Raw genomic sequence first — 56,241 nt, 5'->3', positions numbered from 1 at the left:
CCGCCGGCTCCCCCTCGTACAGTGCGGTGGCCTGGCTGTCGGCTCGGCCGACGACCAAAAAGGGGGCCGTCAGAGGTGGTTCGTCGGCTGCGGGTGCGTTGTGGCTGGTCGCGCCCCCGCGGCGGAGCCGCTGATGTCAGCGCCCCGCGCCCCCAAGAAGGGGCGTTGGTGCTGGCGTTCGTTGTGAAGTACCAGGAGGGCGATGTCGTCGGTCGGGCGGCCGTTGGTGTGGTGGAGGAGGGCGGTGAAGACCGCTCGGAGGATGGCCTGAGGGGAGACCGGGCGGTTTCGTACCGCTTCCGCCAGTGCGGTCGGCAGGGAGAAGAAGTGCCCTTTCGGGCTTCTCGCGTCCTCCGCGCCGTCCGTGAAGAGGACCAGCGACTCGCCGTCGAGCAACTGGCCGCAGTCGGTTGCGGTCAGGTCCGTCGGCAGCGGGAAGGGCCCGAGGGGCGGCAGCGGATCGGCCGCCGACAGAGGCTCCACGCCGGCACCGCTCAGCACGTACGGCCAGGGATGTCCGCAGTTGATCACCCGAAGCTCGCCGTCTCCCGCGATCTCCAGCAGCAGCACGGTGACGAACTCCTCGGCCACCGGGCTGTCCGGATCCGGGGCGCCACCGGCCGGGTGTTCCGCCCTGGCTCGTTCTCGTAGGTGTCTGGCGAGGGCGCGGTCCAGGCGGCCTAGTACCCGGCCCAGTTCGGGTTCGTCGTGGGCGGCCTCGCGGAAGCTGCCGAGGACGGCGGCGACCGTACCGATCGCCGACAGTCCGTGCCCGCGCACGTCGCCCATCACGACCCGTACGCCGTGCTCGGTGGCGACGGCCTCGTAGAGATCGCCGCCGATGCTCGCACCCCGGTCGGCGGAGAGCTGGGCGGCGGCCACGTTCAGCCCGGCGAGCCGGGGCGGCAACGGGCGCAGCAGCACGCTCTGCGCGGCGCCGGCGACCATGCGGGCCTGCCGCAACTCCCTGAGCAGGGCGCGGCGGACATGGATTATCAGCCCCGTGCCGACGGCGAAGAACACGGCGCTGGTGACGATCCGCGCGCCGAGCCCGTGCTGTTCGGCCAGCGGGCACCCGAACTTGTAGCCGACCGCGACGGCGCCCCACACCGTGGGCAACCCCAGCGCGAGGGCACGGCGCCTGGGCCGTGAGTACGTCCGGGGCCGCCTGCTGCGGGGAACCCCAGCCTTGATGCGGATCATGCCGATGGCCCCCATGTAGGCCCTGACAGATACAGACGGACCGACCCCGAAAGGCCGGTCCGATTCTGTCGACGGGATGCCCCGAAAGGGCCATGTCCCGGATGGATCTCACCCAAATGAGTGACCACCAACAAGACACCCGCATTTATGCAGGTAGCAGCCTGTGTAAACGCCCTCAAGGAAGCGCCCCTTCAGGGGCGCTGGGGGTACCCCCGGCCGAAGGCTGGGGGAGGAACTGCGCGATCAACCACGACGGACCCGCAGCCGACCACAACAGTTCCCCGCACGGCGGCTAGCCCCGCAGCACCGCTCCCGTACGCTCCCCGGCAAGGGCCACAGCCGCATCGCGTGCAGCCGACGCCTCTTCGACGGTCAGCGTCCGGTCACTCGCGCGGAACCGCAACGCATACGCCAGCGACTTCTTCTCCTCGCCGAGCTGCGCAGCGTTCTCGTACACGTCGAACAGCCGGATCGCCTCCAGCAGTTCACCCGCCCCCTCGCGCAGCGCGGCCTCGACGTCGGCGGCCGGTACCGGCTTGTCCACCACGAGGGCGACGTCCTGCGTGGCCACCGGGAAGGCGGAGATGCTCGGCGCCTGCGGCGTACCGTCGCCCACCTGCTCCAGCGCGTCCAGGTTCAGCTCCATCGCGCAGGTGCGGGCCGGCAGGCCGAGGGCCTTGACCACGCGCGGGTGCAGCTCGCCGGCGTGGCCCACGACCCGCTCCACGCCGTCGGCGACGACGGCCAGCTCCGCGCACCGGCCGGGGTGCCACGGCCCGTACTGCCCGGACCGCACGATCAGTTCGGCCCCGGCCTCACGCGCGACCGCGCGCGCCGCCTCGACCGCGTCGGCCCAGTCGGCCGGACGGCCCTTGCCCCACCAGCCGGCCTGCTCGCGGGCGCCCGCGAGGACGACGGCGACGTGGCGCGGCTGCTCGGGCAGCACGGCGTCGAGCGCGGCGAGTTCCGCGTCGGTCGGGCGGCGGTCGACCGGCAGGTGACCGGCGATGCCCTGTTCCGCGTGCGGCAGGAAGACCAGGCCGGTCTCGAACAGCGCCAGGTCGTGCGCACCGCGCCCGTCGTTGCGCCGGAGCGCACCGAGCAGGCCCGGCAGCAGCGAGGTGCGGAGCGCGGGCTCCTCGTCGTTGAGCGGGTTGGTCAGCCGGACGACGCGGCGGGCCGGGTCGTCGGCGGCCAGGCCCAGCTGGTCGAAGACCTGCTCGCTGACGAACGGGTAGTTCGGCGCCTCGACGTAACCGGCCCCGGCGAGCGCGCGGCCCACCCGGCGGTGCAGCCGCTGCCGGTGGGTCAGGCCCCGGCCGGCCGGCGGCTTGGGCAGCGTGGAGGGCAGGTTCTCGTAGCCCTCCAGGCGGATGACCTCTTCGGCCAGGTCGTTCTGTTCGAGGAGGTCGGGCCGCCAGGACGGGGCGGTGACGAGCAGCTCGTCCTGCCCGCCCGTCGCCCGACCACCACCCCCCGACGACGCGTTCCACGCGGCGGGATTTCCATAGACGTCGCAGCCGACCTCCTGGAGGCGGCGGACGACGATCTCCCGGCCGTACTCCACGCCCGCGACCTTGTCGGGGTGGTTTGCCGCGACCGTGATGGTGTGCGGCGCGGAGGGCGCGATGACCTCGGTGACGCCGGCCTCGGCGGTGCCGCCGGCGAGCAGCACCAGCAGGTCGACGGTGCGCTGCGCGGCGGCGGCCGCGGCCTGCGGGTCGACGCCGCGCTCGAAGCGGCGGGAGGCCTCGGAGGACAGCTTGTGGCGGCGGGCGGTGCGCGCGATGGCGACCGCGTCGAAGTGGGCCGCCTCGATGACCACGTCGGTCGTGGCGTTCGCCCCGTTCTCGGCGGCATCGTGGTCGGCGATCTCGGTGTTGGCGCCGCCCATGACGCCCGCGAGGCCGATCGGACCGCGGTCGTCGATGATGACGAGGTCCTCGGCGTGCAGCTTCCGCTCGGTGCCGTCGAGGGTGACGATCTTCTCGCCCTCGGCCGCGCGGCGGACGCCGATGGTGCCCTGGACCAGGTTGCGGTCGTAGGCGTGCAGCGGCTGGCCGAGCTCCATCATCACGTAGTTGGTGACGTCGACGGCGAGGGAGATCGGGCGCATGCCGACCTTCTGCAGGCGGCGCTGGAGCCAGATCGGGGAGCGGGCCTCGGGGCTCAGGCCGGTGACGGTGCGCGCCGTGAAGCGGTCGCAGCCGAGCGGGTCGGAGACCTGGACCGGGTAGCCGAAGGCGTTCGGTCCCGGCACGTCGATCAGGGCCGGGTCGCGCAGCGCCAGCCCGTAGGCGATGGCGGCCTCGCGGGCCACGCCGCGGATGGACAGGCAGTCGCCGCGGTTGGCGGTGACGGCGATGTCCAGGACCTCGTCGACCAGCTCCAGGAGCTCGATGGCGTCCTTGCCGACCTCGGTCTCCGGCGGCAGCACGATGATGCCGTGGCTGCCGTCGTCGCCCATGCCCAGCTCGCCGCTGGAGCAGATCATGCCGTGCGAGGTCCTGCCGTACGTCTTGCGTGCGGCGATGGCGAAGTCGCCGGGGAGCACCGCGCCCGGCAGCACGACCACGACCTTGTCGCCGACGGCGAAGTTGCGGGCGCCGCAGACGATCTCCTGGGGCTCACCGGTGCCGTTCGCCGTACCGACGTCGACGGTGCAGAAGCGGATCGGCTTCTTGAAGCCCTCCAGCTCCTCGATGGTGAGGACCTGTCCGACGACCAGGGGGCCCTTGAGGCCGTCGCCGAGCTGCTCGACGGTCTCGACCTCCAGACCGCCCGAGATCAGCTTGGCCTGCACGTCGCGGCCGGTCTCGGTGGCCGGCAGGTCGACGTACTCCCGCAGCCAGGAAAGCGGGACCCGCATCAGATCTCCATCCCGAACGGCCGGGTGAACCGGACGTCACCCTCGACCATGTCTCGCATGTCCTCGACGTTGTGGCGGAACATCAGCATCCGCTCGATGCCGAACCCGAAGGCGAAGCCGCTGTACTTCTCCGGGTCGACACCGCAGGCGGTGAGCACCCGCGGGTTGACCATGCCGCAGCCGCCCAGCTCGATCCAGCCCTCGGAGGAGCAGGTACGGCAGGGGCGGTCGGGGTTGCCGACGGACTCGCCCTTGCAGACGTAGCACAGCATGTCCATCTCGGCGCTGGGCTCGGTGAAGGGGAAGAAGTTGGGCCGCAGCCGGGTCTTCATGCCCTCGCCGAACAGCGACTGGACCATGTGGTCCAGGGTGCCCTTGAGGTCCGACATGGTCAGGCCCTCGTCCACGGCGAGCAGCTCGACCTGGTGGAAGACCGGGGTGTGCGTGGCGTCCAGCTCGTCGGTGCGGTACACCCGGCCGGGGCAGATCACGTACACCGGCAGCTCGCGGTCGAGCAGGGAGCGGATCTGGACCGGGGAGGTGTGGGTGCGCAGCACGACACCGGACTCGGTGCCGCCGTCCGGGCCGGCCACGAAGAACGTGTCCTGCTCGCCACGGGCCGGGTGGTCCGGGCCGATGTTGAGGGCGTCGAAGTTGAACCACTCGGCCTCGACCTGCGGGCCCTCGGCGACCTCGTAGCCCATGGCCACGAAGATGTCCTCGATGCGGTCGGACAGGGTGGTCAGCGGGTGGCGGGCGCCGGCCGGGACGCGGTCGTGGGGCAGCGTGACGTCCACCGCCTCCTCGACCAGCACCCGGGCGTCACGCTCGGCCTCCAGCTCCTCCTGACGGCCGGCGAGGGCCTTGTTCACCGCGCCGCGGGCCTGGCCGACCAGCTTGCCGGCGGCCGCCTTGGCGTGCGGCGGCAGGGCGCCGATCTCGCGGTTGGCGAGGGCCAGCGGGGAGGTGCCGCCGGTGTGCGCGACCTTGGCCTCCTGGAGCGCGTCGAGGGAGCTCGCGGCGGCGAACGCGGCGAGCGCCTCGTCCCGCATGCGCTCGATCTCTTCCGGTTTCAAGGCCTCGACCTCGACTGGGTCGTACGACTTATTGGGTGCCGACATCTCTTCCCGTGCTTCCGTTGGCTGGCTGAAGGTCCCCGTGACCGCTGGTCGGCCGTGTGCAGGACACAAAGGTGCCAAAGGCCGAGTCTAACGGGGTGGAGGTATACGAATGCGCCCGCGGGCCGCTCGGCAGATCTCAGGCGAGATACGCCGGCGCGCTCACGGGCAACGTAAATCGGAACTCGGCGCCGCCGCCGGGGGCGCGTCCGACGGTGATGGTGCCGCCGTGGGCCTCGACGATGCCCTTGACGATGTACAGCCCAAGTCCGGTGCCGCCGCGCTTGCTGCCCCGCCAGAAGCGGGTGAAGACGCGGTTCATGGACTCCTCCGGGATGCCGGGCCCCTCGTCGCTCACCGTGACCGACGTACCGGTGTCCTCGCCTTCGCGCGGGGATGCCGTGGCCGTGATGTCAATGGTGACGGTTCCCTCGCCGTGCCGCACGGCATTTTCGATGAGGTTGCTGAGGACCTGGTCGACCTTGTCGGGGTCGGCCCACAGCGCGGGCAGCGGCTGCTCGACGCGGAGCAGGAAACGGTCGGCGGGCAGCCCGGCGGCGACGTAGGCCTGGATGTGCCGTCCGACGGCCGCGCCTATGTCCACGGGTTGCCTGCGGACCTCCAGCCGCCCGCTGTCGATCCGGGAGATGTCGAGCAGCTCGGCGATGAGCCGGGTGACCCGGTCGGCGTCCGCGTCGACCGTCTCCAGCATCAGCCGTTTCTGGTCGTCGGTGAACCGTTCCCACTTGGCGAGCAGGGTGGCCGTGAACCCCTTGACCGAGGTCAGCGGCGAGCGCAGCTCGTGCGCGACGGTCGCGATCAGCTCGGCGTGGCTGCGTTCGGTACGGCGCCGGGCCTCGGTGTCCCGCAGCGACACGACGACGCGGCGGACGGGCCCGGTGGGCTCGGCGCGCACGTACCGGGCCGACACCAGCACTTCCCGTCCGCCGGGCAGCAGCAGGTTGCGCTCGGGCTGGCCGACCCGGATGGCGAGGCCGCCGTAGGGGTCGGTGAGCTGCCACCAGCGCCGCCCTTCCAGGTCCTCTAAGGGGAGCGCCTTCTCCAGGCGCTGTCCGAGGGCGTCGGCGGCTGCGGTGGCGGTGATGCGGGCGGCGGCGGCGTTGAAACAGACGACGAGACCGTGTTCGTCGGCGACCACCAGGCCGTCGGGCAGCTCGTCGGGATCGATGCCGAGCCCGGTGAGGTCGCCGTGCCGGGGTGCGGGTACGCGTCCGGTGCCGCGGCCCCCCGGCGCGTTGCTGGTGCCGACAGTCATACCCCGTACTCCACCTCTCAGACGGCGCAGCAGGCCCCCGAGCTGGTCACCCTACTAGCCCCTGCCGCCGGATTCCCGCCGTCCACCCGAAGGGCGGACCGCGCGGCGTCCGGTGCGTGCGTGCCAGGCGCCGCGCGGCAGGCGGGAACCCGACGGCGGGGGCTCAGCTCCCGGTGACGGAACGGCACCCTCCGGCGGCGCGCTGCGCACGGGCCGATGCGTAGAGACATACGGCGGCGGCGGTGGCGAGGTTCAGACTTTCGGCCTTCCCGTGGATCGGGACGCGCACGACGGCGTCCGCCAGCGCGCGGGTCTCCTCCGGGAGCCCCCAGGCCTCGTTCCCGAACACCCAGGCCGTGGGCCCGCCCATGGTCCCCTTGTCGAGTTCGTCGTCGAGGTCGTCGGTCCCGGCCCCGTCGGCGGCCAGGATCCGCACGCCGACGCCCTTCAGCCCGGCAACGGCCTGCTCGACGGGGACGCCGACAGCGACGGGGAGATGGAAGTGCGACCCGACCGAGGCCCGTACCGCCTTCGGGTTGTACAGGTCCACCGACGCGTCGGTCAGTACGACTGCCTCCGCACCCGCGGCGTCGGCGCACCGCAGCACGGTGCCGGCGTTGCCGGGGTCGCGGACGTTGGCGAGCACGGCGACGAGCCGGGGGCGGGCGGCGAGGATGTCCTCGAACGGCGTGTCCAGGAACCGGCAGACCCCGACGAGCCCCTGGGGCGTCACGGTGGTGGAGATGTCGGCGATGACGTCCTCGGCGGCGAGGTGGATCCGGGCGCCGGCCGCCCTGGCCGCTCCGATGATGTCGGCGTACCGCTCGGCGGCCTCGACGGTGGCGAACAGCTCGACGAGCGTCGCCGTGTCACCGACCCGATGCCCGGCCGCCTCCCGCACGGCCTGCGGCCCCTCGGCGAGAAACAGCCGCTCCTTCCCCCGGAAGTTCCGCCGCTCCAGCCGCCGCGCGGCGGTCACACGGGCGGAACGGGGGGAGATCAGCTCGGGGGTGGGCATGTTCGTTCTTCACCTTCAGCGAAAGATTTCCCGCCGCAACGGCGAGGAACCACGACGTACGTTTTCGGCGGTGCCGAGCCCTGGGCCGGGGCAACGGTTTCACTCGCCCGCGTTGGCGGGGTCCCGCTGCGCCCACCCGTGCCGCGCCAGCGGCGCGGGTGGGCGCAGCTATGCGCCCTGAAGGGGCGCGGGGAACTGCGCGACAAGGCCCCACCGGCCCGCGGCCGAGAGACGGCGGACCGCGGCGGCAACAGCAGGACCCGCAAGCCCTGGAGCCTGCGGGTCCTCAAGTCACGTCGGCCGAAGCCAGCGCAGCGTCACGCCGCCTTGGGGGCGTTGACATCCGACGGCAGCGCCTTCTGGGCCACCTCGACGAGCGCGGCGAAAGCGTTGATGTCGTTGACGGCCAGCTCCGCGAGGATCTTGCGGTCGACCTCGACGTTCGCGGCCTTCAGACCCTGGATGAAGCGGTTGTAGGTGATGCCGTTGGCGCGGGCAGCGGCGTTGATGCGCTGGATCCACAGCTGACGGAAGTCGCCCTTGCGCTTCTTGCGGTCGTTGTAGTTGTAGACCAGCGAGTGGGTGACCTGCTCCTTGGCCTTGCGGTACAGGCGCGAACGCTGACCGCGGTAGCCGGAGGCCGCCTCGAGGATCGCCCGGCGCTTCTTGTGGGCGTTGACTGCCCGCTTGACGCGTGCCACTTTTTAACTCCTTGTAGCGGGGCCGCGGTTGGACTCACGCGGCCCGGAAACGACTGGGTCCCGGTACTGCTGACTCATGGGCGCCGGCCGGCGCCCGCGTGTCACTTGCCGAGAAGCTTCTTGATCTTCGCGGTGTCACCCGGGGCCATCTCGGCGTTGCCGGTGAGGCGACGCGTCACACGGGACGACTTGTGCTCGAGCAGGTGGCGCTTGCCGGCGCGCTCACGCAGGACCTTGCCGGAGCCGGTGACCTTGAAGCGCTTGCTGGCACCGCTGTGCGTCTTGTTCTTCGGCATAGCGCCGTTATCTCCTCGTCGGTGGCGCTCCGGTGCCCGGTCGCGAAACCGGGCACGGTGGAACGTCGCTCTTGTATCGGTTACAACCTGGGACTCGCGCCCCTGGTGTCGGCCTGGGGCGTTGACCCCGGGATCACGCCTCGGCGTGCTCCTCGGCGGGTTCCTCGGCAGGCGCCTCGGCCGCTTCGAGCTCGGCAGCGTTCTGCGAGCGGCCGGGGTTGGCCTTCGCATCCGCCTTGCGGGCCTCCTGCGCCTGACGGGCCTCGGCCATCGCCTCGGTCTTCTTCTTGTGCGGACCGAGAACCATGATCATGTTCCGGCCGTCCTGCTTCGGGTTCGACTCCACGAAGCCGAGGTCCTGGACGTCCTCCGCGAGCCGCTGCAGCAGTCGGTAGCCCAGCTCGGGCCGGGACTGCTCGCGACCACGGAACATGATCGTGATCTTGACCTTGTCGCCCTGCTTGAGGAACCGGACGACGTGACCCTTCTTGGTGTCATAGTCGTGCGGGTCGATCTTCGGCCGGAGCTTCATTTCCTTGATGACCGTGTGCGCCTGGTTCTTGCGCGCCTCACGGGCCTTCATGGCCGACTCGTACTTGAACTTCCCGTAGTCCATGAGCTTGCACACGGGCGGACGGGCGTTCGCCGCGACCTCGACCAGGTCCAGGTCGTACTCCTGCGCAAGCTCCAGCGCCTTGGCAAGCGGGACAATCCCGACCTGCTCGCCGCTGGGACCGACAAGTCGCACCTCGGGAACGCGAATCCGGTCGTTGATGCGGGGCTCGGTGCTGATGGATCCTCCTCGGTAGCACCACACGGCGGTCTGGCGGACCGCCGCGCAACGTCTGTTTTCGTGAGACCTAACCGCACCGAAGCAGAAAAAATGCCCCGGACGATCACAGGCGGGGCTCCTCGAACTACCGGAACACCGCCGCGGGGATCGCGGGGCGCACAATCGGACGGAACGCCGTCACCGTGAAGGCGAAGCGACCGTCTGACCGGTGACCCGCCGCCCAGAGGGTGGTCGGGTGGGAGTTCGGAGCCTCCACTTGTGGGCCGGTTCAGCTAGCTGAGAGGCATACCTGTCCGGCCGGTCGTCACACCAGGCTAGCAGCAAAGCCGGTGCGGGGCTAATTGAGACGACCTGGGGCTAAGTAAGAGGCCCCGCACCCCTGCGCCTATCGTGTGGGGCATGAGTGAGACGCCCCTTCCCGGCCCCGGTGACGCCGGACAGCCCGACTTCGACGAGATGACCCGCGACATCGCCGAGGTCCCCGCGGTCGAGGTGATCGTGACGGTCGCCGTCAACCTGATGAGCGCCGCGGCCGTGAAGCTCGGTCTGACCGAGGAGGGGGACAAGTACAAGGACCTGGACGAGGCCCGCAAGCTGGTCGCCGCCCTCGCCGGGCTGCTCGACGCGTCCGCGACCGAGATCAGCTCCTTCCACGCGGCCCCGCTGCGGGACGGCCTGAAGTCGCTCCAGCTGGCCTTCCGCGAGGCCTCCGTCGTCCCCGACGAGCCCGGCCAGGGCCCCGGCGAGAAGTACACCGGCCCGGTCTACGGCTAGCCGCCGCTCAGTCTCTTACGTACAAGGGCTCGCCCGGAGGCGTGGTCCCGGCCGGCAGCAGCGCCAGGTCGAGGCCGCGCACCAGGCGGGCCCGCAGTGTCTCGTCCGCGGCCAGCCGCTCGGCGACGGCCCGGGCGGCCTCGGCGGGCGGCGCCGCGGCCGGGTCGAGGACCAGCGCCAGCGTCCCGTCGGCCGCTCCGGGCCCGAGGTGGGCCCGGAGCACGGCGGGCTCGGCGGCCACCGCGGCCCGGACCGCCCCGACCACGGCCGGGTCGGCGAGCGGGTCGGTGGTCGTACGCCCCTCGGCGAGGGCGCGCAGCGCGGCACCGGTCAGCTCGAACGGCACCGGCCCCGACAGGTCGAGCACCACCGTGTCGGCCTTCTCGTGCGCGGCGGCCTGCAGCGCCTGGTGCAGGGGTACGGCGACCGGCCGGGCCGCCGGGTCCCACCGGGCCAGCGACTCGGTGGAGGTGAAGGCCGGCAGGGCGGTGCGGCCGCCCGCCCTCAGGGTGGGCACGGCCATGTCGCTGGTCTTCTCGCGGCGCAGCCCGCCCTCCCGACGCCCGCCACCACCCTTCCGACGAGCTTCGCGCCCCTCCTCACTGTCCTCCTCGACCTCGCCGAGCACGGCGACCACCGGGACCAGGAGCCGGGCGCCCTTCAGCGCCTCCAGGACCGGCGCGACAAGGCTTCGGTCCGCGGCCCAGGCGGCCAGCGCGGCGGCCAGCCGGGGATCGGCGGAGCCGTCGTCGTCGGAGAAGCCGGAGTCGGGAATGTTCTTGTTCGCCACGGTCCCCGACCCTATCGGTGGGATGCTGCTGCGGTTGTGCGGCCCCCGAAACCGGTTCGACACGGCTTTCACGGGAATCTCAGATTTCCCTGACCTACTTCTAACGTCCGACAAACGGCTCGCACAGTCGCCGCCCCGAGCATCGCGGGCATGGAGTCCCCCAGAGCCACCTCAGGATCCCGTCGGGCCCGCCGCCGCGCCCGGCCCCGGCGCCGGGGCCTTCTCTACGTCTCCCTCGCCGCGGTCGCCGTCGTCGGGGCCACCGCGGCGGGCACCGTGTACGTGAAGGCGCACGCCGGCGACAACGCCGTATCCTCGGCGGCGTCGCCGACGCCGTCCTCCTCGGCCTCGGCCTCGGCGAGTGGGGAGGCATCGGTGGAACCCGTGACGGAGCCGGCCGTGGACCGGGACGCGCTGCTGAGTTCGGCGCTGGGAAAGGTGACCGTACCGTCCGGGGCGAAGGTCGCGGCGGCCGTCCTGGACCTGGACTCCGGTGACAGCGCGGCCTACGGGGACGCGGCCTTCGACACCGCGAGCATCGTCAAGGTCGACATCCTGGCGACGCTGCTGCTGCAGGCGCAGGACGCCGGCCGGCATCTGACGGCGACGGAGAAGGCGTACGCCACGAAGATGATCGAGAACAGCGACAACACGTCGGCGTCACAGCTGTGGGACGTCATCGGCAAGGCGGCGGGGCTAGACGCCGCGAACAGACGGTTCGGGCTGACGTCGACCGAGGGCGGCGACGGCGCGCTGTGGGGGCTGTCGCAGACCACCGCCGCCGACCAGCTCACCCTGCTCCAGCAGGTGTTCGGGGACGACTCGAAGCTGAGCGAGGCCTCGCGGGCGTACATCCAGGGGCTGATGAAGACGGTCGAGTCGGACCAGCGGTGGGGGGTCTCGGCCGCCGCCGACGGTTCGCAGTACGAGCTGAAGAACGGGTGGCTGGCGCGGAGCACGACCGGGTTGTGGGACGTCAACAGCATCGGGCGGGTGACGGTGGGCGGGACGGACTATCTGGTGGCCGTGCTGTCGAAGGGGACCGTGAGCCAGGCCAGGGGGATCTCGCTGGTGGAGGCGGCTGCGAAGGCGGCGGTGGGTTCCTTCGCGAAGGCCGACTCGTCTTCCGGGTCCGCGTCGGCTTCGGCTTCGCAGTAGGGGGTGGCGACGGCGGTCTGCGGGCGGGTGCGGGCCGGTGGGGGCTGGTCGCGCAGTTCCTCCCCCAGCCTTCGGCCGGGGGTACCCCCAGCGCCCCTGACGGGGCGCTCCGGTGCGGGGCGTTTCGGTGCGGGGCGTTTCGGTGCGGGGCGCTCCGGTGCGGGGCATTTCGAGGAGTGGGGCGAGTCAGAGAGCTCTGCGGCGGCTCCGCCACAGGACCACCGACGCCACCAGCAGGACGCCGCCCGAGCCGCCCGCCAGCGGGGCTGCCCAGTCCGTCGCGCTCGACGTCTTCTCCTCCGGGTCCGGGCCCGAGCCGAAGTACTTCTTGCTGTACGACGCGGAGGTCAGGTCCTGCGTCTTGAGCCTGGCCGCGGACCTGATGGCGGCGGCCGGGTCGATCATGCCGAAGCCCCGGGAGTCGTCGCGGCCGCCCGCCGGGGCGTCGCGGGCGGTGTCCTCCAGGAGTTTCTTGATCTGGGCCGGGGTGAGCCCGGGGTGGGCGGCCTTGATCAGGGCCACGGCACCGGAGACGAAGGCGGAGGCTGCGCTCGTCCCCCAGCCCTCGTAGTACTTGTGGTCCGGGTCGGCGATGACGATGTCGACGCCGGGCGCGCTGACCGTGGCGTACCAGCGGCGGGTGGAGAAGCCGGCGCGGGTGCCGAACTTGTCCACCGCGGTGGCGGCGATGACGCCCGGGTAGGCGGCCGGGTAGGAGATGTGGTCGCCCTTGTCGCCGCCGTTGCCCGCCGAGGCGACGACCACGACGTCCTTCTTCAGGGCGTACTGGATGGCCTCGTCCTCGCTGGGCTCGGGGTGCGCGGAGTCGGAGTCGTCGCCGAGGGAGAGGTTGATGACGTCGGCGCCGTGGTCGGCAGCCCAGCGGATGCCCTCGGCGAGGGCGTTGCCCCGGGTGGAGCGGGCCTTGGCACGGGCGCTGTCGCCGTCTTCGAGGATGACCCGGACGGGGAGGATCCTGGCCTCGGGCGCCACGCCCATCACGCCGTCGCCGTTGCCGACCCCGTGGCCGTGACCGGCGATGATGCCGGCCATGGCGGTGCCGTGCCGGGCCCAGTCGCGGTCGCCGGGACCGGCGCCGAAGCCGATCATGTCCTTGGCGGTCAGGACGTTGCCGGCGAGGTCCGGGTGGTCGGCCTCGACGCCGGTGTCCAGGACGGCGACGGTGATGCCCCTGCCCTTGGTGGTCCGCCAGGCCTCGTCGAGGTGCAGGGCGGACAGGCCCCACTGCTGGGCGCGGATGCTGTCCGCGTACGCGGTGGTGGAGGGCAGCAGGGCGAGCGAGCCGGCCAGCAGCAGGCTCACCGCGGCCCCGGTCGCGCGGCGCTTCATGAGGGCTTCTCCGTTGCCGGACCGACGATGTTCTGGCGCAGCCGCCGTTCGATGCGGTCGGCCAGGCCCTCCGCCTCGTTGCCGAGGCCGGCCTGGGCCGCGGCCGTGGTGGCGCCGGACGCCTCGGCGTCGGCTGCGGGCTGCGGGGTGTCGACGGTACGGCCGTCGGCCCAGCCGGAGACGGCGTAGGCGACGACCGGGGCGTCGGTGAGCACGGAGATCGTCCAGGAGGCGCGCTGGTGCGGGCCGAACCGCTCGGCGGCGGTGCCCTTCGCGGCGTACGGAAGGGGCAGCAGGTCGGTACGGCGGTCCAGGCGTTCGCTCGTGAACCGCCTGGCGAGCGCGGCCATGCCGGCCGAGTCGGCCTTGGTGAACAGCAGGCCGACGGTGGTCACGTAGCTCTGGGTGGCGTCGGTGTAGGTGGCGCGGATCAGGCGCTGGCAGCCGACGGGTGCGAGGGCCTTGCGCAGCAGCGGGTCGAAGGCGCCGGTGCAGCCGCCGGCCGGGGCGACGGCGATCCGGGTCCAGGTGCGGTCGGCTCCGCCGGGGCCGGCGCCGGTGCCCTGCACGGTGCGCGGGAACAGCTCGTCCACGGGCACCTCGTGCCAGAGGCCGGCGGCGGAGCTGAAGCTGGTCGCCGCGCTCGCGTCACCGCCGTCGCCGACGATCCAGCCGCCGGTCACCGCGCCGCCGATGAGGCCGAGGCCGAGGACCATGCAGGCGGCGGCAGCGGCGGTACGGGGCGCCACGCGACCGGCCAACGACAGCCCCCGCCCACGCTCGTCGTACCCCTCGGGCTCACCGAAGGTGACAACGGGCCGCTCCCGGCCGGGAGTTCCCGCGGAGACGCTCCAGGACATCGAGGGGTCCGGGGCGGGGCCGAAGTGGTGGGGCGGCGGAGCGGTGTCGCGGTAGGACGGCGGAGCGGGGGCGGGCGAGGGCACGGAGGCGGAGTCCGGACGGGCCGGTGCCGGGGCCGGGGCCGGGGCTGCCGAGGGCCGTGGCGGTGCGCCCACTGACGGGCGGGCGGAACCGTCGACGGCCGGGAACGCCGTGCCGGTCGCCGGCGAAGGGGCGGAACGCGGCGGGACCCCGTCGTCCGGGAGCCCCACCGGACGCGGCGGGCGGGAGGCGGCCGGGCCGGCCGGCCGAGGCGGCGCCTCGCCACCCGGGGCACCGGCTGCCGGAGCCGCCGTCGGACGCGGAGGGGCGCCGGGCGCGGCAGGCCCCGCGGGACGCGCGGGGGCACCGGTCGGCGGAGGGCCGGCCGGGCGCGGTGGGGTGCCCGCCGTCGGGGCGGCCGTCGGGCGCGGTGGCGTGTCGGCGGACGGCGACCGGGTGGGCCGGGGTGGCGGTGGGGCGGCCTTCGGGGGTGACGTGGGGCGGGGCGGGGCGGTCGGGACAGGGAAGGTCCGCATGTGCGGGCTCCACGCGCTGCCCGAGTCCTGCATGCCGACGGCGGTGGCCGGGTAGTCGCCGCGCGGCGGTTCGAGCCGTCCGGGCCCGGCCGCGCCGGACCTGCCGGACGGGCCCGCGGTGGTGTCGCCGGACGGCGCGGCCGACGGACCTGCGGCGGTAGCCCGCTCGTCCGGCTCCGACGGCGGCTTCGGCTCCGCCGCCGCCCGAAGGGGGCGCGGCGGGGCGGTCGGTGCCGGCCCGGAATCCGCGCGACGGGGCGCCGGGGCGGAGCCGTAGGACAGCCGGAACGGCGCGGTCCGGCCGGTCTCCCGCCCGTTCTCCCGCCCGGCGGACGCGGGCGGTACGGCGCGGCCGGGGTCCCGGTCCGGGGACGCCGACGGCCCCCCTCGACCGGTCTCCACGCCGGTGCCCCCGCCGAGGAACGCGGAGGGCGCCGGTGGTGTGTCCGGGAAGCGGGCCGAGGCCGGTGGCGGGGGCGGGGATGCGGGGGCGGCGTTCCGGGGCGGCTGGTCCGGTGGGGGCCGGAAGCCGGGGTGGCGGGGCCGAACGATGCGTTCGGCGGACGTCGAGCGGGTGACCGCCCGATCCCCCGCACCCTGTTCGGCCTGCCCCACCGCACCGCCCCGACTCGTCCGGTCATCACGACTCTGCTGCCCGCCGGGCCGTCCCGGCAGCTGGTCCTGCCCGGTGGTCCCGGCCCCACCGGTGGATACGTCCGGCCGCTGCGACCGGTTCATCCGGGCCGGCCGCTCGAAGAACCCGGGCCGGTCCGCCCGGCGGGACGCGTCGGCCGTGGTCGGGGTGTCGCCGCGGCCGGTGCCGCCGTTGCCCGGCCGCGCCGCCTCGGGCGCTGGCGCAGGCTCCCCGCCGGGCTCCGTCGGGCCGTGGTCGGGCGAGGGTCGTCGTGGGATCGGGGCGTGCCGCGCTTCGCCGCTCATGCGCCCCCCGTTTCCTCGTGCCCGGGCCAACTCCTCGTACGGGCCGCCGTGCCCCCCGGTGCGAAGGCGTCCGCCCCGGGCACGCATACCCGCACGCGCGGATCCGCATCCCGGCGCGGGTCAGGCGGCCGGGTCGTTCCGCCGTACGTGCGCGTCACTCTACGGGTTGTGCGAGCGCGAACGGCAACCAGTCCGCGGGCCCGCGGCATCTGCCCGGATCGTCCCCCTACCCTGCGGTAATCCTGTCTGGCAGGCTTCGTTCATGACTGCGCGCGCCGCCGACCGGGCCCGTTACGACCGGGCCACCGCCCACTTGGACGCCCCTCTCGCGATCGTCGATCTGGAGGCCTTCGACGCCAACGCGGACGACCTCGTACGCCGGGCCGGCGGCAAGCCGATCCGGGTTGCGAGCAAGTCCGTGCGCTGCCGCCACCTACTGGAACGGGTGCTCGCGAAGGACGGTTTCGCGGGGATCATGTCGTTCACGCTCGCGGAGTCGCTGTGGCTCGCGAGGTCGGGGTTCGACGACGTCCTGCTGGCGTACCCGTCCGCCGACCGGAGCGCGTTCGCCGAGCTGGCCGCCGATCCGAAGCTGGCCGCCGCCGTGACGGTGATGATCGACGACCCGGCGCACCTCGACCTGATCGACGGCGCCCGGGACGGCGGGAGCGAAGTGGTCCGGGTCTGCCTGGAGTTGGACACCTCGCTGAAGCTGTTCGGGAGCCGGGTGCGGGTCGGGGCCCGGCGCTCGCCGCTGTACTCCCCCGCCCAGCTCGCCGACCTGGCCCGGACCGTGGTCCGGCGGCCGGGCTTCAAGCTGGTCGGGATCATGGGGTACGAGGGGCACATCGCCGGGGTCGGGGACGATGTCGCCGGCCGGCCGCTGCGCTCCCGCGCGGTGCGGCTGATGCAGGCCACCGCCCGCCGTGAGCTGGCCGAGCGGCGCGGCGCGGTGGTGCGGGCGGTCCGGGCGGTGGCCCCGGACCTGGAGTTCGTCAACGGCGGCGGCACGGGCAGTGTGCAGACCACGGCGGCGGAGGACGCGGTCACCGAGATAGCGGCCGGGTCGGGTCTGTACGTGCCGCGTCTCTTCGACAACTACACGTCGTTCACGGGCCGTCCGGCCGCCCTGTTCGCCATGCCGGTGGTCCGGCGGCCCGGTGTCGGGGTGGTCACGGTCCTCGGCGGCGGCTACCCCGCCTCGGGTGCCGCGGGCCCGGACCGGCTGCCGGTGCCGTACCTGCCGGAGGGGCTGTCGTACGACTCCCAGGAGGGCCCCGGCGAGGTGCAGACCCCGCTGCTCGGCTCGGCGGCGGACGATCTGCTGCTCGGTGACAAGGTGTGGTTCCGGCACGCCAAGGCGGGCGAGCTGTGCGAGCGGTTCGCGGAGCTGCAGCTGGTCGAGGGCGACCGGGTGACGGCGACCGTGCCGACGTACCGGGGCGAAGGTCACACCTTCCTCTGACCGGCCGGCCGCTATCCGACCGGGCGGATCCCGCTGGTGATCTTGTCCATGTCGGACAGCGGCGGCCCGTCCGGGCCCGCGTCGAAGACGAACCGGACGACGACCGGGGCCGGCACGCCGGTGTCGGACGGGAAGGCCACGGACTGGACGTAGCCGCCCGGTCCGTCGGCCGTCCGGACCCGCCAGCGCACCAGGAAGCCGTCGCGGCCCGCCACCGCGACCCGGCCCGACTTCACGACCTGGTGGGAACGGATGCCGCCGTAGGGCCGGCGGCCGCCGGGATCGTGGCCGTAGGCCGCCTCGGCCGCGTCGGGTACGTCCCGTTCGGCGACGGTACGCGGGGAGGCGCCGTCGGCGCTGCCCGCCGTACGGCTGATGACCTGGCCGTGGCGGCACCGGCCGGTGTGGGCCGGGCAGGCGTAGGTGCCGTCGGTGGTCATCACGACGTCGTCCTGGGCGAGGTAGGAGGAGCCGGTCCAGCCGGCCGGGACCGGCAGGGTGATGCCGTTGAGCTGGTCGACGACGAGGGACGGGGGCGCCGCCGCGCTGGGGGCGGCGCGGACGGTGGTGCCGGTTCCGCCGCTCGCCTCGTCGGTGCGGAGCACGGTCGCGCCGCAGACTATGGCCGTCGCCAGCACGGCCGCGGTGGACGACAGGGCGACCGCCTTGGCCCGTCCGGACGCCCGCGCCGCCGGGGTGGGCGGCGCGGGGAGGCCGGACGGGCTGCGCCGGTGCTCGGTCCAGGCCCGTCCGTCCCACCAGCACTCCAGGTGCGGGGCCTCGGGATCGGCGTACCAGCCGGGCGGCGGCGTCATGCTCACTCCCGCACTGTAGGGCGGGGGTGGGGGTCCGTACACGGACTCCTAGAGGGGCGTGACGTACGCCCCAGAGATCCCGCCGTCCACCAGGAAGTCGCTGGCGTTGACGAAGGAGGAGTCGTCGCTGGCGAGGAAGGCGACGGCGGCGGCGATCTCCTCGGCCTCGGCGAACCGGCCGAGCGGGATGTGCACCAGGCGGCGGGCGGCCCGCTCGGGGTCCTTGGCGAACAGCTCCTGGAGGAGCGGGGTGTTGACCGGTCCCGGGCAGAGCGCGTTGACGCGGATGCCCTCCCGGGCGAACTGCACGCCCAGTTCACGGGACATGGCGAGGACTCCGCCCTTGGAGGCGGTGTAGGAGATCTGCGAGGTGGCCGCGCCCATCCGGGCCACGAAGGACGCCGTGTTGATGATGGAGCCCTTGCCCTGCTGCCGCATGTAGGGGATGGCGGCCTTGCAGCACAGGTAGACGGAGGTGAGGTTGACCTCCTGGACGCGCTTCCAGGCCTCCAGTCCCGTCTCCAGGATGGAGTCGTCGTCGGGCGGCGAGATACCGGCGTTGTTGAAGGCGATGTCGACGCTGCCGTAGGTGTCGAAGGCGGTCTTGAACAGGGCATCGACCTGTTCGGCGTCGGTGACGTCGACCTTCACGAAGAGCCCGCCGACCTCCTCGGCGGCGGCCTTGCCGCGGGTCTCGTCGACGTCGCCGCAGACGACGTGGGCGCCCTCGGAGGCCAGCCGGCGCGCGGTGGCGAGGCCGATGCCGCTGCCGGCTCCGGTGATGACGGCGGTACGGCCTACGAGCCGGCGGCAGACGATGTCAGGGGTCTCAGCGGTCACTGTGCGGGGCCCTCCGTGCTGATGAAGACGTTCTTGGTTTCGGTGAAGGCGGTGAGCGCGTCCGGGCCGAGTTCGCGGCCGATCCCCGACTGCTTGAAGCCGCCGAAGGGGGTCCAGTAGCGGACGCTGGAGTGGGAGTTGACGGACAGGTTGCCGGCCTTGACGGCCTGGGAGACGCGCAGCGCCCGGCCGACGTCACGGGTCCAGATCGAGCCGGAGAGGCCGTACTCGGTGTCGTTCGCGAGGCGGACGGCGTCGGCCTCGTCGTCGAAGGGGAGGACCACGGCGACGGGTCCGAAGACCTCCTCGGCGGCCACGGGCGCACGTGGATCGACGCCGGTGAGGACGGTCGGCGGGAACCAGAAGCCGGGACCCTCCGGGGCCTTGCCGCGGACGCCGGGCGCGTCGGCGTCGACGTACGAACGGACCCGTTCCAGCTGGGCCTTGGAGATCAGCGGGCCCATGTCCGTCTTCTCGTCCGCCGGGTCGCCCACGGTCACGGACTCGACGGCGGGGGCGAGGAGTTCCAGGAAGCGGTCGTACACGGTCCGTTGGACGAGGATGCGGGTACGGGCGCAGCAGTCCTGGCCGGAGTTGTCCAGGAAGGACATGGGCGCCGCTGCCGCCGCGGCCTCGATGTCGGCGTCGGCGAAGACGAGGTTGGGGCTCTTGCCGCCGAGTTCGAGGGTCACGCGCTTCACCTGGTCGGCGCAGAGCGCCATGATGCGCTTGCCGACGCGGGTGGAGCCGGTGAACACGATCTTCGCGACGCCGGGGTGGCGGACCAGCGCCTCGCCCGCGATGTCGCCGCGGCCGGGCAGCACCTGGAAGAGGTGCTCGGGGAGGCCCGCGGCCAGGGCGAGTTCGGCGAGGCGGAGGGCGGTGAGCGGGGTCGTCTCGGCCGGCTTGAGGATCACCGCGTTGCCGGCGGCGAGGGCGGGCGCGGTGCCCCAGGCCGCGATGGGCATGGGGAAGTTCCAGGGGGCGATGACGCCGACCACCCCGAGGGGTTCGAGGAGCGTGACGTCCAGGCCGCCGGGCACCGGGATCTGGCGGCCGGTGAGCCGCTCCACTCCCCCGGCCGCGTAGTCGAGGAGGTCCCGGACGTTGCCGGCCTCCCAGCGGGCGTTGCCGACGGTGTGCCCGGCCTCCCGGACCTCCAGCTGGGCGAGCTCTTCGCGGTGTTCGTCGACGGCGACGGCGAGCCGGCGCAGCAGCCGGGCCCGTTCGCCGGGTGCGAGCGCGGCCCACCGCTCCTGGGCGCGGGCGGCCCGGCGTACGGCGGCGTCGACGTCCGCCTCCAGGGCCCCCGGGACGGTCGCGATCACCTCCTCCGTGGCCGGGTCGAGGACGTCGAGTTCGTACTGTTGCTGTTCCTGTTGCGACAAGAGGTGCCTCACATGCGTTCGAAGGAGCGGCGCAGCTCCCAGTCGGTCACCGCGGCGTCGAAGGCCTCCAGCTCGACGCGGGCCATGTTGCGGTAGTGCGCGACGACCTCGTCGCCGAAGGCGGCCTTGGCGACGGGGCTGTTCTCCCAGAGTTCGGCGGCCTCGCGGAGGGTGGTCGGGACGTGCGCGAAGTCGGCGGTGTAGGCGTTGCCGGGGCAGGCCTCGGGCAGTTCCAGCTGCTGCTCGATGCCGTACAGCCCGGCCGCGACCAGACCGGCGACGGCCAGGTGCGGGTTGACGTCGCCGCCGGGCAGCCGGTTCTCGAAGCGCAGCGAGCGGCCGTGGCCGACGACGCGCAGCGCGCAGGTGCGGTTGTCCGGGCCCCAGGCGACGGCGGTCGGCGCGAAGGAGCCCGGCTGGAACCGCTTGTAGCTGTTGATGTTGGGGGCGTAGAGGAGCGAGAAGTCACGGAGGGCGGCGAGCTGTCCGGCGAGGAAGTGCCGCATCACGTCGGACATGCCGGGCCCGTCGGGGTCGGCGAAGACGTTGCGCCCGTCCGCGTCGGTCAACGACAGGTGGATGTGGCAGGAGTTGCCCTCCCGCTCGTTGTACTTGGCCATGAAGGTGAGCGAGACGCCCTCCTGGGCGGCGATCTCCTTGGCACCGGTCTTGTAGATCGCGTGCTGGTCGCAGGTGACCAGGGCCTCGTCGTAGCGGAAGGCGATCTCGTGCTGTCCGGGGTTGCACTCGCCCTTGGCGGACTCGACGGTCAGCCCGGCCCCCGCCATCTCGTTGCGGATCCGGCGCAGCAGGGGCTCGATCCGCCCGGTCCCCAGCACCGAGTAGTCGATGTTGTACTGGTTGACCGGGGTCAGCCCCCGGTAGTTGGCGTCCCAGGCCGCCTCGTAGGTGTCCTTGAACACGATGAACTCCAGCTCCGTACCGACCTGTGCGGTGTAGCCGAGTTCGGCGAGGCGCTCCAGCTGGCGGCGGAGGATCTGGCGGGGTGCGGCGACGACCGGGGAGCCGTCGTTCCAGGCGAGGTCGGCGACGAGCATCGCGGTGCCCGCGTTCCAGGGCACGCGGCGGAGGGTGGCGAGGTCGGGGTGCATGGCGAAGTCGCCGTAGCCGCGGTCCCAGGAGGACATGGCGTAGCCGTCGACGGTGTTCATCTCGGTGTCGACGGCCAGGAGGTAGTTGCAGCCCTCGGTGCCGTGGCGCAGGACCTCGTCGAGGAAGAAGCGGGCGGCGAACCGCTTGCCCTGCAGCCGCCCTTGCATGTCGGGGAAGGCCAGGACGACAGTGTCGATCTCACCACTTGCGACGAGGGTGTGCAGCTCCTCGACGCTCAGCGGGGGTGTGCGGTCTGCCACGGGAGCTCCTTCGGCTGGCGATGTGCTGCTGCGGCCGGGCGGGGGAGCTCTAAGGTATTGAAGAGAACCATTGCTTGGGAAGGGGGTACGGCCATATGTCGCTGGACGCGGACGGCGCCCTCGACGACCCGTTGACTCCGGTGCTGCGACCGGTGCGGGCGGGCAACGGCTTCGAGGAGGCGCTGGAGCAGATCCTTCAGGTGGTCCGGCTGGGCCTGGTCCCGGGCGGCGAACGGCTGCCCGCCGAGCGGGTGCTGGCCGAGCGGCTCGGGATCAGCCGGGTGACGCTGCGCGAGGTCCTGAAGGTGCTCCAGGACCAGGGCCTGGTGGAGTCGCGGCGCGGGCGGTACGGCGGGACGTTCGTGCTGCCGCGCACGGACGCGGGCGGCGAGGACGAGCTGCGGCGCCGGATCACCGAGGTCGACATCGAGGACGTGCTGCGCTTCCGGGAGGTCCTGGAGGTGGGCGCGGCGGGCCTGTGCGCGGCGCACGGGCTGACCGGCGAGCAGACGCTCCGCCTCCGCGAGGCCCTCGCCCGCACCCACGAGGCGCCGCTCGCGGACTACCGCCGCCTGGACACCCTGCTCCACCTGACGCTCGCCGAACTGTGCGGCTCCCCCTCCCTCACCGCCCAGTACGCGGCGGTACGGGCCACGGTCAACGACCTCCTGGACTGCATCCCGCTCCTGGTCCGCAACCTGGAGCACTCGCAGCGCCAGCACATCGCGCTGGTGGAGGCGGTGCTGGACGGCGACGCGGACGGCGCGCGGGAGATGATGCGGGAGCACTGCGCGGGGACGGCGGCGCTGCTGCGGGGCTTTCTGGCGTAGCGGCCCCTGCCCGTGTCATAAAGGTGCTCACGCACACCTTTGTGAATCGGGAGGGGTCCATGACCGGACGGCCGCTGATCGGCGTGAGCACGTACCTGGAGGCCGGGACGCGCTGGGGCGTCTGGGAGCTGGAGGCGGCCCTGCTGCCGGCCGGCTACCCACGGCTGGTCCAGCGGGCCGGCGGCCTGGCGGCCATGCTGCCGCCGGACGCCCCGGAGCACGCGGCGGCGGTGGTGGCCCGGCTGGACGGCCTGGTGATCGCGGGCGGCCCGGACGTGGAGCCGGTCCGTTACGGCGCCGAGCCCGATCCCCGCACCGGGCGGCCCGCGCGGGCCCGGGACGCCTGGGAGCTGGCCCTCATCGACGCGGCGCTGGCCGCGGAGATACCGCTGCTCGGGATCTGCCGGGGCATGCAGCTCCTGAACGTCGCGTTCGGCGGCACCCTTGTGCAGCACATCGACGGCCACGCGGAGGTGCCGGGGGTGTTCGGCCGACATCCGGTCAAGCCGGTCCCCGGCACGCTGTACGCCGGGACGGTTCCCGAGGAAGCGTCGGTGCCGACCTTCCACCACCAGGCGGTGGACCGGCTCGGGGAGGGGCTGCTGGCGTCGGCCCACGCGGCGGACGGCACGGTCGAGGCGGTCGAACTGCCCGCCGAGCGCGGCTGGGTCCTCGGGGTGCAGTGGCATCCGGAGATGGGTGAGGACCTGCGGGTGATGCGTGCACTGGTCGACGCCGCGTCGGTCTCCTGAACCGGGTCTCCGCCCCCGCCGCCCCTACCCGTCCCATCCACGTCCCATCCTTCAGGGGGTGGCCCCCCTTCGACCGCCCACTCCGGGGGCTGCCGCCCCCGAACCCCCGCATCGGCCTGAACGGCCTCGTCCTCAAACGCCGGACGGGCTGAGAGGTGGTACCGACCGGCCTTCATCCACAGCCGCCCGGACGGACTGAGAGCTGGCAGCGACCGGCCATCAACCTCAGACACCCGAACAGACTGACATGCGGTACCGACCGGCCATCCTCCCCTCAGACACCCGAACAGACTGACATGCGGTACCGACCGGCCATCCTCCCCACAGACACCCAGACGGACTGACATGCGGTACCGACCGGCCATCCTCCCCTCAGACACCCGGACGGGCTGACATGCGGTACCGACCGGACTTCCCCCTCAGACGCCCGGACGGACTGAGAGGTGGTGCCGACCGGGCTTCGTCTTCAGACGCCGGACGGGGTGGCTGTCAGGCCGTTGCTGTTCAGGTGACCTCGTTGTCCGCCGCCTCTCAGGGTCTGGCTTTCAAGGAACCGAGTCGGGTGGTGGGTGGGCGGCGGATTCGGGGGTCAGGGGGCGGAGCCCCCTGGGTCGGTCAGCCTCGGGTGAGGGAGAGCAGGTCTCGGGCCGGGCCCGTTGGGCGGTGGCCGGTGGGCCAGACGGCTCGTAGGTCGCGGCGTAGGGCGATGCCCTCCAGCGGGATGCTGACCAGCCGCCGCATCGACAGCTCCTCGCCCACCGCCAGCTCACTGAGGACCGCAGGGCCCGCGCCGCTGACCGCCGACGCCTTCACGGCCGTGGTCGAGGAGAGCTCGATCAGCGGGCGGGCCAGGCCGCCCAGCGCCGCGTCGAGGACCTGGCGGGTGCCGGAGCCGCGTTCACGGAGGATCAGCGCGGTCGCCGCCAGTTCCGCCGCGGCGAGCGGGCGTCGGCGGCGGGCCCAGGGGTGGGCGGGGGCGACCACCACGATCAGGCGGTCGTGGGCTATCACCGTCGAATCCAGGCCGTGCGGGACCGTCAGGCCCTCCACGAAGCCGAGGTCCGCCTCGTCCGCGAGCAGCCGTTCCGCCACCGTCGCCGAGTTGCCGGCGAGCAGGGACACCGCCGTGTCGGGGCGCTGGGCGCGCAGCGCGAGCAGCCAGCCGGGGAGCAGGTACTCGGCGATGGTCATGCTCGCCGCGACCCGCAGCCGCGAGTCCCGCCGGTCCCGGAGTGCCTGGGTCCCCGCGTCGAAGGCCTCCGCCGCCTCCACCACCCGCCGCGCCCAGTCGGTCACCAGCGCCCCCGCGTCCGTGAGCCTGGAGCCGCGCGGTGAACGGTCCACCAGGGCCACTCCCAGCTGCCGCTCCATGGACCGGATGCGGCTGCTGGCGGCCGGCTGCGTGATGCCGACCTCCCGCGCCGCCGCCCCGAGGCTGCCCAGCCGCGCCACCGCCAGCAGCAGCTCCAGCGCGCCGAGGTCCGGCACCCGGTGCGCCAACATGCCGCCGCCCGCCCGTTCCTCCGTCTCGCTCATAAGACCAGCTTATGCCCCCATAGAAGCGGACTCCCTGGTCGCGCCCGCGCAGCGGCGGGACCGTGGACCTATGGTCACCGCAGTCCGGAATCTCGGCCCCAACTGGTACGCGTCCGTCATGGGCACCGCGGCCCTCGCCCTCGGCGGCGCCGCGCTCGGCGCCGACGGCCCGCGCGAGCTCCTCACCGGCATCTGGGCACTGTCCCTGCTGCAGCTCCTGGTCCTGCTGGCCGCCCGTGCCCTGCACTGGGCCTGCCACCGCGACCAGGCCCTCGCCCACCTCCGCGACCCCGCGGTCGCCCCTTTCTACGGCTGCCTCGCCATGGCCCTGCTCGCCGTCGGCGCCGGCGCCCTCGCCCTCGGCCGGGACTGGATCGGCGAACCGGCCGCCGTCGCCCTCGACTCCGTGCTGTTCGTCGCCGGTACCGCGGTGGGGCTCGTGGCCGCCGTCGGCGTGCCGTACCTGCTGGCCGTACGGCACCGGGTCGAGCCCGGTCAGGCCTCCCCGGCGTGGCTGCTGCCGCTGGTCGCGCCCATGGTGTCGGCCGCGGTGGGCCCGCAGCTGGTCCCGCACCTGCCGCCCGGACAGCCCCGCGAGGCGCTGTTCTACGGCTGCTTCGCGCTCTTCGGGCTGAGCCTACTGACCACGCTGCTGATGCTGACCCTCGTCTTCGCCCGGCTGGTCACCCGCGGTCCGCTGCCGCTCGCGCTGACGCCGACGATCTTCCTGGTGCTGGGGCCGCTCGGGCAGTCGACGACGGCCGTGGGCGCCTTCGCGGACCTCGCGCCCGGGGTCGTACCGGCACCGTACGCGGCCGGCTTCGGTCTGCTCGCCGTGCTGTACGGCGTTCCGGTCATGGGGTTCGCGCTGCTGTGGCTGGCGCTGGCGGCCGCGCACGTGGTGCGGGCCCGGCGGCACGGGATGCGGTTCGCCATGACGTGGTGGGCCTTCACCTTCCCCGTGGGCACGTGCGTCACGGGCGCCGCCGCGCTGGGGCGGCACACCGGGTTCGCCGGGTACCACTGGCTGGCGGTCGGTCTGTACGGCCTGCTGGTCGCCGGCTGGCTCGCGGCCGCCTCCGGCACCGTACGCGGGCTGCTCAGCGGAGAGCTGCTCGCAGCGCCTCGCCCAGAACCCGCGGCGCCTCGGCCAGTGACGGTCCGTACCACGTCAGGTGCCGTCCGCTGAGCAGTGCGCACGGCAGCCCGGGGAACGCCTCCGGGCCGTCGGCGGCGCTGAAGCGGTAGGGCTCGTCCGGGAGGACGACCAGGCCGGGGGCCGCGGCGCGGAGTTCGTCGAGCGGGATGCGGGGGTAGCGCTCGGGGTGGTCCCCGAAGAGGTTGCGCACGCCGAGCCGGGCCAGCACGTCACCCGCGAAGGTGCTGCTGCCCAGGACCATCCACGGCCGCCGCCAGATCGGTACGACCGCCGTGGCGAAGGGCTCGGGCAGCGGCGCCGACCACGCCTGCTCCGCGTCGTCCAGCCAGCGGGGGCGGCCGGTCGCCCCGCAGGCGGCCAGCACCCGGGCCAGCTCGCGGAAGGCCTGGGGCACGTCCCGTACCTCCGTGACCAGGACCTCCACTCCGGCGGTGCGCAGGGCGTCCAGGTCGGGGGCGCGGTTCTCCTCCTCGTTGGCGATCACCAGGTCGGGGGTGAGGGCGAGGATGCGGTCGAGGGCGGGGTTCTTGGTGCCGCCGATGCGGGGGAGGTCCAGGCCGGCCGGGTGGCTGCACCAGTCCGTGGCGCCGACCAGGGCTTCGGGGAGCGTCTCCGCGACGGCCTCGGTGAGGGAGGGGACCAGGGAGACCACGCGCCGTGGTGCGCCGCGGGTGCGTGCGGACCGGTCGCGCAGTTCCCCGCGCCCCTCACGGGGCGTTGCGGAGCGGGGGTCGTCAGCGCTGGCGATCGTGGACTGCTTCGATGTGTTCCGCCACGGCGACCACGACGACCCGGGTGTCCGGGACCGTCGCGCGCCAGCGGTGGCGGACTCCGCCGGTGAGGTAGAGGGTGTCGCCCCGGCCCAGGCGGTAGGCGCGGCCCTCCGCCTCGACCTCCACGGCGCCGTCGGCGACGTACATCAACTCGTCGTTGCGGTGCTGGAATTCGCGGCCGGCGTCGTGGTCGCCGGTGAATTCCGAGGCGTGCAGCTGGTGGTGACCGCGGACCAGGGAACGCAGCCGGGGCGCGAAGCCCTGCCCGGTGGTGTCGTCGGCGCGTACGACGTCGACGCTGCACGCCGGGTCGGCGGCGGCGAGGAGTTCGACGGCCGTGGTGCGCAGGGCGTCGGCGAGCTTCTCCAGGGAGGTCCGGCTGGGGCGGGCCCTGTCGTTCTCGACCTGGCTCAGGAAGGGCACCGACAGGCCGCTGCGTTCGGCCACGACGGCGAGGGTGAGCTCCAGCGCACGGCGGCGCCGCCGGACTGCCGCGCCCACCCGCACGGGCTGCTGGTCTTTGTGGTCGCCCATCGCTCCGGCTCCCTCCTTCGCTCGTCGTTCCGTCTTTCGGGTGCCCGGCTTCGGCCGGACCCCTCCTGATGGGTTCTCTGCACCCTACGCATGTTCGGCAAACCGTTTCAGGCGGCCGTCACATCCCCGTCACGTCCGGTGAGCGCGACCCTCACAGTTCGCGCCAGTGCACGCGCTCTCCGGGCCCACCGGGCGCGGGCTCCTCCTTCGGGATGAACACGCTGGCCAGCAGGGCCGAACGGCCGTCGGGGTCGGTCCGCGGCGCGGCCGGCGGATCGGCGAGGGCTCGGCCGCCGCCGGACGTACGTGCACGGTGAGGACGCAGGGACGCCCCAGGAGTTCAATGCGCGAGCGGTCGCCGATGTTCCCGGCGGTGTCCCGGGCGAGGAGTGCCTGGTCGGGGCGGGGCCCCGGGCGGGCCCGCCGGACGTGGAAGTCCCGCGGGGCGGACAGGAGTTGCGGTCGGCTCCACGGGGTCACGGGGTACCGCGGCGAGGCCGGGCGGCCTCGCCGCACGCGGCCGGTGCGGGGGCGCGTCGAACGCACGGTCTGCCGTTCCGGCGACAGGGTGGCCAGGCTTGGGCAGTGCTGTAGCACTATGTGGTTGGCCGGATCCTTTTCGTAGCCGGGGGCGGCCGCACCGGCCGGTCGCTGTCGGTGCCGTACGGCATGATGCCTGGCGTGACCGGACGACTGATGCTTCTCGACACCGCCTCGCTGTACTTCCGCGCCTACTTCGGCGTCCCGGACTCCGTGAAGGCGCCGGACGGCACGCCGGTGAACGCCGTGCGCGGGCTGCTGGACTTCATCGACCGGCTGGTCAAGGACCATCGGCCGGACCTGCTGGTCGCCTGCATGGACGCGGACTGGCGGCCGCAGTGGCGGGTCGACCTCATCCCCTCCTACAAGGCGCACCGGGTCGCCGAGGAGCGCGCGACGGGGCCGGACCAGGAGGAGGTGCCGGACACCCTCTCCCCGCAGGTGCCGGTCATCGAGGAGGTGCTGGACGCGCTCGGCATCGCCCGGGTCGGCGTCGCCGGGTACGAGGCCGACGACGTGATCGGCACCTTCACCGCGCACGCCACGGGCCCGGTGGACATCGTCACCGGCGACCGCGACCTCTACCAGCTGGTGGACGACGCGCGCGGGGTGCGGGTGCTGTACCCGCTCAAGGGTGTCGGCACGCTGCAGATGACGGACGAGGCGTGGCTGCGCGAGAAGTACGGTGTGGACGGAGGCGGGTACGCGGACCTGGCGCTGCTGCGCGGCGACCCGAGCGACGGGCTGCCCGGGGTGCCGGGCATCGGCGAGAAGACGGCCGCGAAGCTCCTCGCCGAGTTCGGCGACCTGGCCGGGATCATGGCCGCGGTCGACGACCCGAAGGCGAAGCTCACGCCGTCGCAGCGCAAGCGGCTGGACGAGGCCCGGCCGTACGTCGCCGTGGCGCCCAAGGTGGTCCGGGTCGCCGGTGACGTACCACTGCCGGAGGTCGACACGGCACTGCCGAAGGCCCCCCGGGACCCGGCGCGGCTGGACGCCCTCGCCGCCCGCTGGGGCCTGGGCGGCTCGCTGAACCGCCTGCTGACGACGCTGGAAGCCTGACCGCGAAGGAATCCCCGAAGGAATTGATCCGGCAAAACCCGCCCAGCAAGTGTCCATGGAAGAGGTGTTCACCGGAAAAGAGATGCTAACTTAGGTAAACCTAACCATTGAGCAGGGAGGCCGGTCATGGCAGAGCGCCCGGGACGTAAGCCGCGTAAGCCCCATTCCGCTCAGGTGGTGCGCACCGAGCGGCTGAGCCCGCACATGCAGCGCGTGGTCCTCGGCGGTGACGGGCTGGCCGATTTCGCCGCGGACACCTGCACCGATCATTACGTGAAACTCCTCTTCGGGCCGGCGGGCGTCACCTATCCCGAGCCCTTCGACCTGGAGCAGATCCGGGCCGAGCTCCCCCGTGCGCACTGGCCGGTGACCCGGACCTACACGGTGCGCTCCTGGAATCCCGAACACCGGGAGCTGACCCTGGACTTCGTGGTGCACGGCGACGAGGGCCTGGCCGGGCCGTGGGCCTGCCGTGTCCAGCCCGGCGAGACCGTGCACTTCATGGGCCCCGGCGGCGCCTACGCCCCCGACACGGAGGCCGACTGGCATCTGCTCGCCGGTGACGAGAGCGCGCTGCCCGCGATCGCCCGTGCCCTGGAGTCCCTGCCGGCCGGGGCGAAGGCGTTCGCCCTCGTCGAGATCTCCGGCCCCGAGGAGGAGCAGAAGATCGACTCCGATGTGGAGGTCGTCTGGCTGCACCGGGGCGAGCGGCCGGTCGGCGAGGCCCTGGTCGCCGCCGTTCGGGCGCTGGAGTTCCCGGAGGGCCGGGTGCACGCCTTCGTGCACGGCGAGGCGAGCTTCGTGAAGGAGCTGCGGGCGCTGCTGCGCGTGGAGTGCCAGATCCCGCGCGAGGACCTGTCGATCTCCGGCTACTGGCGTCTCGGGCACAACGAGGACGGCTGGCAGGCCTCGAAGCGGGAGTGGAACGCCCGGATCGAGGAGGAGCAGGAGAGCGGCGCGGCCGCGGCCTGACCGGACCGGCGGCACCTCACGAGAAGGTGCCGCCGCCCGTTGCCGGTCACCCCGGCCGCCGGTGTCCCGTGCCGGTCAGACCGGCCGCCGGTCCCCCGCGCCGGTCACACCGGCCGCCGGTCCCCCGTGCCGATCAGACCGGCCGCCGGTCCCCCGCGCCGGTCACACCGGCCGCCGGTCCCCCGTGCCGGTCACACCGGCCGCCGGTCCCCCGCGCCGGTCACACCGACCGCTGGTACGACCTGAAGGTCCTGATCGACAGCCACACGGCGGCCACCGCCAGCGCGAGCAGCGCTCCGCCGCGGCCGAGCACCGCACCCCAGTCGGGGTCCGCCGACAGCGCCGAACGGCTCGCCACCATCGCCCAGTTGAGCGGGTTGAAGTCGGCGATGTGCCGCATCCAGCCGGGCATCTGGGACGGCGCCATGAAGGCGCTGGAGAGGAACGTCAGCGGGAGCAGCAGGAAGGTGTTGATCCCGATGATCGACTCCCGCTCGCGCACCAGCATGCCGAGCGCGTTGGACAGCGCGCCGAAGACCGTCCCGAGCAGCACGGAGGACACCAGCAGGACCGCCACACCGCCGGCCCCGCCGGGGTAGTCGGCGCCGCCCAGCAGGCCGAGCAGCACGATGATCAGCGACTGGCCGGCGGTGACCAGGCCGTTGTTCACCACGTTGCCGTTCATCAGGGCGGCCCTGCTGACCGGTGTGGTCAGGAAGCGGTTGAGGGTGCCGCGCTGGATCTCCTCCAGGGTGCCCATGCCCGCCCACATGTTGGAGCTGAGGGCGCTCATCACGACCACGCCCGGCACCAGGTAGTCGAGGTAGGAGGTGGTGCCGAAGCCGCCCAGCTCGACGACCTTCCTGAAGAGGTTGCCGAACAGGAACAGCCAGATCACCGGCTGGATCAGGGTGATGACGGCGAACGCGGGCTGCCGGGCGAACACCACCAGCTGACGCTGGGTCATGTACCAGGTCTGGGACAGGGCGTTGCTCATCGGGCACCTCCGGTCAGGGCGAGGGAGCCGGAGTCGGTGGCGTCGGCCTCGGCGTAACGGCGGCCCGCGTAGCGCAGGTAGACGTCGTCGAGGGAGGGCCGGGCGACGGTCGCGGCGGCCACGGTCACCCCGGCCCGCTCCAGGGCGGCCAGCAGTGCCGGCATCGCGGCGGCCCCGTCGTCGGCGCGGGCGCTGATCCGGCGCCCGTCGAACAGTGCCTCGTGCACGCCCGGCAGTCCGGTGAGCGCACCGGTGAGCAGGGTGCGACCGGCCTCTCCGGGCGCCTCGCGCAGCTCCACGTGGACGGCGTCGCCGCGGAGTTCGCCCTTGAGGGAGTCCGGGGTGCCCTCGACGACGACCCGGCCGCGGTCGACGATCGCGATCCGCTCGGCGAGCCGGTCGGCCTCCTCCAGGTAGTGCGTGGTGAGCAGGATGGTCAGGCCCTCCTGGCCTGCCAGCCGGCCGATCTCGTCCCACATGGCGGTGCGGGCCTCGGGGTCGAGCCCGGTGGTGGGCTCGTCGAGGAAGAGCACCTCGGGGCGGTGGACCAGACCCAGAGCCACGTCGAGCCGCCGCCGCATGCCGCCGGAGTAGCCCTTGACCTGGCGGCCGGCAGCCTCGGTGAGGGTGAAGCGGTCCAGCAGTTCGTCGACGCGGCGGTTCAGCGCGGCCCCGCGCAGGCCGTAGAGCCTGCCCTGGAGCTGGAGGTTCTCCCGGCCGGTGGCGACCGGGTCGGCGCCGGAGTTCTGGGCGACCACGCCGATCGCGCGGCGCACCCGGTCGGGGTGGCGCAGCACGTCGTGCCCGGCCACGGTGGCGGTGCCGGAGTCGGGGCGGGCGAGGGTGGTGAGGATCTTGACGGTGGTGGACTTGCCTGCGCCGTTGGGCCCGAGGAGGCCGAAGACGGTGCCGGGTTCGACGGTGACGTCCATGCCGTTCAGCGCGGTGACGTCGCCGGGATAGGTCTTGATCAGCTGACGCGCCTGCACTGCGGGCGCACGGGTGTTCATGACGGGGCTCTCCTGAATGAGCGGATGACAGCTGATCCGCCTGAGGAGCACCGGGCTATCCTGGGTGTGCCGCACCTCGATCGCCCGGATCTGCCTCACGGCGGGTTCAGCTCGGGGTTCGAGACCCTGGCGGGGCTGCTGTAACAGCTCCGCCGGGGTCTGTTTCTGTTACCGGTCCGCCTCCGTGAAGTCCGGCGGGAACTCGCCGGTCTCGTGGTACCGGCGCCAGCCCTCGACGCCCGGCAGCGAACCGTCCTGCATCTCCCGCACGAAGCCGCGGACCCATTCGGCCTGCGCTTCCAGCATGTGCAGGTGGTATTCGACCTCGACGACGAACAGTCGGGGCAGTGTCTCGTGCAGCTTCTCCAGCACGGCCCGGCCGCCGGTGACCTCGACCTCCAGGGTGCCGAGCCGCTCCTCCAGCAGGCGCTCGACGTCGTCCGGCGGCAGGGCGCCCATCAGCGAGAGCGCCGTCTCGAAGATCGGGTACTCCTTCACCGGGACGGCCATGAGGTCGGACAGCCAGTGGACCGTCTCGTCACGCCCGGCGTCGGTGATGCCGTAGACCGTGCGCTCCGGGCGGTTGCCCTGCCGCTCCACGTCGGCCACCTCGACGAAGCCGTGCTTCTCCAGGTTCTGCATGACCGTGTAGAGCGAGCCGTAGTTGATCCGGGTACTGGTGTCCTTGCCCTGACGGCGCATGGTCTGGGCGATCTCGTACGGGTACATCGGACCCTGCAGGAGGGTCGTCAGCACGACGAGCGCCAGAGGATTGCTGAGCTTGCGCCGCTTCACCGCCATGCCGACCACCTCGCTTCCGAATATCCGTGGCCGAACATATCGCGTCTCCACGACAGACGTCAATGCACACGATGTATCGCGTCTGAAGCGATCACGCAAGGGCGTGAGGACTTGGGACCGCCCCGGACATGCCGGTGTGACGCCTCCGAAACAGCGCGTCCCTAATTTCTGTCGCCCGACAGGAAATCCGCCTGACAGGCAGGTACCGCCGTGACGACCATCGACGACCACTCCCTGAAGGAGTCCGACGACCGCTCCCTGGAGGAGTTCGGCTACCGCCAGGAGCTGCACCGCAGCCTCGGCCGGTACGCCTCGTTCGCCGCCGGGTTCTCCTTCATCTCCGTACTGACGACCGTCTTCCAGTTCTTCGCCTTCGGGTACGCGTTCGGCGGCCCGGTCTTCTTCTGGGCCTGGCCGGCCGTCCTCGTCGGCCAGTTGCTGGTGGCCGCGTGCTTCGCCGAACTGGCCGGCCGCTACCCGATCTCCGGCGCGATCTACCAGTGGTCCTCGCGCCTGTCGAACCCGTCCTTCGGCTGGTTCGCCGGCTGGATCATGGTGATCGGGCAGATCGTGGTGGTCGCGGCGGCCGCGCTCGCCCTCCAGATGGTGCTGCCCGCACTGTGGTCCGGCTTCCAGCTGATCGGCACGGACACCGCGGTGACCTCGGCCGACGGGGCCGCCAACGCGGCTGTCCTCGGCGTCGTCCTGCTGGTGCTGACCACCCTCGTGAACATCATGGACAACCGGGTCATGTCCCTGGTCAACCGGGTCGGGGTCACCGCCGAGATCATCGGCGCGGTACTGATCGTCGTGCTGCTGCTCACCCACTCCAAGCGCTCCCCCGGCATCACGTTCCACACCGGGACGGCCGCCGAGGGCGGTCTGCTGGGCGCCCTCCTGGTCGGCTCGTTCACGGCCGCGTACGTGATGATCGGCTTCGACAGCGCGGGCGAGATGAGCGAGGAGACCCACCACCCGCGGCGCACGGCACCGCGCACGATCCTCACTGCGCTGTCCGCCGCGGGCCTGCTCGGCGGCCTGGTCATCCTCGGCGGTCTGCTGGCCGCGCCCAGCCTGACCGACGGGCGCCTGGGGGTCGACGGGCTGAGCTACGTCCTCACCAGCAGCCTCGGCGACGGCGTGGGCCGGGTGCTGCTGGCCGACGTGGTGGTGGCCATCGCGGTGGCGACGCTGGCGATCCAGACCGCGGCCTCCCGGATGCTGTTCTCCATGGCGCGGGACGGGCAGCTGCCGTTCGCCGAACGGCTGGCGCGGGTGAATCCGCGGACCGGGATGCCGGGGGCGCCGGCCGTGGTGGTGGGGGTGCTGGCCGCGGTACTGCTGCTGCTCAACTTCGCCTCACCGGACGCGTTCCTGGCGATCGGGACCACGTGCATCGTGATGCTGTACCTCGCGTACGCGATGGTGACCGGGCCGCTGCTGGTGCGGCGGCTGCGCGGGGAGTTCCGGGTCGAGGGGACGGACGAGACCGGGGCGCCGCTGTTCTCGCTGGGGCGGTGGGGGGTGCCGGTGAACGCGGTCGCGCTGCTGTACGGGCTGGTGATGGCCGTGAACCTGGCCTGGCCCCGGGGGGCGGTGTACGACCCCAGTGGGGGCCACTGGTACTTCCGGTGGTTCACCGTGTTGTTCCTGGTCGGGACGGTGGTGGTGGGCGGGGTGTGGCGGCTCACCCGGGCGGAGTCCCGCAGTGCGGTCGCTGTGCCGGAGGCTGTGGCGTAGTCGGTCGGGTGCGGGTGGGTGGGGCTGGTCGCGCCCACGCGGCGGAGCCGCACATCGACACAGCCCCGCGCCCTCCACGAAGGGGCGTTCCCCGTAGCCTTGGCTGCAAATGAGACGTAAGACCGCAGCCCCGCCCTCCCCCCTCCCCCAGCGCCAAGGGGTGGACCCCGTGCGGATCCGGTTGCCCTTCTCGGACGGCTGGGCCACGGTCGGCGACTACCTGGTCGAACGGCTCTCCGGAGCCGCGCCCGGCGAAGTCGCCGCGATGCTGGACTCGGGGCGCGTCCTGGGCGCCGACGGACAACCCGTCGGCGCCCGCGCGCCCTACTCCCCCGGCCGCTACCTCTGGTTCCACCGCGACCTGCCCCCCGAGGTCCCCGTCCCTTTCCCGCTCGAAGTCGTGTACCGCGACGACCACCTCGTCGTCGCCGACAAGCCGCACTTCCTCGCCACCACGCCCCGCGGCAGTCACGTCACCGAGACCGTGCTCGCCCGGCTGCGGCGGGAGCTGGGGATTCCGGCGCTGGGGGCCGCGCACCGGCTGGACCGGCTCACGGCCGGGCTCGTGCTGTTCACCGTGCGGCCCGAGGAGCGGGGGGCGTACCAGATGCTGTTCAGCGAGCGGCGGGTGCGCAAGGAGTACGAGGCGATCGCGCCGTACGACCCCGCGCTCGCCGTCTCCCGGACCGTGCGCAGCCGGATCCTCAAGGAGCGCGGGGTGCTGGCGGCCCGGGAGATCGAGGGGGAGCCCAACGCGGAGACGGTCGTCGAGCTGGTCGAACGCAGCGGTGACCTGGGGCGGTACCGGCTCACCCCGCACACCGGGCAGACCCATCAACTACGCGTCCACATGAGCGCGTTGGGGGTGCCGATTCTCGGCGATCCGCTGTACCCGGTCGTGACCGGCCCCGTGCCGGACGGCGACTTCCGGGCGCCGCTGCAACTGCTGGCGCGGCGGCTGGAGTTCACCGATCCGGTCACGGGGGTGGAGCACCGGCTGTGCAGCGGACGGACGCTGCAGGCCTGGGAGTCGTACCGGGCGTGGGCCGGTGACCAGGTCCTTTAACGGCCCAGCCACCAGCGGCGGAGCCTGGGCCAGATGCCGCGCGGCCTGGCCGGTTCGGAGGCGGAGACGGCCACCGGCGGCGTGGGCCTGGGCTCGGGAGCCGGGGCCGGTTCCGGTGCCGCCGGGCGGGGAACGCCGACCTGCCAGTCGGTGCGCTGCGGGGGGACGAGGGCCGGGCTCGGCATGAGGGTGACGTCCTGCTTCGGCTTGGGGTCGAAGCGCACCGGCAGTTCCACCAGGTGCCGGGAGGCGATGGAGGCGCGCCAGCGCAGCTCCTCCTCGTCGCAGTCGAGCTGGATGTCGGAGAGCCGGGTCAGCAGCTGGTCGACACCGACGTCGGCGATGGCGCGGCCGATGTCCTGGCCGGGGCATTCGTGCGGGCCGCCGCCGAAGGCGAGGTGGGAGCGGTTGCCCTGCATGTTGGCGTTCAGGTCGGGGCGGACGCGCGGGTCGACGTTGCCCGGGGCGGGCGCGTAGAGCAGTCCGTCGCCCTTGCGGATGCGCTGGCCGCCGAGTTCCGTGTCCTGCTTGGCGAAGTAGGCGAAGACGGTGCTGAACGGCGGCTCGTCCCACAGGGACTGCTCGATCGCCTCGGGCACGGTCATCTGGCCGCCGTTGAGCTGGGCGCGGAAGCCGGGCTCGGTGAGGACCATGCGCAGCGCGTTGGCGAGGAGGTTGGCGGTGGTCTCGTAGGCGGCGTAGAGGACGACCCGCAGGTGCTGGGCGACCTCGTCGTCGTTGAGTCCGGCCGGGTGGTTGACGAGGTGGCTGGTGAAGTCGTCCTCGGGACGGGCGCGGCGGCGGGCGGTGAGCCGGGTCAGGCAGCCCATGACGTACTCGTTGCTGGCGATCGCGGTCTCGGTGCCCTTGAGCGCGTCCCGGGTGGCCTCCACGATCCGGTCGTTGTACTCCTCGGGCATGCCGAGCAGTTCGCACATGACGGCCATCGGCAGGTGCTCCGAGTACTGGGAGACCAGTTCGGCGCGGCCCTTCTCGCAGAACTCGTTGACCAGCAGCTGGGTGTAGCGGCCGATGAGGCGGCGGATGCTGCGGTGGTCGATGGTGGTCATGGCGCCCTGGACCGCGGCCCGCAGCCGCAGGTGTTCGTCGCCCTCGGCGTGCGAGCAGATGGGCTGCCAGGCGATGTGCGGCATGAGGGGGTGGTCGGGCTTGACCATGCCCTCGCGCAGCGGGGTCCAGATGCGGCTGTCCCGGGTGAAGACGGCGGGGGTGCGGACCATCTGAAGGTTCTCGGTGAGGCCGAGGACCACCCAGATCGGCACGTCGTCGTGGAGCAGGACGGGCGCCACGGAGCCGTGGTCCTCGCGCAGCTTCTCGTACAGCTCGCCCAGGTGGTCCGCGTCGGCGCCGTAGAGCCGCTGCAGTCCGCCGGGGCCGCGGTCGTGCGCCGGACAGCCGGGCGGCGGGACCGGGTCCGTGCCGGCACCGGCCTGGAAGGGGGATTCAGGCATCACAGTGATCGCTCCGAGGAGATCCGAGAGAGTTCGAAGGAAACGGGGAGAGCCCGGGTGTCAGGTGAGCGCGCCGGACATGGCGAGCGAGTGCAGGAAGCGCATCAGGGTCATCAGGACGTCACGGCTGGAGGCCCGGCGGCGGGCGTCGCACTCGATGATGGGGACGTCGGGCGGCAGGTCCAGCGCGGTGCGCAGTTCCTCGACGGGGTAACGGGGCGCGTCCGGGAAGGAGTTGACGGCGACGACGAACGGCACCCCGCGCTCCTCCAGGCGCCCCATCACGTCGAAGCTGACCTCCAGGCGGCGGGTGTCGATGAGGACGACCGCGCCGAGGGCACCTTCGAACAGGCCGTTCCACAGGAACCAGAAGCGTTCCTGGCCGGGGGTGCCGAAGAGGTAGAGGACCAGTTGGTCGGTGATGCTGATGCGGCCGAAGTCCATGGCCACGGTGGTGGCGGTCTTCGAGTCGGAGCCGTAGTTGTCGTCGACCCCGATGCCGGCCTGGGTCATGGTCTCCTCGGTGGTCAGCGGTCTGATCTCGCTGACGGAACCGACCATGGTGGTCTTGCCGACCCCGAAGCCGCCCACGATCACGATCTTCACCGCGGCCCGGGCGGTGTGCGGGAGATGGTCCTCGGTGCGGGGGCCGGGGATCGTGTCAGAGCTTTTGAAGTCCATGCATCACCGCTTCGAGAAGTGAACGGTCGGGGAGCGCCTGGCGGACGATCGGGGCGCGCGCCTGCACCAGTTCGGCCGTGATCAGCTCGGTGATCAGTGCCGTCATCGCGCTGAACGGCAGGTTGAGGTAGGCCGAGAGCTCGGCCACGGACAGCGGGGCGAGACAGAGCCGGAGCAGCGCCGCCTGCTCCGGGGTGACGGAGGGCGGTGCGGCGGCGCGCGCCACGATTAACGTGACCAGGTCGAGTTCGGCGCGGGCCCCGTCGGCACCGCTGATGACGTAGAGCCGTTCGGGGTTCTTGTTGTCCTCGTCCTCGCCGCCGTTCTCGGGGGTCGGCGGCGTGGACGGGACCGGGGGCGGAGCGAGGTCCGGCCTGGGCCGGCGCCGTTTGCGTTGCGGAGGAGTCATACGGTCTGCCCGTTCCGCCGGGGCGGACTGGTGAGGTGGGCGCCGATGCGGACGACGAGGTCGCGCATCATCTCGCTCATCCGGCCGGGTTCGCAGGTGACGTCGGCGAGCACGGCGAGGTAGGCGTTGGCACCGGCGGACATGAGGTAGAAGTAACCTCTGTCGATCTCGATCAGGACGAGGTTCATGTCGCCGTTGCTGATGGGGAGTTCCTGGGCGACGGCGCTGGCCAGGCTCTGCACGCCCGCGCAGGCCGCGGCGAGCCGGTCGGCGGCGTCGGGGTCGCCGCCGTGCCGGGCGATGCGCAGGCCGTCCGCGGAGAGCACGACGATCATCTCGACGCCCGGTACGCCGTCGGCGAGCTGCTTGAGCATCCAGTCGAAGTTGCCTCGCTGCTGGATCACTTGAGGTCCCCCTCGTCGTCGGCCTCGGTGCCGGCCGGATCGTTGATCAGATGCAGGTACTTGGTGGGGTTCCGGGTGAAGTCGGTGGGGTGGACACCCGGGTTGTTCTTCTTGAGCCCCTCCCAGAACGCCTCGACCCAGAGGCCGGGCTCGCGGCGCTCCGGCTCCGGCTCGGGTTCGGGCTCCTTGTGCTGCGACCAGATGGTCGGGTTGCCCTCGCGTTCGGCGCGCTCGATGGCGGCCTGCTCGGCGATCCGCTGGCTGAGCGGCGTCTTCATCCGGCTGCGCCGCTGCGGCAGCCCGCCCGCCGTCCACTCGGTGACCTCGGGGACGTCGTCCTCCATGGAGATCCCGGCGGGGATGCGGGGGCTGGTGGGCCGGCGCCTCTTGGGCGGGCGCTTGGGGCCTTCGAGGGCGCCCAGTTCGGGCTTGGGGATGCCGGTGGCGCCGATGCCGTGGGCGATGCCGGGGGCGGGGTCGGTGGTCATCATGTCGCTGGGCACGATGAGGACGGCCCGGACGCCGCCGTACGCGGAGGCGCGCAGCGAGACGTCCATGTTGTACGTCTTGCAGAGGCGGCCGACGACCGAGAGGCCGAGCCGCGGGTTCTCGCCGAGGACCTGGATGTCCTTGCCCTGCTTCGCCTTCTCCAGCAGGCCCTCCAGGCGGTCGCGGGCCTCCTCGTTGAGGGTGACGCCGGCGTCCTCGATCTCGATGCACACGCCGGACTGCACCTCGACGGCGGTGACGTGCACCTTGGTGGAGGGCGGCGAGTAGCGGGTGGCGTTGTCGAGGAGTTCGGCGGCCGCGTGGATGACCGGCTCGACGGAGGTGCCCTTGATGTTGACCTGGCAGATGGAGTGCAGCTCGATGCGCCGGTACTCCAGGATCCGGGACATGGCGCCGCGCAGCACGCTGTAGAGGGCGACGGGGTTGGGCCACTGACGGCCCGGCCGGCCGCCGCCGAGCACGGAGACCGAGTCGGCGAGGCGGCCGATCAGCGCGGTGCCGTGGTCGATGCGCAGCAGGTCGTCGAAGACCTCGGGGTTGCGGCCGTGGTCCTCCTCCATCTCCCGCAGTTCGTGGGCCTGCTGGTGGACGATGGCCTGGACGCGCCGGGCGACGCTGACGAACGAGCGCTCCAGGGAGTCGCGCTGGAGGTCCTCCTCGTCGACGATGTCGAGCATGATGCGGATCAGGCGGCGCTGCGACTCGGGGGCGTGGCGCATCCGCGGGTCGACGTCGAAGAGCTGGCGGACCACCTCTTTGGGTGACTCGCCGGCCTTCAGCCGGTAGAGCGCGGTCGGGAACACCTCCCGGCCGAGGTGCTCGATCTCTTCCTCGCTCGCGGTGAGGCGCCGTTCCAGATACGCGCTGTGACGGCCGTGCTCGGCACGGGCGTCCTGGAGCCTGCGGCCGCGGCGCACCGCTTCCGCCGCCGTCGCGAGCACCAGCAGCATGCCGACGGCCCCGCACACGCCGACGGCGATCCGGGCGGACCCCGCCACCAGGACGACGGCGGCGACGGTCGCCGCGGCCATCAGTATGGCGGGCAGCAACAGCACGCGCGCCAGGGAAAGTTCACGGCCATCGGGAGGCGATTGCACACTCACCATGTATGCCTTCTGAGACGAATCGGCTGGGTGTCGGGGGAGCTCGTGGGGGGAAGGTTCATGGAGCAGTCTGGATCTTCCGTATGTTTGGGAACAGGCGCACGAATTCATCTCAACTCGGTGCGCCGCGGGCGAGCTTAGTCCGACCGGATCAACGCCGTGTCATATTCGGCAAGCACCTGAAAACGCCCGAAGCACTGGAGTACCCTCGGTCGTTTTGCACGGAGGGCGTTCATTCGAACACGCCCCGTTACGGCGTACGGGCGTACGGAGGCCACTCACCGTGACGGGTGAAAGGAGCCTCCGGAGCGAAACCCCCGCCGCCCCCGCGAGCCCCCTCAGACCCCCACGATCCGCAGCGCGGCCTCGGCCGTGGCGCGGGCGAACTCGCGGGCGGGGCGCTCGGGTTCGGAGCGGTGGACGAGGATGACGCCCTCGATCAGCCCGAAGACCAGATCGGTCCGCAGCTCCAGCTCCCCCTTGGCCAGCGCCCCGCCGGCCGCCGTGGCCGCGATCAGCTGCCGGTAGGCGTCCTTGAGCTCGGCGCGTACGGCATGGAACCCCGCGAACCGCTCGGCGTGCACCTCGGGCAGCAGGTAGAGCGCGCCGAGGTTGTGCGGCCCGGCGCACAGCAGCTCCACGTCGGCCCGGCACAGGACCCGCAGCCGCTCCTCGGCCGGGGTCGCGTCGTCCGCGAGCAGCTCCCGCGCGCAGGCCAGGGAGGGCGTGACGGTGGACTCGAGGAGCTCGGCGAGGAGTTCCTCCTTGCCGGAGACGTAGTGGTACATCGACGCCTGCCGCATGCCCGCCCGCTCGGCGACGGCCCGGGTGGTGGTGGCCGCGTAGCCGTGGGTGGTGAACAAGTCGGCGGCAGCCGCGAGCAGTTCGGCCCGCGGTTCGAGACCGCTGTCCGGTCGCTGCGCGGCCCGCGGCCGGCCGACCCGGCGGCCACTGCTCGTCCCCATGCGTTCGATCCTCGCACACGACCCCGTAAGGCGATCACGCCCGCGCCGGCTCCGCCCGGCCGCCGTCCCCGGTGAGCCCTCGGCAACCGGGCCGTTACGCCGCGGCAACGCCGCCGACCCGGCCCGCCCCTAATTTCTGTCGAGCGACAGAAATCCCCCCAGTCCAAGGAGCCGGAGGTCAGCGATGGCGACAGCGACCACGTACGGAGCCCGCGCCCACGCCCGCGCCCAGGAGGGCAGCCGCGCCGAGGCCATGCCCGTCGTACCGGCCGCCGACTGGCCGGACCCGCCCTGCGAGGCGGGCCACCTGGTGTGGGCCGAGACGGTGGCGGGCGGCAACTACACGCACCGCGTCCTGGCCCGCGGCACCGAACTGCGCCTGACCGACCCGGTCGGCGACGCCTGCGCCCACCTCCTGCTGTACGCCGACGGCCGCCCCTGGGAGCGGCTGAACGTGGCCGACACGGTCAAGGTCCAGTGGAACGCCTACCTCGGCGAGGGCGTCCTGCTCCTCTCCGACCAGGGCCGGGTCCTCGCCTCCGTCGTCGCCGACACCTCCGGCCGGCACGACGCGCTGTGCGGCACCTCCACCCTGGCCCGCAACACCGAGCGGTACGGCGACGGCACCCCGCAGTCGTCCTCCCCCGCGGGTCGCGAGCTGTTCAAGCTGGCGGCGGCCAAGAACGGCCTGGAACCGCGCGACCTGCCGCCGTCCCTGTCGTTCTTCCAGGGCGTGGAGGTGCGCGAAGACGGCTCGCTGGACTTCACCGGCCCGTCCGGCCCCGGCGGCAGCGTCACGCTCCGCACCGAGCAGGACGTGACCGTGCTGATCGCCAACGTCCCGCACCCGGCCGACCCGCGCCCCGACTACGTCAGCTCCCCCCTGGAGGTGCTGGCCTGGCGCGCCGCCCCCACCCCGCCCGGCGACCCGCTCCGGGACGCCACCCCCGAAGGCCGCCGCGCCTTCCTCAACACCGCCGAATTCCTCGCCGCCAGGGGGCTCGCATGAGTACGCAGACCGTCGTCCCGGCCCGCGCCGCCTGGTCCGCGGTGATCCCCGGGGGCGCCTCCCTGACCATCACCGACCTGCACGGCAACCAGGCCGTCGACTTCCTCGTCTACGACGCCCACGACACCTCGGTCCGCTACAGCGCGCCCGACACCATCCACGCCCAGGGCAACATCTTCCTCACCACCGGCAGCGTGCTGCTCTCCAACGAGCACACCCCGCTGATGACGGTGACCGCCGACGAGGTCGGCCGGCACGACACGGTCGGCGGGGCCTGCTCCAAGGAGTCCAACACCCTCCGTTACGGCCACCACACCTGGTCGCAGCACGCGTGCGTCGACAACTTCCTGGCGGAGGGCGCGCGTCACGGCCTGGGCAAACGCGACCTGGTCTCCAACATCAACTGGTACATGAACGTGCCCGTCGAGCAGGACGGCACCCTCGGCATCGTCGACGGCCTCTCGGCCCCGGGCCGGAGGCTGACCCTGCGCGCCGAACGCGACGTCCTCGTCCTGGTCTCCAACTGCCCCCAGATCAACAACCCCTGCAACGGCTTCGACCCGACGGCTGTGGCGATGACGGTCACCGGGGCCGCGCAGTGACCTCCTTCGGCAAGCTCCTGGTCGCCAACCGCGGCGAGATAGCCGTCCGCGTCCTCCGCACCGCCCGCGAACTGGGCCTGCGCACGGTCGCCGTCTACTCCGACCCCGACCGCTCGGCCCCGCACGTACGCCTCGCCGACGAGGCGGTCCGGCTCGGCCCGGCGCCCGCGAAGGAGTCGTACCTCGACGCCGACCTGGTCCTCAAAGCGGCCAAGGACACCGGCGCCGGTGCGATCCACCCCGGCTACGGCTTCCTGTCCGAGGACGCCGACTTCGCCCGGCGCTGCACGGAGGCCGGGATCGTGTTCGTCGGCCCGACCCCCGAACAGCTGGAACTCTTCGGCGCGAAGCACACCGCACGGGCGGCGGCCGAGGCGGCCGGCGTCCCCCTCGCACCCGGCACCGGTCTGCTGCACGGCCTTCCCGAGGCCCTGCGCGAGGCGTCCGCGATCGGCTACCCGGTCATGCTCAAGGCCACCGGCGGCGGTGGCGGTATCGGCATGTCGGCATGTCGGTCGGCCGACGAACTGACCGACGCCTGGGACCGCGTCCAGCGGGTCGCCGCCGCCTCCTTCTCCTCCGCCGGGGTCTTCCTGGAACGCCTGGTCGAGGACGCCCGCCATGTCGAGGTCCAGGTCTTCGGAGACGGCGAGGGCCGGGTCGTCACCTTCGGCGACCGGGACTGCTCCCTCCAGCGCCGCAACCAGAAGGTCGTCGAGGAGGCCCCGGCTCCCGGCCTGCCGGACCACGTACGCACCCGACTCGCCGACGCCGCCCGCGACCTGTGCGCCTCGGTCGGCTACCGCTCCGCGGGCACGGTCGAGTTCGTGTACGACGCGGCCCGCGAGGAGGCCTACTTCCTGGAGGTCAACACCCGCCTCCAGGTGGAACATCCGGTCACCGAGGAGATCTACGGCGTCGACCTGGTCGCCTGGATGCTGCGGCTGGCCCGGGGCGAGACCGACGTGGTCCGGGACCCGGGCACCCCGCGCGGCCACGCCGTCGAGGCCCGCGTCTACGCCGAGGACCCCTCCCGCGACCACCGGCCCAGCGCGGGCCTGCTGACCCGGGTGGAGTTCCCGGACGGGGTACGCGTCGACGGCTGGGTGGAGACCGGGACCGAGGTGACGACGTCGTACGACCCGATGCTCGCCAAGGTGATCGCGTACGGCGCCGACCGCGCCGAGGCGCTCCGGCGGCTGGACGAGGGGCTGGCCCGCACCCGCGTGGACGGCATCGTGACCAACCTCGGCCTGGTCCGCGCCGCGCTCGCCGACCCCCGCTTCCGTTCTGCCGGCCACTCCACGGCCACCCTCGCCACGGTCGGCGACCCCACCCCCCGCATCGAGGTCGTCGCCGCGGGCACCCTCACCACGGTCCAGGACTGGCCGGGCCGCACCGGCTACTGGCAGGTCGGCGTCCCTCCGAGCGGCCCGATGGACGACCGCTCCTTCCGCCTCGGCAACCGCGCCCTGGGCAACCCGGAGGGCGCGCCCGGTCTCGAATGCACCCTCCAGGGCCCGTCCCTGCGCTTCACCCACCCCACCACCGTCTGCGTGACCGGCGCCCCGGCCCCGGTGACGGTCGACGGCGCCCCGGCCGCCCAGTGGGAGCCGGTGACCGTCCCGGCGGGCGGCCTGCTGGAGATCGGCGCCCCCGCCGAGCACGGGTTGCGCACCTACGTCCTGGTCGCCGGCGGCGGCCTGGACGTCCCCGCCTTCCTCGGCAGCGCGAGCACCTTCACCCTGGGCCGGTTCGGCGGCCACGGCGGCCGGGCGCTGCGCACGGGTGACGTCCTGCACGGCGGGGCCGTGACGGACGGCGCACCGGTCGCCGAACGCCCGCGCTTCACCACCGACTGGCGGCTCGCGGCCGTCGAAGGCCCCCATGCGGCCCCGGAGTTCTTCACCGAGGACGACATCCGCGACTTCTACGCGGCCGAGTGGAAGGTGCACTTCAACTCGGCGCGCACCGGGGTCCGCCTGGTCGGCCCCAAGCCGCGCTGGGCACGCACCGACGGCGGCGAGGCGGGCCTGCACCCGTCCAACATCCACGACACCCCGTACTCGGTCGGCGCCGTCGACTACACCGGCGACATGCCGGTCCTGCTCGGCCCCGACGGCCCCTCCCTGGGCGGCTTCGTCTGCCCGGCGACGGTCCCGAGCGGCGAACGCTGGAAGCTCGGCCAGCTCCGCCCCGGCGACACGGTCCGCTTCGCCCCCGTCGACGTCACGGGCGCTCCCCGCCCCGAGATCGCCGACGGCGGAGTCCTGGCCCGCGACGGTGACGTGACCTACCGGCGCAGCGGCGACGACAACCTGCTGGTCGAGTTCGGCCCCATGCAACTCGACCTGGCCCTGCGGATGCGCGTCCACGCGCTGATGGAGGCGGTGACGGCGGCGGAGCTGCCCGGGGTCACGGACCTCACCCCCGGCATCCGCTCCCTCCAGATCCGGACCGACCCCCTCGTCCTCCCCCAGGCCGGGCTCCTCGGCGTGGTGCGGGAGATCGTGGAGGGGCTGCCGCCCACCGACGAACTCGTGGTCCCCTCCCGCACGGTCCACCTCCCCCTGTCCTGGGACGACCCGGCGACCCGCGAGGCGATCGCCCGCTACATGGCGGGCGTCCGCGACGACGCGCCCTGGTGCCCGTGGAACATCGAGTTCATCCGCCGGATCAACGGCCTGGACTCGGTCGACGACGTCCACCGCACGGTCTTCGACGCGGAGTACCTGGTCCTGGGCCTCGGCGACGTGTACCTGGGCGCCCCGGTGGCCACCCCGCTGGACCCCCGCCACCGGCTGGTCACCACGAAGTACAACCCGGCCCGCACCTGGACCGCCGAGAACTCGGTGGGCATCGGCGGCGCCTACCTGTGCGTCTACGGCATGGAGGGGCCGGGCGGCTACCAGTTCGTGGGCCGTACGACCCAGGTGTGGTCGGGCTGGCAGCAGCGCGGCGCGTTCGAGCCGGGCATGCCGTGGCTGCTGCGGTTCTTCGACCGGATCAGGTGGTACCCGGTGTCCGCGGACGAACTCCTGGACCTGCGCGCCGACATCACCTCCGGCCGCTTTGTCCCGCGCATCGAGGAGGGCACCTTCTCGCTCGCCGCGTACGAGAGCTTCCTCACCGAACACGCGGCATCCATCGCGGAGTTCAGGTCACGTCAGCGGACGGCCTTCGCGGCGGAGCGCGACGCGTGGGAAGCGGCGGGCGAGTTCGCGCGGGCGGACGCCTCGGCCGCTCCGGCCGCCGCACCGGCCGAGGTGACCGTCCCGCCGGGCGGCCGTCTGATAGAGGCCGAGTACGCCGCCTCGGTATGGCAGTTGAACGTCGCGCCGGGCGACGAGGTGACGGCCGGCCAGCCGCTCCTCGCCCTGGAGGCGATGAAGATGGAGTCCAGGGTGCACGCGCCGGTGCCCGGTGTGGTGACGGAGATCCTGGCCCGGCCCGGCGACCAGGTGGAGGCGGGGACGGCACTGCTCGTCCTGGCGCCGGCCGCGAACTGAGCGACAGGAGCAAGAAGCATGTCCAGTACCCTCTCCCGTGTCCGTGCCGCCTACGCGCGCATCGAGGCAGTCGACCGGCCCGAGATCTGGATCGACCTGCGCCCGCAGGCGGCGGCCGAGGCGGAGGCCCGCGCGATCGACGAGCGGGTGGCCGCGGGGGAACACCTCCCCCTCGCGGGCCGCCTGTTCGCCGCCAAGGGCAACATCGACGTGCACGGCCTGCCCACGACGGCGGGCTGCCCGGCGTACGCCTACGAACCGGAGGCCGACGCCCCGGCGGTGGCCCGGCTGCGCGCGGCCGGCGCACTCGCCCTCGGCACCACCAACCTCGACCAGTTCGCGACCGGCCTGGTCGGTACCCGCTCCCCGCACGGCGCGGTCCGCAACGCGATCGACTCCGGCCGGATCAGCGGCGGCTCCAGCTCCGGCTCGGCCGTCGCCGTGGCCCTCGGCATCGTCGACCTCGCCCTCGGCACGGACACCGCGGGCTCCGGCCGGGTCCCGGCCGCCTTCAACGGCATCGTCGGCCTGAAACCCACCCGCGGCCTGGTGCCGACCGCCGGTGTCGTCCCGGCCTGCGCGTCCGTCGACTGCGTGACGGTGTTCGCCCGCACCCTCCCGGAGGCGGAGCACGCACTGTCGTACCTGGCGTCCCCGCCGGACCGCACACTCCCGGCCCTCCCCCAGCGGGCCCCTGGCCCCTGGCGGATCGCGGTCCCGCCCCTGACCCAGCTCGGCGAGCTGGACGAGGGCTGGGCGGAGGCCTATGAGGCGGCGGTGGACCGACTGGCCGCCGCCGGCGCCTCGATCCGCCCGCTCGACCAGAGCCCCTTCACCGAGGCGGCCGCGATGCTGTACGAGGGCGCCTTCGTCGCCGAGCGCTACACGGCAGTGGGCGCCTTTGTCGACAAGTTGATCTCGTCCGGCGGGGAGGGCCTCGACCCCACCGTGGCCGGCATCATCACCCGGGCCCGGGACATCCCGGCCCACCGGCTCTTCACCGACCAGGACCGGCTCGCGGAGCTGCGCACCCGTGCCCTGGCCGGACTCGGCGACGCGGACGCCCTGCTGCTGCCCACCACCCCCGGCCATCCCACCCTCGCCGAGGTGGCCGCCGACCCGCTGGGGGCCAACGCCCGCCTGGGCCGCTTCACCAACTCCACCAACCTCTTCGACCTGGCGGCCGTGGCGGTCCCGGCGGGCGAGGTGAACGGCCTGCCGTTCGGCGTGATGCTGATCGGCCCGGCGTTCACCGACGACCGCCTCGCCACCATCGCCCGCGCCCTGGAGCCGAGGGTGAGCCTGGCGGTGGCCGGCGCCCACCTGACGGGCCAGCCCCTCAACCCCCAGCTCCTGGCGCTGGGCGCGGTGTTCGAGCGCACCACCACGACGGCACCGGCATACCGCTTCTACGCGCTGCCGACGACCCCACCGAAGCCGGGCCTGGTCCACGTGGACGAGGGCGGGGCGACGATCGAGGCGGAGGTGTGGAGTCTGCCGCCCGAGGGCCTGGGCCGCCTCCTCGCGACGCTCCCCCACCCCATGACACTGGGCAGCGTCGATCTGTCGGACGGCACAACGGTCCCCGGCTTCCTGTGCGAACCGAGCGCCCTGACGGACGCCGAGGACATCACACGGTACGGAGGCTGGCGAGCCTACTTGGACAAGGCTTAGCAGCAGCGCCCCGTCAGGGGCGCTGGGGGTACCCCCGGCCGAAGGCTGGGGGAGGAACTGCGCGACCAGCCACAGGCCAGCCGCACCCGCCAACGAATCCGTCACCCCACCGACGAGTAGGCCACAACCCCCCGCAGCACCAGATCAACCGCCTTCCGCGCAGCCTTCCCCACGGTCGAGCCCTCCACCGGAGACGCAGCCGCGATCTGCCCCAGCACGTCGATGACCTGCTTGCACCACCGCACGAAGTCGCCGGCCGGCATCTCCGCCTCCCGCAGCACCTCGTCCAGGCCCAGCCCCGTCGCCCACATGTAGGCCGCCCAGGCGAAGCCGAGGTCCGGTTCGCGCTGTCCGACGCCCTCGGTCTGGTTGATCCGGAAGTCCTCCTCGAGGGCGTCGAGCCGCCCCCAGATCCGCACCATCTCACCGAGCGCGGCCTTGGCCTTCCCGGAGGGCAGCTTGGGCGCCATCGCGTCGTCGCCGACCCGGGCCTCGTACACCAGCGCCGAGACGCAGGCGGCGAGTTCGGCGGGGCTGAGCCCCTCCCACACGCCGGCCCGCAGGCATTCGCTGGCGAGCAGGTCGAGTTCGCCGTACAGGCGCGCCAGCCGCTTGCCGTGTTCGGTGACCTCGTCGCCGCGCAGGTAGTCCAGCTCGGTCAGCAGCGCCACGATCCGGTCGAAGGTCCGGGCGATGGTGTTGGTCCGGCCCTCGATGCGCCGCTCCAGCTGGGAGGTGTCGCGGATCAGCCGGTGGTAGCGCTCGGCCCAACGGGCGTGGTCCTCGCGGTCGTTGCAGCCGTGGCAGGGGTGCGCCCGGATCGCGGTGCGCAGGCGGGCGATCTCGCGGTCGTCGGCCGCCTGCGAGCGCTTCTTGCGGGCCCGCTCCGGCGGGATGTGCCCGGCCTTGGTGCGCAGCGCGGAGGCGAGGTCCCGACGGGACTGCGGGGAGCGGGGGTTGAAGGACTTGGGGATCCGCATCCGCTCCAGCGCCTCGACCGGCACCGGGAAGTCGATGGAGGCGAGCCGCTTGACCTGCCGTTCGGCCGTGAGGACCAACGGCCGGGGCCCGTCGTGCTGTTCGAAGCCGCGGTGGCCGTTGGACCGCCCGGCGGGCAGCCCGGGGTCGAGGACCAGCGCGAGCCCGGCGTACTTGCCGGTCGGCACATGGATGACGTCGCCCGGCTTGAGCTTCTCCAGGGCGACCGCCGCCTCGGCGCGCCGCTCGGAGACGCCCTGCCGGGCCAGTTCGGTCTCGCGGTCCTTCAGCTCCCGCCGCAGCCGCGCGTACTCCTCGAAGTCGCCGAGGTGGCAGGTCATGGACTCCTTGTACCCGGCGAGCCCTTCCTCGTTGCGCTGCACCTGGCGGGAGATCCCGACGACCGACTTGTCGGCCTGGAACTGCGCGAACGACGTCTCCAGCAGTTCCCGCGAGCGGTGCCGCCCGAACTGGTCGACCAGGTTGACCGCCATGTTGTACGACGGCTTGAAGCTGGACCGCAGCGGATACGTACGGGTGCCCGCCAGCCCGGCGAGGTGCTCGGGGCTCATCCCGCGCTGCCACAGCACCACGGCATGGCCCTCGACGTCGATACCCCGGCGGCCGGCCCGCCCGGTCAACTGTGTGTACTCGCCGGGCGTGATGTCGGCGTGCTGCTCGCCGTTCCACTTGACGAGCTTCTCCAGCACCACCGAGCGGGCGGGCATGTTGATGCCGAGCGCGAGGGTCTCGGTGGCGAACACGGCCTTCACCAGGCCGCGTACGAAGAGTTCCTCGACGACCTCCTTGAAGGTCGGGAGCATGCCGGCATGGTGGGCGGCGATGCCGCGCTCCAGGCCTTCGAGCCACTCGTAGTAACCGAGGACGTGCAGGTCCTCCGGCGGGATCGAGGAGGTGCGCTCCTCGACGAGGGCACGCACCTTGTCCCGCGCCTCGTCGTCGTTGAGCCTCAGGCCCGCGTAGAGGCACTGCTGGACGGCGGCCTCGCAGGCGGCGCGGCTGAAGATGAAGGTGATGGCGGGCAGCAGGCCCTCGTTGTCGAGCCGCTCGATGACCTCGGGGCGGCCCGGTGTCCACACCCGGGACCGCTGTCGGCGCTCCCGCTCCCGGTCGGCCTCGCGCATCGCCCGGCCGCGTCTGCGGTCCTGGAACGACGGGCGCTGCGCCTCCATGCGGGCCAGCCGGGCGAGGTCGGGGTTGACGGCCTTCTTGTGGCCCTCGCCCTCCTCGAACAGGTCGTACATCCGGCGTCCGGCGAGCACGTGCTGGAAGAGCGGGACCGGCCGGTGCTCGGAGACGATGACCTCGGTGTCGCCGCGGACGGTGTCGAGCCAGTCGCCGAACTCCTCGGCGTTGGAGACGGTCGCCGACAGGGACACCAGGGTCACGGACTCCGGGAGGTGGATGATCACCTCTTCCCAGACGGCGCCGCGGAACCGGTCGGAGAGGTAGTGGACCTCGTCCATCACCACGTAACCGAGGCCGATGAGGGTCTGGGAGCCCGCGTACAGCATGTTCCGCAGGACCTCGGTGGTCATGACGACCACGGCGGCGTCCGGGTTGATGCTGTTGTCACCGGTGAGGAGGCCGACCATGCCGTCGCCGTAGCGGCGGCAGAGATCGGCGTACTTCTGGTTCGACAGCGCCTTGATGGGTGTCGTGTAGAAGCACTTCTTGCCCTGCATGAGGGCGAGGTGGACGGCGAACTCGCCCACGATCGTCTTGCCGGAGCCGGTGGGGGCGGCCACCAGTACGCCCTTTCCGGCTTCGAGCGCCTGGCAGGCCTCGATCTGGAAGGGGTCGAGGCCGAAGTCGTACATCTCGCGGAACGACGCGAGCGCGGTGGCCTGCTCGGCGGCCCGCTTGCGGGCCACCGCATACCGCTCGGCCGGTGAGAGGTCCTCTGTCATCGTGCTTTCGAGCGTACCGGTCCCCACTGACAACAGGACGATCATTATCCGGAACATGGGACAACGGACAACGAAGAGGTGCCCGCGTCATGGGACGCGGGCACCTCCCGGTGAATGTGGTCGCCCGGTCAGGTCACGTCGTCGTAGCCGTTGACCCGGTCCGGGCCCTCGGGCAGCGCGCGGCTGGCGGAGACGGTCTCGATCTCGCCGACGTCCTCGGGGGTGAGGTCGAGGTCGGAGGCCTCGTCGTCGTCGAGGCCGTCGTCGTCGCGGCGGCGCTTGCGCCGGTCGTTCAGGAGGGAGAACGCGACCGCGGCGAAGTACAGCACCCAGATCGGTCCGGCGAGCGCGAGCATGGAGAGCGGGTCGGTGCTCGGGGTGGCCACGGCCGCGAAGACCGTGATGCCGAGGATCATCGCCCGCCACCAGCCGAGCATGCGCTTGCCGGTGATGATGCCGGTGAGATTGAGCATCACCAGGAGCAGGGGCAGCTCGAAGGAGAGACCGAAGACGATCACCATGCGGGTGACCAGCTGCAGCAGGTCGTCGAGCGGCAGCAGGTTGCTGACCCCGTGCGGGGTGAAGCCGATGAGCACCTTCGCGGTGGTCGGCAGGACCCGGTACGCGAAGTAGGCGCCGGCGAAGAAGAGCGGGACGCCGGTGCCGACGAACGCGTAGGCGTACTTCTTCTCATGCCGGTGCAGACCGGGAGCGACGAACGCCCACAGCTGGTACAGCCACACCGGCGAGGCGAACACCACGCCCGCCATCAGGGAGACCTGGAGGGCGAGGGTGAACGGCGCGAGCAGACCGTTGATGGTGATCTGCGCGCACTGCTCGTCACCCTTCGTCGTGTTCATCTCCGAGAAGGTGTGGTGGCAACCGACCGAGTCGAGGATCGGCTTGGTGAGAAAGTCGATGATGTTGTTGTAGAAGAAGGCGGCGACCACCGTGATGACGATGATGGCCAGCATCGCCTTCGCGAGCCGGTTGCGGAGCTCGCGAAGGTGATCCGCGAGAGGCATCCGCCCCTCGGGATCCTTCTCCTGTTTGCGGGCAGACTTTTGCAACCCACGTCCTCATCTCGTGCGGCAGGCCGGGGGCTACCGGCCTTGCATCAGCGCTGGGTGGAGTCCGACGGCTCGTTGACCGGGCGGGCGCTGGTCACGTCGCCGGGGGCCGCCTGAATGGTGCGCTGCGCCTGGGACTGCTCGCCGGAGGCGGGCGCCTGGGCGGAGGTCGTGGTGTTGCCGTCTTCCTTCATCGCCTTGGCCTCGCTCTTGAGGATGCGAGCGGACTTGCCGAGCGAGCGCGCCATGTCGGGAAGCTTCTTCGCGCCGAACAGCAGGATGACGACGACGAGGATGAGAATGATCTCGGGGGCGCCGAGCCTTCCGAACATAAGTCTTTACCTTCTCACCGAGGCGGCTGGGTGGGATGCTGTCAGATCCGTCGGACATGCGTCCGAGTGATCGTGCTCTCAGCGATCGTAACGCTCAGGGGTAAACGTCAGGCAATCCCCGTGCGTACTCCCGGTCCGCGGAACGGGCCTCGTTCTCCGTGCCGCTGCAGCAGCGTACCTTTCCCACCGGGCGCCGTGACAGGGCGAAGTGACGCAAACCGCTTATGGCCCACTACTCACACCGCTCGCACAGCGGGAGTCACAGTGCGTCCACAGTGCGGGCCGCGCTCTCGGCCGCCCGCTCCAGGTCCTCCGCGGCCCGGTTGATGCGCCGTGCCGACTCCGCGACCTGCGCGCCCAGCCGCCGCGCCTCCAGGAAGACCCGGACGGCGAGCACACCGAGCACGGCGAGACCCACGAAACCCACAGCTACCGCGACCATCGCCCAGAACATGGGGCCGAGCCTAGACGGTGGGGTGCAGCCGCAGTGTCCTGACCCCGCCGCCGGTGAGCAGTTCGACGATCCGCTCGCCGGCGGGCTTGCGGACGGCGGCCCCGCAGTCGGGGCAGGTGAACGAGTAGAACGTCGTCTTGCTGGTGGCTCCGATGGCCAGGCGCAGGGCGCTCGCGGTGAGCTCGAAACTGTTCCGGCAGTCCGGGCAGCCCGCCCTGAACACCACGGGGACCACTCTTCTCATCCCGGCGAAGGCGGCCGCGACCGTCATCTCGCGCGCGCCCGCGCCGCCGGAACCCGAAGACCCCTCCAGAACGCCCGAAGACTCGTTCAAAACCCTCGCCCCTGCCCTTCCTCGTCGCCGTGCCCAACGTGGTCGTACGCCGCCAGTGCCTCGCGGGCCGCCCGGCGGGCGCTGTCGGCCAGCTCGGGCGGTGACACGATCCGGCCGTCGCCGCCGAGCCTGAGCGCCAGCCGGCGCAGGGAGGCCGGATCGGGGGTGCGCAGAGTAATACGCAGCCCGCCGTCGGGAAGCTCATCCGCGCTGTCGTGCGGGTAGTACTCGGCGACCCAGCGGCCGGCCGGGCCGACCTCGACGACCACCTCGGGGTCCTCGGCGGCCGGCTGCACCAGGGCCTCGGACAGGTCGCGCAGCTCGATCTCGGGGGGTGCGGACGGCTCGTCGAGGATCCTGATCTCGGCGACCCGGTCGAGCCGGAAGGTGCGCCGGGCCTCGGAGCGGCGGCACCAGGCCTCCACATAGGTGTGGCCGACGCTGACCAGGCGGATGGGGTCGATCTCGCGCTCGGTCAGCTCGTCGCGGGCCGGTGAGTAGTAGCGGATCCACAGCCGGCGGCGCTCGGCGATGGCCCGGTCGACGTCGGCGAAGACCCCGCCCTCGGACTCGAAGGTCACCGACAGCCGGGCGCTGGCGTCGCCCGCCTCGCCGGCCGCGGTCTCCACCTTGGCGGTGGCCCGCAGCAGCGCCTGCCGGTCGCCCTCGCGCAGGCCGGGCAGGGTGGCCACCGCGCGGGCCGCGACCAGGAGCGCGGTCGCCTCGTCGGCGGCGAGCCTGAGCGGTTCGGCGGCCTCCTCGCCGAGCGCGGCCGCGTTGTGCCACCAGATCCGCTCGCCGTCGGTGTCGATGTCCAGCAGATCGCCGCCCCGGAAGCTGGTGCCGCACATGGGCAGCACGTCGAGGTCGGAGACCAGCTCGTCCTCGGTGATCCCGAAGGCGCGCGCCACGTCCGCGATCCGGGCGCCGGGGCGCTCGCGCAGGTAGGTCACCAGGGAGAGCATCCGCCGGGTCTGGTCGATGGCGTTCACGGGCCTGACCGGTTTGCCTGCCACTGCCTTGCTCCGCTCCCCCTCAGCCCTTGGCCACGGCACGCAGCCGGTCCACGACGTCCGCCCGCAGCTCGGCCGGCTCCAGGACCACCACGTCCGGCCCGAACTCCACCAGCCAGGCGTCCAGCCCGTGCCCGTACGGAATCTCCAACTCGTCCCACCCGTCTCCGAGTTCCCGCACCGCGGCGGCCTTCGCCCGAAGGGGGTAGCCGGCACCGGAGCGCAGCCGGATCAGCGCGGAACGGTCCGCGATCTCACCGGCCCAGCTCGCCACCGTCTCGCGGACGGTGACGACGTCCGGGACCGGCGCGGTGAAGGCGGTGCCCCGGGAGCGGACCTTCCCGGTGATCCGGGACAGCCGGAACACCCGCTCGGCGCCCCGGTCGCGGTCCCAGCCCGCCAGGTACCAGTGGCCGCGCCAGCACTCCAGGGCCCAGGGCTCCACGTTCCGGGTCTCGGGGCGGGCGGCGGTGGCCTTGCGGTAGTCGAAGACGACCGGGCGGCGGTCCCGGCAGGCCAGCATCAGCGGCTCGAAGGCGGCCTCGTGCACCGGGATCCGCGGTTCCAGGGCGCCGTGCACCTCGTACGGGTCGACATCCTCGGGAAGGCCCGCCGCACGGAGCTTCTGCAGGGCGCCGCTGGCGGCACCGGCCAGCCGGGCCTGCTGCCAGATCTTCGCGGCGAGACCGAGGGCGGCGGCCTCCTCGGCGTCCAGGGTGATGGGCGGCAGGCGGTTGCTGTCGCGGCGCGCGAGGTAGCCGACCTCGCCGTCCAGGTTCTCGACGGTCTCGATCACCAGCCCGAGTTCGCGGAGATCGTCCTTGTCCCGCTCGAACATCCGGCTGAAGGAGTCGTCGCTGCCCGCCGCACCCCTTCCGGGCCCGGTGGCCTCGACGTATGCCTCGATGGAGTCCCGCAGCTCACGCTTGCTGAGCGGCCGCCGCGTCCCCAGCAGGCACAGCGCCAGGTTCATCAGCCGCTCGGCCTTGGCAATGGCCATCGACGCCCTTCGCCTTCCCTATGGTGCTCCTGACCGATGACCGTACCGCTCCGGAGTGTCACGGCAAAAGCGAGTCCAAACAATGGCGGCCGAAACGGACACGACACGACAAACGACGAGGGCCCGCGCACACGGCGCGGGCCCTCGTCCAGCCGGTTCCCGGTCAGGACCGGCCGGCGCGCGAACGACGCCGGCCGGGAACGGGGATCAGACCCCGAGCAGGTCCACGACGAAGATCAGCGTCTCGCCGGGCTTGATCGCCGGAGTCGGGCTCTGGTCGCCGTAGGCGAGGTGGGCGGGAATGGTCAGCTGGCGACGCCCGCCGACCTTCATGCCCTGCACGCCCTGGTCCCAGCCCTTGATGACCCGGCCGCCGCCCAGCGGGAAGCGGAACGGCGCGCCGCGGTTCCAGCTGGCGTCGAACTCCTCGCCGGTGCTGAACGCGACACCCACGTAGTGCACGGTGACGGTCTGGCCCGCCTGGGCCACCTCGCCGTCACCCTCCCAGATGTCCTTGATCTCCAGGTCGGCCGGGGCCTCGCCCTCGGGGAAGTCGATCTCGGGCTTGTCGATGTTCACGTCTTCCGCTCCTGCTTGTGTACGACACGGAACCGGGACAGTCTTTCATCCCCGCCGGGGTCGTGCCCGCGCGACTACATCGCCGCAAGAATGTCCACCGTGAACACCAGCGTCGAACCCTTCTTCACCACACCACCGCTCGGCGGGTTGTTCCCGTAGGCCAGGTCCGGCGGCGTGACGACCATGATCCGGCTGCCCACCTTCTTGCCGGTGATCCCCTGCGCCAGCCCCTTGACGACCTGCTGCATCTGCTCGACCGAGAACTGGGCCAGCCGCCCGCTCTCGTACGTCTGCTCGAAGACCGTGCCGCTGTCCCAGACCTCGCCCTTGAACTGGCACAGGACGGTCTGCGCCGACTGCACCACCGCGCCGTCGCCCTCCAGCACGTAGTTCGACACGAGCTGCTTCGGCGGGTCCGCCTTCGGGATGTCGATCGAGGGGGCCTTGCCGTCCGTGTTCGTGCCGATCCTGGGCAGCGCGGCGTCGCTCTGCGCGACCTCCTTGCCCGTGCTGGAGCTCTTCGAGTTGAACGCGTTCAGGATGTCCACCACGAACACCAGCGTGTCCGTGCCCTTGATCCCCGCCTGCGAGTTGCCCGAGCTGCCGTACCCCCAGGTCGGCGGCACGGCCATCAGCACCCGGCTGCCGGCCTTCTTCCCGGCCAGCCCGTACCGCCAGCCGTCGATGATGCTGCCCGCGGCGAGCTGCATCAGCAGCGGCGTACGGTCGTAGGACTGGTCGAAGACCTTCGCCGTGGACCAGATCTGCCCCAGGTAGTTGGCCTGGATGAAGTCGTTCTCCGCGACCGTCTTCCCGCTGCCCGCGATCACCGTCTTGACCGCCAGGTTCTTCGACG

General features: G+C 72.4%; 50 protein-coding genes (1 of these 50 only partly in view). 14 read left to right on the top strand and 36 right to left on the bottom strand.

All coding sequences use genetic code 11. The annotated features are described in order from the left end of the window. Positions 1–69 precede the first annotated feature (69 nt). The 8 genes from ACIQVL_RS23920 to infC all read right to left on the bottom strand — a co-directional run bounded on the left by ACIQVL_RS23920 (position 70) and on the right by infC (position 9,298). Positions 70–1,203 (bottom strand): PP2C family protein-serine/threonine phosphatase, encoded by a 1,134-nt coding sequence (locus ACIQVL_RS23920; RefSeq protein WP_403476303.1) that lies wholly within the window; start codon positions 1,201–1,203, stop codon positions 70–72. A gap of 292 nt (positions 1,204–1,495) precedes the next feature. Next, on the bottom strand, positions 1,496–4,072 hold the full coding sequence (gene pheT / locus ACIQVL_RS23915) for a phenylalanine--tRNA ligase subunit beta (RefSeq protein WP_403429427.1): 2,577 nt from the start codon (positions 4,070–4,072) through the stop codon (positions 1,496–1,498). Further along, positions 4,072–5,193, bottom strand: coding sequence for a phenylalanine--tRNA ligase subunit alpha (pheS, locus tag ACIQVL_RS23910; RefSeq protein ID WP_403429425.1), 1,122 nt, complete (start codon positions 5,191–5,193; stop codon positions 4,072–4,074). Before pheS ends, pheT begins: the two co-directional genes overlap by 1 nt. Positions 5,194–5,329: 136 nt before the next feature. Continuing rightward, complete coding sequence (locus ACIQVL_RS23905) at positions 5,330–6,466, bottom strand: sensor histidine kinase (RefSeq protein ID WP_403429423.1); 1,137 nt, start codon at positions 6,464–6,466, stop codon at positions 5,330–5,332. 163 nt (positions 6,467–6,629) lie between these two features. Continuing rightward, positions 6,630–7,484 carry a TrmH family RNA methyltransferase gene (locus ACIQVL_RS23900; RefSeq protein WP_403476302.1) on the bottom strand — a complete coding sequence of 285 codons (855 nt, stop codon included), beginning with the start codon at positions 7,482–7,484 and terminating at the stop codon, positions 6,630–6,632. Positions 7,485–7,801: 317 nt separating this feature from the next. Further along, complete coding sequence (gene rplT, locus ACIQVL_RS23895; RefSeq protein ID WP_358995009.1) at positions 7,802–8,185, bottom strand: 50S ribosomal protein L20; 384 nt, start codon at positions 8,183–8,185, stop codon at positions 7,802–7,804. 101 nt (positions 8,186–8,286) lie between these two features. Further along, the gene (gene rpmI / locus ACIQVL_RS23890; protein WP_046726698.1) at positions 8,287–8,481 is read right to left on the bottom strand and encodes a 50S ribosomal protein L35; all 195 of its coding nucleotides are present in this window, start codon (positions 8,479–8,481) and stop codon (positions 8,287–8,289) included. A gap of 133 nt (positions 8,482–8,614) precedes the next feature. Then, a complete protein-coding gene (gene infC / locus ACIQVL_RS23885) occupies positions 8,615–9,298 on the bottom strand; it encodes a translation initiation factor IF-3 (RefSeq protein ID WP_403429419.1) in 684 nt (227 codons plus the stop codon). Between the two features lie 375 nt (positions 9,299–9,673). On the opposite strand from infC, the gene ACIQVL_RS23880 reads away from it, so the two are divergent. Next, positions 9,674–10,048, top strand: a complete 375-nt coding sequence (locus ACIQVL_RS23880; RefSeq protein WP_403476301.1) for a DUF1844 domain-containing protein — start codon at positions 9,674–9,676, stop codon at positions 10,046–10,048. Positions 10,049–10,055: 7 nt separating this feature from the next. On the opposite strand, the gene ACIQVL_RS23875 is transcribed toward ACIQVL_RS23880, so the two are convergent. Next, positions 10,056–10,838 (bottom strand): SseB family protein, encoded by a 783-nt coding sequence (locus tag ACIQVL_RS23875; RefSeq protein ID WP_403429417.1) that lies wholly within the window; start codon positions 10,836–10,838, stop codon positions 10,056–10,058. A 150-nt stretch (positions 10,839–10,988) separates the two neighbouring features. Here ACIQVL_RS23875 and ACIQVL_RS23870 point away from each other — a divergent pair, with 150 nt between their 5' ends. Further along, positions 10,989–11,996 carry a serine hydrolase gene (locus ACIQVL_RS23870; protein WP_403476300.1) on the top strand — a complete coding sequence of 336 codons (1,008 nt, stop codon included), beginning with the start codon at positions 10,989–10,991 and terminating at the stop codon, positions 11,994–11,996. A 186-nt stretch (positions 11,997–12,182) separates the two neighbouring features. Here ACIQVL_RS23870 and mycP read toward each other — a convergent pair whose 3' ends face one another. Together mycP and ACIQVL_RS23860 are read right to left on the bottom strand one after the other, a co-directional pair. Beyond that, positions 12,183–13,346: a type VII secretion-associated serine protease mycosin gene (gene mycP / locus ACIQVL_RS23865; RefSeq protein ID WP_403476299.1), complete on the bottom strand. Its 1,164-nt coding sequence runs from the start codon at positions 13,344–13,346 to the stop codon at positions 12,183–12,185. Further along, positions 13,343–14,290, bottom strand: coding sequence for a hypothetical protein (locus ACIQVL_RS23860; RefSeq protein WP_403476298.1), 948 nt, complete (start codon positions 14,288–14,290; stop codon positions 13,343–13,345). The genes mycP and ACIQVL_RS23860 overlap by 4 nt, the downstream gene beginning before the upstream one ends. Positions 14,291–15,965: 1,675 nt before the next feature. On the opposite strand from ACIQVL_RS23860, the gene ACIQVL_RS23855 reads away from it, so the two are divergent. After that, entirely contained in the window at positions 15,966–17,168 is a 1,203-nt protein-coding gene (locus tag ACIQVL_RS23855; RefSeq protein WP_403476297.1) for an amino acid deaminase/aldolase, read from the top strand. Between the two features lie 11 nt (positions 17,169–17,179). Here the strand turns inward: ACIQVL_RS23855 and ACIQVL_RS23850 are convergent, their stop codons facing one another. Genes ACIQVL_RS23850 through ACIQVL_RS23835 form a run of 4 tightly spaced genes read right to left on the bottom strand, consistent with a single transcriptional unit; the run spans position 17,180 to position 21,584 of the window. Further along, positions 17,180–17,983: a DUF2510 domain-containing protein gene (locus tag ACIQVL_RS23850; RefSeq protein ID WP_403476403.1), complete on the bottom strand. Its 804-nt coding sequence runs from the start codon at positions 17,981–17,983 to the stop codon at positions 17,180–17,182. A 48-nt stretch (positions 17,984–18,031) separates the two neighbouring features. Further along, entirely contained in the window at positions 18,032–18,823 is a 792-nt protein-coding gene (locus ACIQVL_RS23845; protein WP_403429409.1) for a 3-oxoacyl-ACP reductase, read from the bottom strand. Then, positions 18,820–20,211, bottom strand: coding sequence for an aldehyde dehydrogenase family protein (locus ACIQVL_RS23840; RefSeq protein ID WP_403476296.1), 1,392 nt, complete (start codon positions 20,209–20,211; stop codon positions 18,820–18,822). Before ACIQVL_RS23840 ends, ACIQVL_RS23845 begins: the two co-directional genes overlap by 4 nt. An 8-nt stretch (positions 20,212–20,219) precedes the next feature. Further along, positions 20,220–21,584, bottom strand: coding sequence for a glutamine synthetase family protein (locus ACIQVL_RS23835; RefSeq protein WP_403476295.1), 1,365 nt, complete (start codon positions 21,582–21,584; stop codon positions 20,220–20,222). Positions 21,585–21,679: 95 nt separating this feature from the next. Between ACIQVL_RS23835 and ACIQVL_RS23830 the strand changes: the two genes are divergently transcribed. Continuing rightward, on the top strand, positions 21,680–22,414 hold the full coding sequence (locus ACIQVL_RS23830; protein WP_403429404.1) for a FadR/GntR family transcriptional regulator: 735 nt from the start codon (positions 21,680–21,682) through the stop codon (positions 22,412–22,414). 59 nt (positions 22,415–22,473) lie between these two features. Next, positions 22,474–23,166 carry a gamma-glutamyl-gamma-aminobutyrate hydrolase family protein gene (locus tag ACIQVL_RS23825; RefSeq protein WP_403429402.1) on the top strand — a complete coding sequence of 231 codons (693 nt, stop codon included), beginning with the start codon at positions 22,474–22,476 and terminating at the stop codon, positions 23,164–23,166. 615 nt (positions 23,167–23,781) lie between these two features. On the opposite strand, the gene ACIQVL_RS23820 is transcribed toward ACIQVL_RS23825, so the two are convergent. After that, positions 23,782–24,702 (bottom strand): LysR family transcriptional regulator, encoded by a 921-nt coding sequence (locus tag ACIQVL_RS23820; RefSeq protein WP_403429401.1) that lies wholly within the window; start codon positions 24,700–24,702, stop codon positions 23,782–23,784. A gap of 70 nt (positions 24,703–24,772) precedes the next feature. Between ACIQVL_RS23820 and ACIQVL_RS23815 the strand changes: the two genes are divergently transcribed. Then, entirely contained in the window at positions 24,773–25,891 is a 1,119-nt protein-coding gene (locus ACIQVL_RS23815) for a TDT family transporter (protein ID WP_403476294.1), read from the top strand. Here ACIQVL_RS23815 and ACIQVL_RS23810 read toward each other — a convergent pair. Both ACIQVL_RS23810 and ACIQVL_RS23805 read right to left on the bottom strand, forming a co-directional pair. Then, the gene (locus ACIQVL_RS23810) at positions 25,803–26,513 is read right to left on the bottom strand and encodes a helical backbone metal receptor (protein WP_403476293.1); all 711 of its coding nucleotides are present in this window, start codon (positions 26,511–26,513) and stop codon (positions 25,803–25,805) included. The two genes, ACIQVL_RS23815 and ACIQVL_RS23810, sit on opposite strands and share 89 nt — an antisense overlap. Before the next feature lie 82 nt (positions 26,514–26,595). Continuing rightward, a complete protein-coding gene (locus ACIQVL_RS23805) occupies positions 26,596–27,168 on the bottom strand; it encodes a helix-turn-helix domain-containing protein (protein ID WP_403429396.1) in 573 nt (190 codons plus the stop codon). Between the two features lie 672 nt (positions 27,169–27,840). Between ACIQVL_RS23805 and ACIQVL_RS23800 the strand changes: the two genes are divergently transcribed. Together ACIQVL_RS23800 and ACIQVL_RS23795 are read left to right on the top strand one after the other, a co-directional pair. Continuing rightward, positions 27,841–28,770, top strand: coding sequence for a 5'-3' exonuclease H3TH domain-containing protein (locus ACIQVL_RS23800; protein ID WP_403476402.1), 930 nt, complete (start codon positions 27,841–27,843; stop codon positions 28,768–28,770). A gap of 126 nt (positions 28,771–28,896) precedes the next feature. Further along, positions 28,897–29,742: a siderophore-interacting protein gene (locus ACIQVL_RS23795; RefSeq protein WP_403429394.1), complete on the top strand. Its 846-nt coding sequence runs from the start codon at positions 28,897–28,899 to the stop codon at positions 29,740–29,742. A gap of 220 nt (positions 29,743–29,962) precedes the next feature. On the opposite strand, the gene ACIQVL_RS23790 is transcribed toward ACIQVL_RS23795, so the two are convergent. The 3 genes from ACIQVL_RS23790 to ACIQVL_RS23780 all read right to left on the bottom strand — a co-directional run bounded on the left by ACIQVL_RS23790 (position 29,963) and on the right by ACIQVL_RS23780 (position 32,550). After that, on the bottom strand, positions 29,963–30,739 hold the full coding sequence (locus ACIQVL_RS23790; RefSeq protein ID WP_403429392.1) for an ABC transporter permease: 777 nt from the start codon (positions 30,737–30,739) through the stop codon (positions 29,963–29,965). Next, positions 30,736–31,749 carry an ATP-binding cassette domain-containing protein gene (locus tag ACIQVL_RS23785; protein WP_403429390.1) on the bottom strand — a complete coding sequence of 338 codons (1,014 nt, stop codon included), beginning with the start codon at positions 31,747–31,749 and terminating at the stop codon, positions 30,736–30,738. Before ACIQVL_RS23785 ends, ACIQVL_RS23790 begins: the two co-directional genes overlap by 4 nt. Positions 31,750–31,917: 168 nt before the next feature. Continuing rightward, positions 31,918–32,550 carry a PadR family transcriptional regulator gene (locus tag ACIQVL_RS23780; protein WP_403476292.1) on the bottom strand — a complete coding sequence of 211 codons (633 nt, stop codon included), beginning with the start codon at positions 32,548–32,550 and terminating at the stop codon, positions 31,918–31,920. 210 nt (positions 32,551–32,760) lie between these two features. Between ACIQVL_RS23780 and ACIQVL_RS23775 the strand changes: the two genes are divergently transcribed. Then, a complete protein-coding gene (locus ACIQVL_RS23775; protein WP_403429387.1) occupies positions 32,761–34,290 on the top strand; it encodes an amino acid permease in 1,530 nt (509 codons plus the stop codon). Between the two features lie 109 nt (positions 34,291–34,399). Further along, positions 34,400–35,356, top strand: coding sequence for an RluA family pseudouridine synthase (locus ACIQVL_RS23770; RefSeq protein WP_403476291.1), 957 nt, complete (start codon positions 34,400–34,402; stop codon positions 35,354–35,356). Here the strand turns inward: ACIQVL_RS23770 and ACIQVL_RS23765 are convergent. From ACIQVL_RS23765 to ACIQVL_RS23740, 6 genes are all read right to left on the bottom strand, one after another. Beyond that, positions 35,353–36,831 (bottom strand): cytochrome P450, encoded by a 1,479-nt coding sequence (locus tag ACIQVL_RS23765; protein WP_403429383.1) that lies wholly within the window; start codon positions 36,829–36,831, stop codon positions 35,353–35,355. The two genes, ACIQVL_RS23770 and ACIQVL_RS23765, sit on opposite strands and share 4 nt — an antisense overlap. Positions 36,832–36,888: 57 nt before the next feature. Continuing rightward, on the bottom strand, positions 36,889–37,509 hold the full coding sequence (locus ACIQVL_RS23760; protein WP_403429381.1) for a GTP-binding protein: 621 nt from the start codon (positions 37,507–37,509) through the stop codon (positions 36,889–36,891). Beyond that, on the bottom strand, positions 37,490–37,918 hold the full coding sequence (locus ACIQVL_RS23755; protein ID WP_403429379.1) for a DUF742 domain-containing protein: 429 nt from the start codon (positions 37,916–37,918) through the stop codon (positions 37,490–37,492). Before ACIQVL_RS23755 ends, ACIQVL_RS23760 begins: the two co-directional genes overlap by 20 nt. Continuing rightward, a complete protein-coding gene (locus ACIQVL_RS23750; protein ID WP_089103096.1) occupies positions 37,915–38,322 on the bottom strand; it encodes a roadblock/LC7 domain-containing protein in 408 nt (135 codons plus the stop codon). The genes ACIQVL_RS23755 and ACIQVL_RS23750 overlap by 4 nt, the downstream gene beginning before the upstream one ends. After that, positions 38,319–39,938 carry a sensor histidine kinase gene (locus ACIQVL_RS23745; protein WP_403429377.1) on the bottom strand — a complete coding sequence of 540 codons (1,620 nt, stop codon included), beginning with the start codon at positions 39,936–39,938 and terminating at the stop codon, positions 38,319–38,321. The genes ACIQVL_RS23750 and ACIQVL_RS23745 overlap by 4 nt, the downstream gene beginning before the upstream one ends. Before the next feature lie 335 nt (positions 39,939–40,273). Continuing rightward, the gene (locus tag ACIQVL_RS23740) at positions 40,274–40,900 is read right to left on the bottom strand and encodes a TetR/AcrR family transcriptional regulator (protein ID WP_403429375.1); all 627 of its coding nucleotides are present in this window, start codon (positions 40,898–40,900) and stop codon (positions 40,274–40,276) included. A 184-nt stretch (positions 40,901–41,084) separates the two neighbouring features. On the opposite strand from ACIQVL_RS23740, the gene ACIQVL_RS23735 reads away from it, so the two are divergent. The 4 genes from ACIQVL_RS23735 to atzF are packed head-to-tail and all read left to right on the top strand — an operon-like array spanning position 41,085 to position 47,694. Continuing rightward, positions 41,085–41,909 (top strand): urea amidolyase associated protein UAAP1, encoded by an 825-nt coding sequence (locus tag ACIQVL_RS23735; protein WP_403476290.1) that lies wholly within the window; start codon positions 41,085–41,087, stop codon positions 41,907–41,909. Next, a complete protein-coding gene (locus tag ACIQVL_RS23730) occupies positions 41,906–42,511 on the top strand; it encodes an urea amidolyase associated protein UAAP2 (RefSeq protein WP_403476289.1) in 606 nt (201 codons plus the stop codon). The genes ACIQVL_RS23735 and ACIQVL_RS23730 overlap by 4 nt, the downstream gene beginning before the upstream one ends. Then, positions 42,508–46,020 carry a 5-oxoprolinase/urea amidolyase family protein gene (locus ACIQVL_RS23725; protein WP_403476288.1) on the top strand — a complete coding sequence of 1,171 codons (3,513 nt, stop codon included), beginning with the start codon at positions 42,508–42,510 and terminating at the stop codon, positions 46,018–46,020. The genes ACIQVL_RS23730 and ACIQVL_RS23725 overlap by 4 nt, the downstream gene beginning before the upstream one ends. A gap of 18 nt (positions 46,021–46,038) precedes the next feature. After that, positions 46,039–47,694 carry an allophanate hydrolase gene (gene atzF, locus ACIQVL_RS23720; RefSeq protein ID WP_403476287.1) on the top strand — a complete coding sequence of 552 codons (1,656 nt, stop codon included), beginning with the start codon at positions 46,039–46,041 and terminating at the stop codon, positions 47,692–47,694. Between the two features lie 101 nt (positions 47,695–47,795). Here atzF and ACIQVL_RS23715 read toward each other — a convergent pair whose 3' ends face one another. The 9 genes from ACIQVL_RS23715 to ACIQVL_RS23675 form a co-directional block, all read right to left on the bottom strand. Further along, positions 47,796–50,648 (bottom strand): DEAD/DEAH box helicase, encoded by a 2,853-nt coding sequence (locus ACIQVL_RS23715; protein WP_403429366.1) that lies wholly within the window; start codon positions 50,646–50,648, stop codon positions 47,796–47,798. A gap of 83 nt (positions 50,649–50,731) precedes the next feature. Continuing rightward, positions 50,732–51,673, bottom strand: coding sequence for a twin-arginine translocase subunit TatC (gene tatC, locus ACIQVL_RS23710; RefSeq protein ID WP_403429364.1), 942 nt, complete (start codon positions 51,671–51,673; stop codon positions 50,732–50,734). A gap of 47 nt (positions 51,674–51,720) precedes the next feature. Then, on the bottom strand, positions 51,721–52,005 hold the full coding sequence (gene tatA / locus ACIQVL_RS23705; protein ID WP_352365046.1) for a Sec-independent protein translocase subunit TatA: 285 nt from the start codon (positions 52,003–52,005) through the stop codon (positions 51,721–51,723). A gap of 259 nt (positions 52,006–52,264) precedes the next feature. Continuing rightward, positions 52,265–52,459 (bottom strand): hypothetical protein, encoded by a 195-nt coding sequence (locus ACIQVL_RS23700; RefSeq protein ID WP_403429363.1) that lies wholly within the window; start codon positions 52,457–52,459, stop codon positions 52,265–52,267. A 10-nt stretch (positions 52,460–52,469) separates the two neighbouring features. Further along, the gene (locus ACIQVL_RS23695) at positions 52,470–52,730 is read right to left on the bottom strand and encodes a hypothetical protein (protein ID WP_403476401.1); all 261 of its coding nucleotides are present in this window, start codon (positions 52,728–52,730) and stop codon (positions 52,470–52,472) included. Between the two features lie 59 nt (positions 52,731–52,789). Then, a complete protein-coding gene (locus ACIQVL_RS23690) occupies positions 52,790–53,809 on the bottom strand; it encodes a helix-turn-helix transcriptional regulator (protein WP_403429361.1) in 1,020 nt (339 codons plus the stop codon). Between the two features lie 19 nt (positions 53,810–53,828). Beyond that, positions 53,829–54,806, bottom strand: coding sequence for a helix-turn-helix transcriptional regulator (locus tag ACIQVL_RS23685; protein ID WP_403476286.1), 978 nt, complete (start codon positions 54,804–54,806; stop codon positions 53,829–53,831). A 207-nt stretch (positions 54,807–55,013) separates the two neighbouring features. After that, positions 55,014–55,385, bottom strand: coding sequence for an FKBP-type peptidyl-prolyl cis-trans isomerase (locus ACIQVL_RS23680; protein WP_403429359.1), 372 nt, complete (start codon positions 55,383–55,385; stop codon positions 55,014–55,016). 74 nt (positions 55,386–55,459) lie between these two features. After that, a protein-coding gene (locus ACIQVL_RS23675) for an FKBP-type peptidyl-prolyl cis-trans isomerase (RefSeq protein ID WP_403476285.1) crosses the window boundary here: on the bottom strand, positions 55,460–56,241 show its 3' portion. 217 nt of this gene lie beyond the right edge of the window; only the last 782 of its 999 coding nucleotides appear in the window; its start codon lies beyond the right edge, outside the window; the stop codon is at positions 55,460–55,462.

It is taken from the genome of Streptomyces sp. NPDC090499 (genome assembly GCF_044769305.1).
Classification (GTDB): domain Bacteria; phylum Actinomycetota; class Actinomycetes; order Streptomycetales; family Streptomycetaceae; genus Streptomyces.
Note: the sequence above shows the minus strand (reverse complement) of the source record. Positions and strands in the feature narration are given on the sequence as shown.

What these genes read in the sequence shown, in the direction of transcription:
- ACIQVL_RS23920 (WP_403476303.1), bottom strand. Translation starts at nt 1,203, where the DNA reads ATGATCCGCATCAAGGCTGGGGTTCCCCGCAGCAGGCGGCCCCGGACG.
- pheT (WP_403429427.1), bottom strand. Translation starts at nt 4,072, where the DNA reads ATGCGGGTCCCGCTTTCCTGGCTGCGGGAGTACGTCGACCTGCCGGCC.
- pheS (WP_403429425.1), bottom strand. Translation starts at nt 5,193, where the DNA reads ATGTCGGCACCCAATAAGTCGTACGACCCAGTCGAGGTCGAGGCCTTG.
- ACIQVL_RS23905 (WP_403429423.1), bottom strand. Translation starts at nt 6,466, where the DNA reads ATGACTGTCGGCACCAGCAACGCGCCGGGGGGCCGCGGCACCGGACGC.
- ACIQVL_RS23900 (WP_403476302.1), bottom strand. Translation starts at nt 7,484, where the DNA reads ATGCCCACCCCCGAGCTGATCTCCCCCCGTTCCGCCCGTGTGACCGCC.
- rpmI (WP_046726698.1), bottom strand. Translation starts at nt 8,481, where the DNA reads ATGCCGAAGAACAAGACGCACAGCGGTGCCAGCAAGCGCTTCAAGGTC.
- ACIQVL_RS23880 (WP_403476301.1), top strand. Translation starts at nt 9,674, where the DNA reads ATGAGTGAGACGCCCCTTCCCGGCCCCGGTGACGCCGGACAGCCCGAC.
- ACIQVL_RS23870 (WP_403476300.1), top strand. Translation starts at nt 10,989, where the DNA reads ATGGAGTCCCCCAGAGCCACCTCAGGATCCCGTCGGGCCCGCCGCCGC.
- mycP (WP_403476299.1), bottom strand. Translation starts at nt 13,346, where the DNA reads ATGAAGCGCCGCGCGACCGGGGCCGCGGTGAGCCTGCTGCTGGCCGGC.
- ACIQVL_RS23855 (WP_403476297.1), top strand. Translation starts at nt 15,966, where the DNA reads ATGACTGCGCGCGCCGCCGACCGGGCCCGTTACGACCGGGCCACCGCC.
- ACIQVL_RS23850 (WP_403476403.1), bottom strand. Translation starts at nt 17,983, where the DNA reads ATGACGCCGCCGCCCGGCTGGTACGCCGATCCCGAGGCCCCGCACCTG.
- ACIQVL_RS23830 (WP_403429404.1), top strand. Translation starts at nt 21,680, where the DNA reads ATGTCGCTGGACGCGGACGGCGCCCTCGACGACCCGTTGACTCCGGTG.
- ACIQVL_RS23825 (WP_403429402.1), top strand. Translation starts at nt 22,474, where the DNA reads ATGACCGGACGGCCGCTGATCGGCGTGAGCACGTACCTGGAGGCCGGG.
- ACIQVL_RS23820 (WP_403429401.1), bottom strand. Translation starts at nt 24,702, where the DNA reads ATGAGCGAGACGGAGGAACGGGCGGGCGGCGGCATGTTGGCGCACCGG.
- ACIQVL_RS23815 (WP_403476294.1), top strand. Translation starts at nt 24,773, where the DNA reads ATGGTCACCGCAGTCCGGAATCTCGGCCCCAACTGGTACGCGTCCGTC.
- ACIQVL_RS23805 (WP_403429396.1), bottom strand. Translation starts at nt 27,168, where the DNA reads ATGGGCGACCACAAAGACCAGCAGCCCGTGCGGGTGGGCGCGGCAGTC.
- ACIQVL_RS23800 (WP_403476402.1), top strand. Translation starts at nt 27,841, where the DNA reads ATGCCTGGCGTGACCGGACGACTGATGCTTCTCGACACCGCCTCGCTG.
- ACIQVL_RS23795 (WP_403429394.1), top strand. Translation starts at nt 28,897, where the DNA reads ATGGCAGAGCGCCCGGGACGTAAGCCGCGTAAGCCCCATTCCGCTCAG.
- ACIQVL_RS23790 (WP_403429392.1), bottom strand. Translation starts at nt 30,739, where the DNA reads ATGAGCAACGCCCTGTCCCAGACCTGGTACATGACCCAGCGTCAGCTG.
- ACIQVL_RS23785 (WP_403429390.1), bottom strand. Translation starts at nt 31,749, where the DNA reads ATGAACACCCGTGCGCCCGCAGTGCAGGCGCGTCAGCTGATCAAGACC.
- ACIQVL_RS23780 (WP_403476292.1), bottom strand. Translation starts at nt 32,550, where the DNA reads ATGGCGGTGAAGCGGCGCAAGCTCAGCAATCCTCTGGCGCTCGTCGTG.
- ACIQVL_RS23770 (WP_403476291.1), top strand. Translation starts at nt 34,400, where the DNA reads ATGAGACGTAAGACCGCAGCCCCGCCCTCCCCCCTCCCCCAGCGCCAA.
- ACIQVL_RS23760 (WP_403429381.1), bottom strand. Translation starts at nt 37,509, where the DNA reads ATGGACTTCAAAAGCTCTGACACGATCCCCGGCCCCCGCACCGAGGAC.
- ACIQVL_RS23755 (WP_403429379.1), bottom strand. Translation starts at nt 37,918, where the DNA reads ATGACTCCTCCGCAACGCAAACGGCGCCGGCCCAGGCCGGACCTCGCT.
- ACIQVL_RS23745 (WP_403429377.1), bottom strand. Translation starts at nt 39,938, where the DNA reads ATGGTGAGTGTGCAATCGCCTCCCGATGGCCGTGAACTTTCCCTGGCG.
- ACIQVL_RS23740 (WP_403429375.1), bottom strand. Translation starts at nt 40,900, where the DNA reads ATGGGGACGAGCAGTGGCCGCCGGGTCGGCCGGCCGCGGGCCGCGCAG.
- ACIQVL_RS23735 (WP_403476290.1), top strand. Translation starts at nt 41,085, where the DNA reads ATGGCGACAGCGACCACGTACGGAGCCCGCGCCCACGCCCGCGCCCAG.
- ACIQVL_RS23730 (WP_403476289.1), top strand. Translation starts at nt 41,906, where the DNA reads ATGAGTACGCAGACCGTCGTCCCGGCCCGCGCCGCCTGGTCCGCGGTG.
- atzF (WP_403476287.1), top strand. Translation starts at nt 46,039, where the DNA reads ATGTCCAGTACCCTCTCCCGTGTCCGTGCCGCCTACGCGCGCATCGAG.
- ACIQVL_RS23715 (WP_403429366.1), bottom strand. Translation starts at nt 50,648, where the DNA reads ATGATCGTCCTGTTGTCAGTGGGGACCGGTACGCTCGAAAGCACGATG.
- tatA (WP_352365046.1), bottom strand. Translation starts at nt 52,005, where the DNA reads ATGTTCGGAAGGCTCGGCGCCCCCGAGATCATTCTCATCCTCGTCGTC.
- ACIQVL_RS23700 (WP_403429363.1), bottom strand. Translation starts at nt 52,459, where the DNA reads ATGTTCTGGGCGATGGTCGCGGTAGCTGTGGGTTTCGTGGGTCTCGCC.
- ACIQVL_RS23695 (WP_403476401.1), bottom strand. Translation starts at nt 52,730, where the DNA reads ATGACGGTCGCGGCCGCCTTCGCCGGGATGAGAAGAGTGGTCCCCGTG.
- ACIQVL_RS23685 (WP_403476286.1), bottom strand. Translation starts at nt 54,806, where the DNA reads ATGGCCATTGCCAAGGCCGAGCGGCTGATGAACCTGGCGCTGTGCCTG.